This window comes from Maricaulis virginensis, from assembly GCF_027922185.1.
GTDB lineage: Bacteria > Pseudomonadota > Alphaproteobacteria > Caulobacterales > Maricaulaceae > Maricaulis > Maricaulis virginensis.
Window position 1 is genome coordinate 1 of the sequence record NZ_BSFE01000006.1, and the last position, 55,822, is coordinate 55,822.

The following is a 55,822-nucleotide window of genomic DNA, read 5'->3' on the forward strand; positions in this document are numbered from 1 at the left end:
TTTTATGGGGAGGTGGATCGCCGCAAGGCGGCGAGACGGAGGGGCGCCGCGCCAGCGGCGATGTGTCAGCGACAAGCTCCACCGCCTCCCGGCGCTCGGCGCCGGCCCCTTCGACCCGCGGCTAACGCCGCGGCCCACTTCCCCACGAGGTGGGGAAGAAAGAGAGAGTGACGCTTTCCCCGGATTTATTCCGGGGTCTGGCGGCGTTTCAGAAGCAGGCTCAGCCGGGCCCCGGCACAAGGCCGGGGGAAGTGGAGCGAGCGGAGAGAGTGGACAAAAACAGCCCCAGACAGACAAACGCCCACCTCATCTCTCCGCCCCTTCTCTCCGCCCCAGCCCGCACCAACCCACAACAACCCGCCCCGAAAACCCGCGCTTGCACGTCTCCGAAAACGCTGTACTTTAATTTGTAAAGTTCTTGGAGGACATCATGTCGAACGATGCCGATCTTGCCTATCTGCGCTCTGTGGCTGAAGCCGGCCAGCAAGCACCGTCCCTCGCCGGGCGTTTCTTCATCTGGTGGGGCGGGCTCGCCGCGCCGGCGCTTCTGGCGCACTGGTTCATCATCACCGGCCAGGCCGGGATCGAGCCGAACCTCGTGGGCTTTGTCTGGATGGCCTACGGGCTGATCGGCATGACGGGCACCGCTTTTCTCGGCCGCGCCCTGCGCAACAAGCCCGGTATGGGTGCGATCAATAATCGCGGCGAGAGCGCGGTGTGGAACGGGGTGATGTGGCTGGTCGCCGCCTATGCGATCGGCGCCGTTGTCGCGCTGGTGCTGGGACGGGGTGACATGATCCTGTTCGACACCATCCCGCTGGTCGCCTTCGGCGGCTATGGCGTCTCCTTCTGGGTGTCCGCCAGCCTGGGCGGACCGCGCTGGATGCGGCCGATGTCCTTGATCGCGTGGCTGGCCTGCGGCGGCGGTATGAGCCTGGCCGGCACGCCGGAGCTTTACCTGTTCAGCGCCGCCGCGGTGGCAATCCTGGCCATCGCGCCCGGCGTCATCCTGCTGCGCGGGGAACCGGCCGGCGAGGCGGCGTAGATGGGCGCCGAATTCGACGCCTCCCGGATCGACGAGACGATCCATGGCCGCCTGCGCCTGGGCATCATGGCGCTGCTTTCGGCGGCAAGCAGCGCCACCTTTGCCGAGATCAAGCAGAAGACCGGTGCCAGCGACGGCAATCTCTCGGTTCATCTGAGAAAGCTGGAAGATGCGGGGTATGTGTCGGTCGAGAAAAGCTTTGTCGACCGCAAACCCCAGACCCGCGCCGCGCTGACAGAAGCGGGTCGAAAGGCCTGGCTGGCCTATCTCGACCAGCTGCGGACACTGCTCGGCGACACGCCTGGAAACTGAAGCCGCTCAGGCCGCCAGCCGGCTGCGCTCATGGGTCCAGGCGATCACATCGCCCTCATGACCCGCCTGCACGAAGCCCGCCTTTTCCAGCACCCGGTGAGCGGCATCGCGATCGTCGGGTGTGCGGGCCACCACCTGTTTCACCGTGTCGTGGGAATAGGCCCATTGCAGGAGTGTGTTGACCGCCTCGGTCGCCAGCCCCTGCTCGCGCCAGGAGGTCAGCATGGAATAGCCGATCTCCACCACGCCCTCGGCATCCGGCGCGCCCATGAAACCGCCACTGCCGAGCAGGCGGTGCATGACGGGCGAGATGAAGACCCAGGCCCGCCAGCCGGTTTGCTCGGGGTGAGCGTCCAGTGTCTCGCGGAGCCGGCGCATCGCCGTCTCATCGGTCAGCTCCGGTGGCCAGGACGGTTCGGGCTCGACCTCGAGCGCGTCGAAGAAGGCCTGGCGGTCATCGACCTGCAGGGCCGCCAGACGCGGGTCCAGCGCGACCAGCCGCAGGCGCGGCGAAGCGATTTCGATCTGTGTCGGCATCAGCGCTTGGTCCATGTCCCGGCCTTGCGTCCGGACAGCCGCAGCTGCCGCCCGGAACGTCCATCCTGATTGTGCCCGAAACGGGCCCGCTTGTCCGCCGGAAATCCGGCCGGCGCCCGTATCGCAGCTGTATCGCAGCCCGCCGCCTGCGGCACAGGCGAATCACGCAGAGTCTAGGCGGGCTTCACGTCGGCTTTGCGACAGCGCCGGGGGCTTTGCGACAGCGTCAGGCCTGCATGGTCCAGCCTTCCACACCCATCGCCGCCTGGCGGATCGCCTCGGTCAGGGTGGGGTGCGGATGGCAGGTGCGGGCGATATCTTCGGACGCCGCCTGGAATTCCATGGCCAGGCAGATCTCGGCAATCATCTCGCCGACATTGGCCCCGATCATGTGGGCCCCCAGGATTTCGTCGGTCCCGGCATCGGCCAGGATCTTCACGAAGCCTTCGGTCTGGTGATTGGTGCGCGCCCGGGAATTGGCCTGGAAGGGGAATTTGCCCTTCTTGTACTTGCGGCCTTCCGCCTTGAGCTCTTCTTCGGTCTTGCCGACCGCGGCGATTTCCGGCGCGGTGTAAACCACGCCCGGGATGACGCCGTAATTCACATGACCGGCCTTGCCGGCGATGCGTTCCGCGCAGGCCGTGCCTTCATCCTCGGCCTTGTGGGCCAGCATCGGGCCGCTGGTACAGTCGCCGATCACCCAGACATTTTCCGCAGACGTACGGAAGTGGTCATTGGCGATCACGCCGCGCTTGTCGGTCTCGATGCCGACATTCTCCAGGCCCAGACCTTCGGTATAGGGACGGCGGCCGATGCAGACCAGAACCGTGTCGGCTTCCAGCGTCCTGGCCTCACCGCCTTCGGCCGGCTCGATCGTCACTTTCAGGGTGTCGGCATCGGAGGCATCGACGCCCGTGACCTTGGTGGAGAGATGGAATTCCATGCCCTGCTTGGCAAAGATGCGCTGGGCGTTCTTGGCCAGCTCGCCATCCATGCCCGGCAGGATACGGTCGAGATACTCGACGACCGTCACATCCGCGCCCAGACGGCGCCAGACCGAGCCCAGTTCCAGGCCGATCACACCGGCGCCGATCAGCACCAGCTTGCCGGGGACTTTCTCCAGCGACAGCGCACCGGTGGACGACACGACCCGCTTCTCGTCGATCTCGACACCCGGCAGCGGAGTCACCTCGGAGCCGGTCGCAATCACGATATGCTTGGTGTCGAGCGTCTGCTTGCCCTCTTCGGTCTCCACCTCGACCTTGCCCGCACCGGCGATGCGGCCCTTGCCGACGAGATAGTCGACCTTGTTCTTCTTCATCAGGAATTCGATGCCCTTGGTCAGGCCATCGACGGCCTCGTCCTTCTGCTTGAGCATTTGCGGCAGGTCGAGTTCCAGACCGCCGGTCCTGATGCCCAGGCCGGCAAATTCCTTGTCCGCCGCTTCATACAGCTCGGACGCGTGCAGCAGGGCTTTCGAGGGGATGCAGCCGACATTCAGGCAGGTGCCGCCGAGGCGTCCGCGCTTTTCCACGATGGCCACCTTGAGGCCCAGCTGGCCGGCACGGATGGCACAGTTATAGCCACCGGGGCCACCCCCGATGATCACGACGTCGTAGGGTTCGGACATGGTCGCCTCGCAAGAGCTGGAATGATCGGTCGGACTTGCAGCCTATATGCCCATGATCGTGCGCAAAAGTAAGGCCCGATCTGCCCCGATTGGCAGCTTCGCGCGCAAGGCAGGCATGCACGGATCAGTCAGGATCCCGCGTGAAAACGGATCCGGCCAGCACGAGCACGGCGATGACGGTGAGGTCGAAGGCGTTGAGCCCCCATTCGACCAGATTGGCGCTGCCGGAATAGGCACGGTCCATGCCCGGCTGCTGGAACCAGTAGAGCGAGAGGAGGAAGTCGACCGTGAAGGCGATCGCATACACGGGCAGGGCCAGCCATGAGCGCAGGAGGAGCATCAGCGCCGCAAGCGCATAGCCGCCGACAAAACCGCCCCACACCAGGAAGTACCACAGCGGAAAACTTTGCAGCATAGTCGCCACATGCTCGTCGATGGCGAACGGACCGTCTCCGCTGAGCCGGTAGGCCATTGTGCCGCTGAACAGCAGCACTGCATAGCTGACCCGGAGCACGACCAGGCCCTTGAATACCGTCGAGAACGCAGTGGTTGCACGCATGAAAAACTCCCGCCGGAAGGCTTAACCCAATCCGGCGGGAGCTCTGGGAATAAAGAAATTTCGGGCGGTGAGGACCTTGCCGGCCTAGAGGTCGAACAGCATGCGTTGCGGGTCTTCCAGGTTTTCCTTCACGCGGACGAGGAAGGTGACGGCTTCCTTGCCGTCGACGATGCGGTGGTCATAGCTCAGCGCGAGATACATCATCGGCTTGATCACGACCTGGCCGTTCTCGGCGACCGGGCGCTCCTGGATCTTGTGCATGCCCAGAATGCCCGATTGCGGGGCGTTGAGGATCGGCATCGACATCAGCGAGCCGTAGACGCCGCCATTGGAGAGCGTGAAGGTCGCGCCCTGCATCTCCTCGATCGACAGCTTGCCGTCGCGGGCACGCTTGCCCAGACGGATGATTTCCTTCTCGATCTCGGCCAGCGACATCTGGTCGGCATCGCGCACGACCGGCACGACGAGACCCCGGTCGGTGCCGACCGCCACGCCCATGTCGTAATAATTCTTGTAGATGATGTCGGTGCCGTCGATCTCGGCATTGACCGCCGGGATCTCCTTCAGCGCCGAGACACAGGCCTTGATGAAGAAGCTCATGAAGCCGAGCTTCACGTCGTGCTTGGCGACGAAGGCTTCCTGGTGGGCCTTGCGGGCGGCCATGATGGCCGACATGTCGGCCTCGTTATAGGTGGTCAGGATCGCCGCGGAATTCTGGGCATCCTTCAGGCGCTTCGCGATCGTCTGGCGCAGACGCGTCATGCGGACGCGTTCCTCACGCGGACCGGTTTCGCGCGGCGCGGCAGACGGGGCCGGAGCCGACGGCGCCGGGGCCGGAGCGGAGGTCGAGGCCTTGCTGGCGGCTTCCGCGGCCTTCAGCGCATCGCCCTTGGTGATGCGGCCATCCTTGCCGGAGCCTTCGATGGAACCGGCATCCAGCTTGTTCTCCTCGATCACGCGCGAGGCCGACGGCATGGCTTTCTTGTCGCCGCCCGAAGCGGTTTCAGCCTTGCTGTCGTCCTGGCTGTCCGAAGAGGCCGCTGCCGAGCCGCCGGCACCTTCCGCGATCTTCGCGACGGCATCGCCCGGAGATACGGTATCGCCCTCGCCGACCAGCAGTTCGGCGACCTTGCCGGCCACCGGCGACGGCACTTCGACGGCCACCTTGTCGGTCTCGATCTCGACCAGCGCCTGGTCGATCTCGACCGTGTCGCCGACCTTGACCAGCCAGGAGCCGATCGTGCCCTCGGTGACGCTTTCACCCATTTGCGGAACGGTCGCCTCGACCGTCTCGCCGCCCTTGCCGCCATCGGCCGGCTTGTCATCGGACTTCGGCTTGGCGGCCTTCTTACCGGCATCAGACTCGGCCGGCTTCTCCTCAGCCTTGGCGCTATCCTTGTCGCCGCCCCTGGTGGCAGCCTTGCCACCGGCATCGAGCACGCCCAGCTTGGCGCCGATCTCGACCGTGTCGCCTTCCTGGGCGGAGATTTCGCCCATCACGCCGTCTTCCTCGGCGCGGACCTCGACGGCGACCTTGTCGGTTTCCAGCTCGACCAGGACATCGTCCCTGGAGACGGCATCGCCGGTCTTCACCTGCCAGCTGCCCACCGTGGCTTCGGTGACACTCTCGCCGAGCTGCGGAACGGTGATATCGGTCATGTCGGTTCTTCCTCTGTCAAAGAGAATGATCGCGCGCCCTAGGCGAGGGCTTCGTCGACCAGAGCTTCCTGTTGCTGCTTGTGCTTGGCGGCGATGCCGGTCGCCGTCGAGGCGGTCGGCGCACGGCCGACATAGCGCGGCCGCTCCGCCTTGCCCTCGATCTTGCCGAGGACGTATTCGATATTGGGCTCGACGAAGGTCCAGTAGCCCATATTGCGCGGCTCTTCCTGGCACCACACGACCTCGGCGTTCGGGAAACGCGCCAGCTCGGCCATCGCCGCCTTGTACGGGAAGGGATAGAGCTGCTCCACCCGCATCAGGTAGATGTCGTCGATGCCGCGCTCCTCACGGGTCTCCAGCAGATCGTAATACACCTTGCCCGTGCACATCACGACGCGGCGGATCTTCTCGTCGGCCTGCAGCTTGATCGAGGTCTGGCGGATCTCGCCTTCCGGCCGCTTCTCGTCGGCATCGTCCCACAGGACGCGGTGGAAGGAGGAGCCCGGCCCCATCGCGGCCAGCGTCGACACGCAGCGCTTGTGACGCAGCAGGCTTTTCGGCGTCATGATCACCAGCGGCGAGCGGAAATTGCGGTGGATCTGCCGGCGCAGGATGTGGAAATAGTTCGCAGGCGTCGAGCAGTTGGCGACCTGCATATTGTCTTCCGCGCACAGCTGCAGGAAACGCTCGGGGCGTGCCGAGGAGTGCTCGGGACCCTGGCCCTCATAGCCGTGCGGCAGCAGCATCACGAGGCCGGACATGCGCAGCCATTTGCGCTCGCCGGACGAAATGAACTGGTCGATGATCACCTGGGCGCCGTTCACGAAATCGCCGAACTGGGCCTCCCACATCACCAGCGTGTTCGGGGCCGAAAGCGAGTAGCCGTATTCGAAGCCCAGCACCGCCTCTTCGGACAGCATCGAGTCGATGACTTCGTATTTCTTCTGCTCGGGCGCCAGATTGTTCAGCGGCGTGTAACGCTCGGCCGTTTCCTGGTCGATTATGTGCGAGTGACGCTGCGAGAAGGTGCCGCGGCCGGAATCCTGACCGGACAGGCGAACCGGGAAGCCTTCCGTCAGCAGCGTGCCGAAAGCCAGATGCTCGGCCGTCGCCCAGTCAATGCCCTCACCCTGCTCGATCGCCTCGCGCCGGCCGTTGATGACCCGCTTCAGCGTGCGATGGATATTGATATCGTTCGGGATGCGGGTCATCGCATCGCCGACCGCCTTGAGGCGCTCGATCGTGGCCGAAGTCTCGCCGCGGCGCTCGTCATCCTCGGGCAGGCCCAGGCCCGACCAGCGGCCGTCCAGCCAGTCGGCCTTCTTCGGCTCGAAATCCTTGCCGGCGTTGAACTCGTTTTCCAGGAAGGTGTCGAACTCGTTCTCGATCGCCTCGGCCTCGGCCGCGGTGAGAACGCCCTCTTCCATCAGCCGGTCCTGGTATTTCTTCCGCACCGGCGGCATGTCCTTGATGATGCGGTACATGATGGGCTGGGTGAAGGTCGGGTCGTCGCCCTCATTGTGGCCGTAGCGGCGGTAGCAGATCATGTCGATCACCACGTCCTTGCCGAACAGCTGGCGGTATTCCGTGGCGATCTTGGTGGCGTGGGTGACGGCTTCCGGATCGTCGCCATTCACGTGGAAGATCGGCGCCTGGACCATCAGCGCCACATCCGACGGATAGGGGCTGGACCGGCTGTCCTTCGGGTCGGTGGTGAAGCCGATCTGGTTGTTGACGATGAAGTGGATCGCGCCACCCGTACGGTGGCCGCGCAGGCCGGAGAGGCCGAAACACTCGGCTACCATGCCCTGGCCGGCAAAGGCCGCATCGCCGTGCAGCAGCAGCGGCAGCACGGAGGAGCGCGGCGTGCCCGGTGCCTTGCGGCAATTCTCTTCCTGCTTGGCGCGGGCCTTGCCCAGCACAACCGGATCGACCGCCTCGAGGTGGGACGGGTTGGCGGTCAGCGACAGGTGCACCTTGTTGCCGTCGAACTCGCGGTCCGAGGAGGCGCCGAGATGGTATTTCACGTCGCCGGAGCCGAACTCTTCCTCGCCCTGGGTATTGCCGCCCTGGAATTCGTGGAAGATCTGGTGATAGGGCTTGCCCATCACGGCGGCCAGGATGTTCAGGCGGCCGCGGTGCGGCATGCCGATGATGATGTCCTCGACACCCATCGCGCCGCCGCGCTTGATGATCTGTTCCAGCGCCGGAACCATCGCCTCGCCGCCATCGGCACCGAAACGCTTGGTGCCCGGATAGCGCTTGTGCAGGAACTGCTCGAAGCGCTCGGTCTCGATCAGCTTGGACAGGATCGCCACCTTGCCCTCGGGCGTGAAGGAGATGTCCTTGTCCGGCCCCTCGAAGCGGGCCTGCAGCCAGGCTTTCTCTTCCGGGTTGGAGATGTGCATGAACTCGACACCGATCGGGCCGCAATAGGTGCGCTTGAGGATGTCGAGCATCTGGCGCGGCGTGGCGGTCTCAAGGCCGAGATAGCCGTCGATGAAGATTTCCTCGTCCAGCGCCGCCCCGGTAAAGCCGTAGGTCGCCGGGTCCAGCTCGGCCTGGTAGCCGAAATCGGTCAGCCCCAGCGGGTCGAGGTCGGCCGCCAGATGGCCGCGCATGCGATAGGCGCGGATCATCATGATGGCGCGGATGGAATTCTGGGTCGCACGGCGGATTTCTGCCGCGTCGGCGCCCGGGCTGGTCGCGGCGACATGCTCGGCGACCTTGTCGACCATCGCCGCCTCGTCCGGACCGATATCGCCCAGTGCCGAGACCAGATCGCCATTGGCCGCCTTCGGCCAGCCGGGCCGTTTCCACGCCGGACCGCGCGCCGCATGGCTTGCATCGGCCGGGGCATCGCCCATGGCGTCGAAGAAGGCTTTCCAGCTCGGCGGCACCGAGCCAGGGTCCCTGGCATAGGCGGCGGCCATCTGTTCGAGATAGACGGCGTTGGCGCCCTGCAGGAATGACGTGTCCAGGAAGGACTGGTTTTCGGGGGATCGGCTTTGGTCAGACATTGGGGGAAAGGGCCTGAGTCAGGAGTGTGTCTGTATGCGTCGCTACACAAGGACGGTTAAGCAATCATCTAGGACGGATGTCCAACGAACAGTACCGTTTTCCCCCGGTCTGCTGACAACTTGGTGACAGTGGGGTTTGCAGGGACGAGCCGGTACCCCCCTGCTCCCAGGGGAGAGGGAGGCGTGCCTCAGGGCAAAACATCGGAGCGCACGAAAAACCCCGCCCCGGTTTCCCGGAGCGGGGTCTTCTGAGGTCGCGATGCGAGAAGAGACTAGCCCTTCAGCAGCTCCGCCAGCGTGGTGCCGAGGCGGGCCGGGGACGGCGAAACCTTGATGCCGGCCGCTTCCATGGCTGCGATCTTGTCTTCCGCGCCGCCCTTGCCGCCGGAGACGATGGCACCGGCATGGCCCATCGTGCGGCCCGGAGGCGCCGTGCGGCCGGCGATGAAGCCGACGGTCGGCTTCTTGCGGCCCTTCTTGGCTTCGTCGGCCAGGAATTGCGCAGCGTCTTCCTCGGCAGAACCACCGATCTCGCCGATCATGATGATCGACCGGGTCTCGTCGTCGGCCAGGAATTTTTCCAGTACGTCGATGAATTCGGTACCCTTCACCGGGTCGCCGCCAATGCCCACCGCCGTGGTCTGGCCGAGGCCGACCTGGGAGGTCTGGAACACGGCTTCATAGGTCAGCGTGCCCGAACGCGAGACGACGCCCACCGAACCCTTCTTGAAGATCTGGCCCGGCATGATGCCGATCTTGCACTCTTCCGGCGTCAGGATGCCCGGGCAGTTCGGGCCCAGCAGCATCGACTTGGACTTGTCCAGCTTGGCCTTGACCTTGACCATGTCCATCACCGGAATGCCTTCGGTGATGCAGACGATGAACGGGATTTCCGCATCGATCGCCTCGATGATCGCGGCACCGGCACCGGCCGGCGGCACATAGATCACGGACGCGTCGGCGCCAGTGGCTTCCTTCGCCTCGCCCACAGTGGCGAAAATCGGCAGTTCCGCGGAGGCATCGAGACCCGAGGTCCAGCTTTCGCCGCCCTTCTTCGGGTGCACGCCGGCCACCATCTGGGTGCCGTAGTATTGCAGCGCCTGTTCGGTGTGGAAGGTGCCCGTCTTGCCGGTCAGGCCCTGGACGATGACCTTGGTGTTCTTGTCTACGATGATCGACATTATTCGGCCTCCTTCACGGCGGCGACAATCTTCTGGGCGGCATCGTCGAGATCGTCGGCGGCGATCACGTTGAGACCGCTTTCATTGATGATCTGCTTGCCTTTTTCGACATTCGTGCCTTCCAGGCGCACGACCAGCGGCACCTGCAGGCCCACGTCCTTGACGGCCGCAACCACGCCTTCCGCGATCACGTCGCAGCGCATGATGCCGCCGAAGATGTTGACCAGGATGCCCTTCACATTCTTGTCGGCGGTGATGATCTTGAAGGCCGCGGTGACCTTCTCCTTGGACGCGCCGCCCCCGACATCGAGGAAGTTCGCCGGCTCGGCGCCGTAGAGCTTGATGATGTCCATCGTCGCCATGGCCAGGCCCGCGCCGTTGACCATGCAGCCGATATTGCCGTCCAGCGCCACATAGGCGAGATCGTACTTGGAAGCCTCGATTTCCTTGGCGTCCTCTTCGGTCGTGTCGCGCAATTCCATGATGTCCGGATGACGGAACAGCGCATTGCCGTCGAAGGAGACCTTGGCGTCGAGCACGCGCAGGTGATGGTTCTCCATCACGATCAGCGGGTTGATCTCCAGCAGGCTCATATCCTTCTCGGTGAAGGCCTTGTAGAGCGTCGGGGCCAGTTCCATCATGTCGTCGCGGGCGACGTCATGCAGGTGCAGCGCTTCGGCGATCCGCACCGCATCGCCCTGGGTGACGCCGTATTCCGGATCGATGTCGATCGTGTGGATCTTTTCCGGCGTATCGTGCGCGACCTGCTCGATATCCATGCCGCCCTCGGTGGACACCACGAAGGCGACCTTGCCGGTCTCGCGATTCACCAGCAGCGAGCAGTACAGCTCGCGGGCGATGTCGGCACCGTCCTCGATGTAGAGGCGGTTGACCTGCTTGCCCTCGGGGCCCGTCTGGTGCGTCACCAGCGTATTGCCGAGCATTTCCCTGGCGTGGGCGATCACCTCGTCCTTGGAAAAGGCCAGGCGCACACCGCCTTTGGCATCCGGGCCAAGTTCCTTGAACTTGCCCTTGCCGCGACCGCCGGCATGGATCTGCGACTTCACCACCCAGAGCGGTCCGGGCAGCTTGTCGGCCGCAGCAGCGGCCTCGTCGGCGGAGAAGATGGCAACGCCCTCGGCAACCGGTGCACCGAAGGTCTTCAGGACGGCTTTCGCCTGATGTTCATGAATATTCATAGATGGGGCCTCGCGGGAGGATAAAAGCGAAGAAATGGCCAGACAGGACCCGCCTTATAACACTGGCCCGGCCAAGCGCAACGCATTCGCCTGCGCCGCACCTGACTAGGCCGGACGGCGGTCCTGATCGCCGGCGTTTTCGACGATCCGGGCCAGCGGCAGGGTCATGGGCGGGCGGGGCAATTCCGCATCCGGAGCAATCGCGGCGCCGGAAAAATACCGCACGCCGGCAGCAATCGCGACCTGCAGAAAGCCGGTATTCCCGACCTCGGCCAGCGCCGTTTCCGCCTTCATGGCCCGGGCCGAAGCGGTCCAGTCGGTCAGCGCCGCGACCTGCGCATCGTCAGGTCCGCCCTCATTGATGCGCGATGGCGTATCCGCATCGAACACACCGACCCCGCAGCCTTCGAAACGCTGCAGATCGATATCGCCGAAGGGCAGCTTGACCATCAGTTCGGCGGCCAGCGGTTTCAGCGAGCGGAAGATTTCCTGGGTGCGGCCGATCGGCGCGCCGGCAGGTACGCCCTCGATCCGCAGCCGGAAGAAGCGGCGCATCGGTGCGGGAACCGACTGCAATACGCCGATATAGTCCAGACGCCGCGACACGGAGACCAGCGTGGCATGGTGCACCGGGATCACCACGGCGCAGGGACCGCCGGCCGTCCGGGCCTTCTGGAAGCCGCGCTGGGCGGCGCGGGCGACGGCCCTGTCCAGCATGTGGTGCAATTCCGGCTCGTCGCGCCCCATCAGCGTGTCGCGGCCGTGGACCGCAAACCCGTTCACCACCCGGCGGGCGATGCAGACATTGTGGATCAGCGCACCACGCCGCGCATCCCAGACCGGCCGGAAGACGATACTGTCCCAGGGCAGCCTGCCGGCAGCCGGGGGCGCGGGCCGGACAGCGGCACCGGCGGATTTCTTCGTACCCGCCTCGACGGCCTGCCAGCGCGGCGCTGTCTCTCGCGCTGCCCCGGTCTTGTCCTCCGGCGCAGGCCCGGCAGCGGCACGGGACTCGTCCTGCGCCTGGGCGACAATCTCCAGCAGTTCGGCCGTGGTCACGCTGCGTGCATCGGCGACCAGTTCGATCATCTCCAGCCGCCGGTCGCCGAGGAAGAAGCGCTCCAGCTCGGCGGCGATGCCGGTGACGCGAGCCTCGGCCGCATCCGGATCGAGGATCGCGAACACGATCATGAAACCGCCGCGGCAGCGGATCACCACATCGGCCGCATCGATACGCTTCTCGATGAAGTGGGCCGCGACCTCGTAGATCTTGTCGCGCAGGCGTGGCCAGTCCTCGCCGGCCTCCTCGCGAACCCGGTCGAGATTGAGGAACCGGAACTGCCCCATATCGACAGAGCCGCGCCCCGCCAGCACGGTCTTCAGCTTGTTCTTGAGTTCCGGCGACATGGCAGCACTTCCCCGGGGACCCGATCCCGCGCCGCGAGGCTAGCCTGCAAGGTCTTGCCAATCGGTAAGCCGGCCGTGGCCCGCGTCAGGCCGCGTCGCTGGCCCTGTCGCGCAGATCGTCGAGCAGGCAGGGCTGCAGCGGCACCGGCAGGGTCGAGGCCTCGCCGACCGCATCGCCGATGAACACCTGGAAACCGGCATTCAGGCCGGCGTCGAGCTGTTCGAACGTCGCCACATTGGTCAGGCAGCCGCGGGCACCGAAGCGCTCGATCGACACCGCCTCGGCGGTCAACTGCTTGAGCACGTTTTCCTTGATATGCCCGCTCGCATCCGGCGCCGGCAGCTCGGAGGAAAACAGGGTAATGCCGCAATTCTCGAACCGGCCGAGCTGGATAGTCCCGACGGGGATCTTGGCCAGGATGTTCGAGCCGAAACAGCGCATGGCGCGGAACAATTCCTCCATCTGGCCCTGGGGCGCACCGTCCGGGATGTTGTCGACCCGCAGGTAGAAATACTTGCGGACCTTCTGGGGCATGCATTGCAGGATGGAGAAATAGCGCACCCGGTCCGACGGGCCGATAATCGTGTCGTAATTGACCGGGATGGCGATGGCGCACTTCATCCCCTCTACATAGCGCCGCATGAAGCCGCGCTGGGCGGCGATCGCGACGGAATGGTCGAGCAGCCGGTGCAGGTCCGGCGCCGCATTGCCCAGCAGCGTATCGCGCCCGAACAGCATGCGGCCACGATACTTGCGGCGGGCCAGGCAGAAATTGGCAGTGATATAGCCGAAGCGCACATCCCAGGACGGCATGAAGACAATGTCGTCCCAGGTCTTGTCGAGATCGGAGAAGAGATCGGCGGTCGAGTGCGACCACCGCTTGGCGGCAACATCGAAATCGGCGGAATCGGCGCCCGAGAGCGCCAGAATGGAATCGTCCGGCGCGTCGCTGTAGAGCCCGGCCAGATCGCCGCGCCAGTGGCCGATCGACGAGGACACGGCGGTCCCGGCGGCCTTCTCGTGCTTGAGCGCCTGCCAGTGCCCGACACTCCTGGATTTTTTTGCGTCCTTGCGCACCGGCTTGCGGCGGGCGGCTGAGGCCGCCTTGTCGTCCTCGGCCGAGCCCCCTGCAACCATGTCCGCCAGTTCGGCCATCGAGACGGTCTGGCTCTTCGAGGAGATTTCCAGGCGCTGCAGGATGCGGTCGCCCAGGAAGAAGCAGTTCAGCTCCTGCGAGATCACCTCCGTCTGCGCCGCCGCGTCATCGCCGGTATAGTCTGCAAAGATGATGATGAAACCGCCGCGGCAGCGCAGCATCACATCGTTCGGCCCGAGCCGTTTCTCGATGAAATGCGCCGCGGCGCTGTAGACCTTTTCGCGCAGATTGTCCCATTGTTCGGCGGCTTCGGCGCGAACCATATCGAGATTGATCCACTGGAAATGCCCGATATCGACCGAAGCACGCCCGGCGAGCGCGGTCTTCAGGCGTTTCATCGTTTCGACATCCATGGCGGCGACCTGTGCTGCGGTTCTCCCAAGGCTCGAAAGAGCGGTACGGAAACATTCCGATGCTAGCCAGCATGCTTCACGAAACTCCGAAGGATTTGCGGGGCCTTTGATTCAAATGCAGAACAAGGTCTAGCGGGCGCTGGGTTAGCCGCGGCTTACCGCACACCCGGCACGCATAAGTTATGAATTCGGATGCTTTCCGCAGACGCGTGAGCCGGCTCTGCTGTTCGAAAGACCAGTCCGGCTTCAACGGGGTTGCTCTAGCGTGTCGTCGCCACGATGGCCCCGTCGACCGACAGGGCGCCGCCGCCCCGGGCAAACAGGTAGAAGGCCGCCGCCGCAAAGACGGCCGCCGCCGGCCAGGCCTCAGGCGCGATCCAGGCCGCATAGACGCCGGCGGCTGCCAGCAGCACCAGTCCCGCCAGACGCGTCAGGAAGCCGATCAGCAGCAGGCCGGCGCAGATCTGCGTCCCCCAGACGGCGATCTGGGCCAGGTGTGCCGCGGAGATCACCGGGACTGACCAGATTTCGGCGGCATGGATCAGGGCCGGGTCGACGCCGGGCCAGGCGGCAGCATGCGCCCGCCCCCACAGCCACAGGCCCGGTACCAGCGCCAGGCGCAGGAGACCGCCGACCAGCCAGTCGGGCATGAAGCGTTCCGCATTGGCGGCTGCGCCGGCGCTGTCCATCTTTCCCCCCGGAAATCCTGCCGGACGGACCATGCCCAAGCCGGACACGCCCCGCAAGCGCCTACGCCCGAGGCGCGAATACCGGCCCGCTCAGCGGCCGATATAGGCGGTATAGCGGGCCGTGCGCTCTCCGAAACCGTGCAGGCGATACCCGACCGGCGCCTCGCCCGCTGCGCACTGATCCGACATCATGCGCTCGACCCCGTCATCGGGGACCGGCAGACAGAACTGCCCCTCCTGGCGTTCGTGAAAGACACCGATCTCGGCCACCATCAGCGTGTCGGTTTGCGGAAAGCCGCGATAGACATCCGCGCATCCCTCCGCCGGCACGGTATGCAGGCCGTCCAGCGCGAAATTCCCGTCCGGCATGGCATCCAGCACGGCGACCTCGATGTCGCGGCTGACAAGATTGCACACTTCCAGCGTCCGGACCGGCCGGGCCAGGCCCTGCGAATCCACCGGCGCGCCGGGACACAGGGTTGCGTCCTCTGCTGCCAGCCCGTCACAGGCGATCCGCCATTGCACGCGTCCGACATTGCGGCCGCCGGGGCCGCGCTGGCCGGTAATCCCGATCGGGGTCGAGCGGAAGGCGCGCGGCACGCGTCCGGCGGTACAGGGCTCCGTCGTCGCGAGCGATGTCGATGACGAGGCAGGAACGCACCACACCGCATCGCCTTCGCCGCGCGGCCAGAACCACTCGCCCGACATCACATGCAGATCCACACTCTCGCCCGTCACACCGTTCAGCCCGCCATCCAGGCATTCGCCCGGATCGACCAGAAACCAGGTCTGCAGCGTCCGGTCCTGCGTGGGTCCGGTCCGGTAGGCTGCGGCCGTGGCAACCCGGAAGCCGGTTTCGTTGCACACCTCGACCATCACGGTGCGCTGGGCGAAGGCGGGGGTTGAAGCAGCGCTCAGGACGAGCACAGCGAGACAGGACAGGACGCGTTTCATGGGAGGCTCCGCTGGCTGCACGCAAAGGTGGCAAGCCAGCCGCGCCCCGTCAATCGCTCACCCGGCCGGACCGGCCAGAAAACCGGCCAGAAACATGTCATGCATCAGCCGGCCGGGCACGAAGGTGAACAGGCCGGGAATGATCAGCGCGCCGAAATAGAGGCTCGTCACGATCATCCGGTGCCGGCGCCACCGGCGAGTCTGGATCGAACGGGCCAGGCCGACCAGACCGAACAGGGTGAGCGGGATGAAGAGGTGAATGGGCGAGAACCCGCCCTCATTGATCTCGTGGATGAAGAAGGCCGACACCGCAGTAACCGCCATCAGTCCCGCCCAGACCACGCCCAGCGTCCGGTGCGGCAGCGTGCCCTTGGGGCCGGCCAGTTGCACCGCCCCGAGCACGAGCGCACCGGTGGCACAGATCGCGTGAAGCTGGATCACCGCCGGTGCGGCGGCAAAGGCGCCGAGATCCATCATCGCCTCCTAGAGCGAACGCCAGCAGCCGTGGAAGCCGTAGGGATTGGCATAGGGCAGACGCCAGCTGCCCACCGGCCCGTCATCGACACGCCGGGCATCGAAGACATGCAGCTCGCTCGCCCGGGCCCGCTTGTTCAGCGCGGTATGGACCAGCCAGCCCTCGCCTTCCTGCGCCCGATCGCTCGCCGGAATGAAGAGCGGCTCCTCGACGACGATGTCACTGCCGAAATCGAAGCGCCGGGTCTCGCCGGACGCCAGGTCGCGGCGCACCAGTTGCGAGGCGCCCTGCAGCTGATTGTCCGACTAGCCGACATGCCAGGTGAAACGGCGCTCAAGACCGGTATAGCGCGGATCGATCTGCGGGAACTCGGCATAGCTGTCGGCGAATTCGGCCTGCTCGAACCGGCCGCCGGGCCGCAGCGTGATCAGCCGCATGCGGCTGGTGCTGTCGGTCTCCGGGCGCACATGGCCGCGCATGGCATCGCGGGCGCCCTCGGTGGCAAAGCGGGCATTGTCGGACAGGGCCGCATCGACACGGATCGTGCCATCGGCCTCTTCCCAGGCACCGCCGATATGAAACAGGAAGCCCGGCGGAAGATCCCACACACGGCGCTGCGACCAGTCGGCCTTGTCGATGGCGACGACGCGCATCGCCCGGCTGTCATCCCAGACGAAACTGTCCAGATAGGGCAGGCGCGCCCGGTCCCACATCAGATTGCCCACCAGGAAGACCAGCGAACGGTCGGTGACGGCGAAATCGTGGATCATGCCGCCCGGCACATCGCCGACCAAGTCGGCACGGCGCAGCTGTCCGTCGGCACCGATATGCCAGATCACCAGCGCGTCCTGCATCGGCGCCTGGCCGAAATTCCAGATCGTTCCGTCCGGATCGGTTTTCGGGTGGGCCGAGAAGGGCAGGCCCGACAGGCCCTCGCCCCAGACCTTGGCACCGCGGGATTCCAGCGTGTCCGGATCCAGCTCCCAGGCCGAACCGCCTTCCCACAGCGCCATCAGCGCCCCGTCGATCATCATCACCGACGTGTTCGCCGCATTCATGTCGTCCGGACCGCGCATGCCCTGGCTGTTCGGCGGCACCGAACCGAAAGTCGGCATCAGGAAGCGGCCGGCATCCTCTTCGGCCAGCCATTTGCGCGTTTCCACGAAGCGGGCGTGGTGGGTGACTGGCTCGCCCGGCGTCAACCGCCAGGCGTGGACCATGCCGTCACCGTCGAACCAGTGGCGATAGCGCCAGTCATTGCGGGTGAAGCGCGCCGGACCGTTCCGGTGCAGAACGCCGGACAGGCCGGAGGGCAGACGGCCCTGCAGACGCTCGGCGACCGCGTCACGGCCTCCGGCCGGAGCGTCGGCCATGCCCAGCGTCCACGGGTCACTGGCCGCGGCCGCCTCGAAGGCGGCCAGGACCGGATCGGTCGACAGGAGACCGAAGGCCGGCCCCGACAGGCCTGCCGCGCCACCCGCGGCGGCCAGGATGGACAGCATTTCCCTGCGGCTTGTCTGCATCTTGCCCTCCCTAGCGCAGATCCAGAGCGTGGGCGTTGCTGCCCGGCTCGACGGTGAAGACGGCATCGTCCCAGCTGGCCGGACCGAAGCGGCCGCGGGCATTGTTGGAGAAACCGAAGGGTTCGGTCGGGATGCCCATCAGATTGGTATCCATGTCACCGTCGCCATCGACGTCGTGATAGAGCTTGATGCCATAGCTGCCGGCCGGCAGGTCCGCGAAAGTGAAGCTGACACTGTCGCCCTCGACCGGCACATACTGGCCGGCCGCGGCACTGCCGGAATCCCAGTCCTCACCGGAGGCATAGAGCCCGACGACGAGCTGGCCGCCGGCCTGCTGGATGCCGGTCACGGACACTGTCAGCTCGGCCTCGCCGGTCTGGGCTACGGAGAGCGCCGTGGCGGCGGCCAGTACGAGCGTCGAAATCGTGATCATGCGTGTCTCCCTGTTGGTCCGGCTTCTGTGCCGGGGTTGCAAACAGGGATGACGCGCCGTGCGAAGCCGCGAAACACGGATTGCGCAAACGGGCTGCCGGGCTGCGCGAATTGCGCTAGGTGTTCATTCGCGCTTCGTGAATGACCGGCATGATTTCAACCGAACAGATCCGCAAGACCCTGCCGACCGTCGGCGTCATCCTCGCCGTCGGCACGCTGATGTCGATCCTGGGCCCCTATGACAGCCACAATCTCGGCGTCCCCGGGGTCTGGCTGTACTGGACCGGCCTGATGGCGATCGGCTGGATCAGCGGACAGGTTTTTACCGCCTGGCTGGCGCGGCTCTACCCGGATCTGACACCGCTTCTTTTAAGCCTCGTCCTGGCAACGCTCGTCGCCATCCCGGTCAGCGCCGCCGTCATCATCCTGCAGGCCGTGATGGGACCGGCCTTCCGGATCATCCAGCTCCCCGTCGTCTATTTCATGGTCTGGGTGGTGTCGGTGGCCGTCACCCTGGTCTCGGTCTATCTGGACCGCGCCAGAGAAGGCCAGGGCGAAAGTGCGGACACGGGCACAGCCACACCCGGGCCGGCACTCACCGGGAAACTGCCGCCGCATCTGCGCCGGGCGCGCCTGCTGGCGCTGCAGGCCGAGGATCATTATCTGCGTGTGCACACCGAGGCAGGCGACGGTCTGATCCTGATGCGGCTGGGCGATGCCATCGCAGCGGTCGAAACCCTCGACGGCGCCCGCACGCACCGCTCCTGGTGGGTGGCGCGCGACGCGGTGGAACGGGTCAGCCGCGGCGACGGCCGGGCGACGCTGACCCTGATCAACGGTGTCCAGGCACCCGTCAGCCGCACCTATGCTCCCAAATTGCGCGAAGCGGGCTGGTACTGATCCCGCTCAGTGCACCATGAGAATGGCGAAGTCGGTGCCCTTGAGCAGCGCCGTCGTGTCGTCGCGCCCCAGCGCATACTGCCAGCCCGGCGCGCCGAAACCGCCCATGACCAGAAAATCGATATCCGCGGCGCTGGCCGCCTCGATCAGCGTGCGCGCGATCGAGCGATGGTCGATCGTCAGCGTTTCGGTCGAGGCGGTGACCCCGTGCCGGTCGAGATAATTCGCCAGGCGTGACAGCTGGGCCGCGTCCTCATGATCGGTGCCGGCATGAACCGCCTTCACCGATGAGGCCATCTCGAGCAGCGGCAGTGACCCCGCCACCGCGCGCGAGGCTTCCAGCGAGCCGTCCCAGGCGATCATCGCCTTGTCCAGCGGTGCCTCCGGCGACCGCCTGGCCGGCAGGAGAAGCAGCGGCCGGCCGCTCTCGCAGGCGGCGATCTTGATGGCACTCAATTGATGGCGGGCGCTGTCGCCGTCCGGCAGGGCCATGACCACGAGATCGCTCAGCCGGCCTTCCTGGGCCAGCGCCGCCTCCGGCAGACCGACAAATTCGGCAAGACGCCCCAGATGGCTCGGCGGTGCATCGTCGGCGACCCGTTCAAAGGCCTCGTGCGCCCGCACGCTGGCTTCCGCCGCGGCATCGTCCAGCGCCTCCAGAACCGTCTCCATACCGTAGGTGGAGAAGGTGTCGCCGAGAAAATCGCCGCCGGACGCCGCATTGCGCCGCACGAACAGCGCGTCCAGGCGCGCATCGTGGCGGACAGCCAGCGCCAGCGCCTGGCGCAGCAACGGCTCATCCTGCTCGCTGCCCTCGATCACGGTGAGAATGCGCTTGATTTCCATGCCACGCTCCTGCGTCAGATCATGATTGCGGACGCGCCCGCCAGCCGGCCGCGTCCTGGCCCCAGATATCGACTTCCATGCCGGGAAATCCGGCGACTTCCACCCGGCGGCCCAGATTGCGCGAGCCCAGACGCTCGGCGACGCGCTGGCTGGGTATGTTGTCGCTGTCGATCAGATGCACCACATCGCGCCAACCCAGGCGGTCGAACACATAGTCCATGCAAGCGGCGCCGGCCTCGGACGCATAGCCGCGCCCCCAGCTGTGCCGGTTCAGCGACCAGCCGATCTCCGGCTGCGGCCAGCCATGCGGATACCAGGGGCCGACCCGGCCAAGCCAGGTTCCGGTCTCCTTCTCGATCACGCTGAAGAAGCCGTAGCCGCGCAATTCCCAGTGCCCGACAATGCCGCACAGGGATCGCCAGACTTGCGCCGGGTCCTGAACGCCGCCGATGAAGCGGGTCACGGTCTCGTCGCCCATCAGCTCGCACAGGGGTTCGAAGTCCGACAGATCGGGCTGTCTCAGAATGAGACGGTCGGTTTCAAGAACGGTCTGGGTCATGGGCGGAGTCGACGGGTTTGGCGCGATCCGGTCAACCGGAAATCCATCAGATGAATACACGCATTCTTTATGACCGCCCAGAGCGCCACAATGTCACGGGGCAGGGCTAGGATGCCGCGCGAACGGGGCCGGAATGTCCAGGGAACTGGCGTGCCGTTTGCAGGTTATGTCCGGTGAGTAGTTTGTTCGAGTTTGGGGCTATGGACGGAAAGCGCAGTCCGGGCATTGTGACACTGCTGGTCTACCTGATTGCCGTGTCCAGCCTGGCGGGCGGATTGTCGGGCTGGATCCATGCGACCGGCGCCTTCACCTGGCTGACCGGCCTGAACGCCCCGCACTGGACTCCCGGCTATACGCTGCTCAACCTGATCGGCCTCTTCATCCCCGCCTTCGTGGTGATCGCGCTGTGGATCAACCAGCGCGCCGGCGCCGGAATGATCCACTGGCTGGCGAGCGGCTTCATCGCGCTCTTCCTGATCGGACTGCCGGTCCAGATCTGGCTGTTTTTCTCGACACGTGACGTTTCGCTGGGCTTTGTCGCCGCGCTGGGCATGTGGGTGTTCACCGTATTTGCGACCTGGTTCGCCGGACGCAGCTCCCGGCCGGCCGGCGTGCTGATGTGGGTGCCCTTCGCCTGGCAGAGCCTTCTTCTCGTTCTCGGCTTCGAGCTCATGCGGCTGAATACCGGCGGACCGCTGACTGCGGGCATTCTCTGACGCCTGGCGCATTCCGGGCATGAAAAAGCCGCCGGCCAGACGACCGGCGGCTCTGTCATGTTGGTCCCGCGCTGAGACGATCAGCCCAGCGACGGCTCGAGGCCCTTGCAGGCCTCGATGAGGCCCTTCACGGCGTCAACAGAGTTGTCGAACATCGCCTGCTCGTCCTCATTGAGCGAGATCTCGACGATCTTCTCGACACCGCCGGCGCCGATCACGACCGGCACGCCGACATAGAGGTCGTTCTGGCCGAACTGGCCGGTCAGGTGCGCGGCGCAGGGCAGGATACGCTTCTTGTCGCGCAGGTAGGAGACCGCCATGTCGATGGCACTTTCCGCAGGCGCGTAGAAGGCCGAGCCCGTGCCCAGCAGCGCGACGATCTCGCCGCCGCCCTTGCGGGTGCGGTCGACGATGGCGTCCATCTTCTCCTGGGTCGACCAGCCCATCTCGATCATGTCCGGAACCGGGATGCCGGCAATGGTGGAGTAGCGCAGCAGCGGCACCATCGTGTCGCCATGGCCGCCCATCACGAAGGCGGTGACGTCTTCGACGGACACGGCGAACTCGTCGGCCAGGAAGTGGCGGAAGCGGGCCGAGTCCAGCACGCCGGCCATGCCGACAACCTTGTTGTGCGGCAGGCCGGAGAATTCACGCAGCGCCCAGACCATCGCGTCGAGCGGGTTGGTGATGCAGATCACGAAAGCGTTCGGCGCGTATTTGGCGATGCCTTCGCCGACGGCCTTCATGACTTTCAGATTGATGCCCAGAAGGTCGTCACGGCTCATGCCCGGCTTGCGCGGTACGCCGGCGGTGACGATGCAGACATCGGCGCCTTCAATGGCGGCATAGTCGTCGGAACCGGCCAGCTTGCTGTCCTTGCCGAAGACCGGGCTTGCCTCGGCGATGTCCAGCGCCTTGCCCTTGGCTACGCCTTCGGCAATGTCGAACAGGACGACATCGCCCAGTTCCTCGCGCGCGGCGATATGGGCGAGCGTGCCGCCGATCATGCCGGATCCGATCAGCGCAATCTTGTTTCGGGCCATGGGGAGAGCTCCTCTTTCGGGATGTTCCAATGCTTGGCCAGCGGTCTAGCGCTGCACGGCGCCTTGGGCAAGGCGGCGAAAACGTCACACTTGCCCTGCGAGCCCCGCGCCTCACCGTTCCAGCGAGAAAATCTCCTCGACCGGCACCTCCAGCGCCGCGGCAAGTTTCAGTGCCAGAATGGTCGAGGGCACGAAGACCCGGTTCTCCACCGTGTTGATGGTCTTGCGCGTCACGCCGACCTTTTCCGCCAGCTGGGCCTGGGTGAGACCGTCCCTCGCCCGCAGCTCGCGCAGCCGGTTCTCCAGCCCGTCCGCCGTCATTCGCCCTCCTCCTCGCCGGAGGCCCGGTCCAGCCACAGGAAGGCGAAAATGGGCACACAGACGCCGGTCACCATCAGAACGCGGATCATGTGTCCGGACGGAATGTCGACGAAGCTCGACGCGCCATAGCCGCCGGCGACCAGCACCATCAGCGCGATATAACCAAAGCGCACCGCCCGCGCCTGGTTGTGGGCGAACAGCTCGTCCTCGATCACCGCCTGGGTCCGCGTCTCGGTCACCTTGCCGGCATAGACGAGGAAGACCAGCATCGCGGCCACGAAACCGCCAATCCCGACTAGGCCGGTAACGAGTATCACGCCAAAAGCGACCGAGGATTCCGGCAGGACATCTTCCAGCCCCTGCATCAACTGCCAGACCAGGAAGGAAAGGGCGGCCAGCCCCAGGCAGCGATTGCGCATCCGGACCAGTTTGGAAATTTCGGTCATTGACCCCTCCGTGTCACCTGTAAGTACAAGTTACCTAAAGGTGACACAATGGAACGTCAAGGTTACTTTTCAGATGCTCCGGCGGGGCCACTGTCAGCGACTAACGCTTGATCGCCATCAGGATACCGTCGCCCACGGCCGTGAAGGCGCTGTGCACACGGGCATCGTCGCGCACCTTGTCCGCCAGCGCCTTCAGCGCGGCCGTGTCGGCATCGGCAGCGACACGGCCGGGATCGGCGACATCGCCGTTCCAGAGCATGTTGTCGAACAGGATCAGCCCGCCGGGCCGCAAGAGGTCGAGGCCAGCCTCGTAATAGGCGTCATAGCCGGTCTTGTCGGCGTCGACGAACATCAGGTCGGCGCGGCCGCCGATCTCGTCCTTCAGGGCCTCCAGCGTGTCGCGGGCCTCGCCGATCCGCAGATCGATGACATCGTCGACACCGGCATCCTCGAAATAGCGGCGCGCAGGAGCGGTGTATTCCTCGGAGTTGTCACAGCCATAGAGGCGCGCCGCGGACCCGTGCCGCTCCTTCATCACCAGCGCGGTCGCCAGCGCCGAATAGCCGGTGAACACACCGACCTCGACCGCAATCTTCGCATCGGTCAGCCGCGCGCACATCTGCATGAAGGCGCCCTGCTCGGGCGAGATCTGCATGCGCGAGATATCGCCCATCGCATCGGTGTCCCGGCGGCAGCGGGCCAGCACGGCGTGTTCGGGCGGATTGGCGGCCTGCACATAGGCCGCCAGGGTTTCGTCGAGGCCGATCGAGCCGGACATGGTTATCTCCTTTTGCTCACGAGTAACCGGGCGCCTCTTCCCCGCCGAGCCGCCGGACGAGATCTGGCGCCGAAATATAGAGGCTGGTCCGTCCCTGTTTTTTCTTCCTGAACAGGCGCCGCTCGACCAGATCTTCCAGATCGGCCCGCGCCGTAAGGTACGAAACCCCTTGCTGCCGTTGGTGCTCCGCGATCGTGACCTGCCTCACTCTGCCGCGCGCGGCGTCGTTCAGAAGAAAGGTCTGACGATGGTTCAGGCTCTCATCCCTCAGCGCACCCGCAAACTGGTCCAGAAGGGTTTTGCGACGCTCTGCATACTCGAAGAGCTGTGCGACGGCCCGCTTGAGCACATTGACCTGGTCGATCAGGAAATAGGTCAGGTCGCCGTCATCGCTTTCGGTTTCCAGATAGGCGCGCCCGTATTGAACGGGAGCTTCCATGATGGTTTTCGAGATCGAGACATATTCGAGCAGCCAGTAGTCGGCCTTCAGGACATACCAGTAGAACAGGGCCCGGGCGGTCCGTCCGTTGCCATCGACAAAGGGGTGATCGTATCCGATCATGAAATGCAGGATGATTGCCTTGAGGATCGGATGGATGAACTCGCCGTCCCTGTGATCCGCATTGGCGAAAGCACAAAGCGCCTCCAGACGCGCCGGCAGACTGGCGGCGCCTGGCGGGACGTGCAGGACATCACCGGTGATTTCGTCCTGTACCGTGATGTCATCGCCATCATCGCGGAGGACGCCGCACTTTTCGGGACTGTCGAGCGTGCCGACCGTCACGATATGATGGATTTCCAGGATAAGCTCCGGCGTCAGAGGCGTGTCACTGAGCGATTTGACGAACCGCAAGGCATTGTAGTTGTTGAGGACCATGCGCTCGTCACGCGTGCGTGGCGTTTTGCCGGATTCAATCATCTCGCGTGCGGCCTGACGTGTCGTCGCTGCCCCCTCGAGAACCGAACTCGAGAAAGGTTCCTCGACAAGGGAGCGCGCGAGATAACGCCTCTGATCCTCCGCGTTGAGGTCATGGCCACGCGTGAGGATCGATCCCCCGCTCGTCATATCCAGATCGCGCAGCGCCGAAAAGAGAATGCGCGGCTCTGTGAACCAGAAGGCGTTTCCAGCCTTCTGGCTGAGGGGTATTTCCCGTCGCGCTTTCTCCCGGCTGAGTTTGGTGATTGCCCAGTATTGCTCCGGCGTCAGCCCATCCGGCGGCGGAAGCCGCTTCAGCTTTTCCCAGTGCAGATAGCGGCCCTTATGGTCTTCCGGGCGAGCCGTTATGAATGTCATCGCCGCTTCCGGATCCTTGCTTATCATGGCGCTGAGGATTTCCCGGGCATCGGGAGGGGTGGGAAGCGGCTTCATTTTTATGCACCATAAATGTCTATCGAGGCGCCAATATGTTTCGCTTCAAAATCATGAAGTTAAGCTTTTATAGGGCTGCATCGAGGATAATTTTTATAGACTATAAATATAACACTCGCAACCTTCATATTTAGCAACATTATCAATGCGTTACATGTTTATATAATCCGTCTTGACACCAAGAAAATTGTCGTTCGAATCAAAAGAAGCAAAGCGGGAACACGCGCTTTACTCCGCTATCTCCCCGGCCCGCTCGGCCGCCAGGTATTGATGCGTGCGCATTTCCATCAGGCGCGAGGCCGTGCGTTCGAACTCGAACGCCCCGTCGCCCGAGGGGTAGAGTTCGTCCGGCTCGGCATCGGCGCTCATCACCAGCTTGGTCCGCGCTTCATAGAGCGCATCGATCAGCGTGACGAAACGCTTGGCCTCGTTGCGCTTGTCCGGGGAGAGTTTCGGTACGCGGTCGAGCAGGACGGTGTGAAACCGCCCGGCGATGGCGAGATAGTCGCCCGCCCCCAACGCCCGCGCGCACAGTTCGGGAAAGGTGAAGCGGGCCACACCGGCCACCTCGCGCTCGACGACCAGTTCGCGCCCCTGCACGTCCAGCGTACAGCGTTGCGGCGTCGCGCCCGACGTCAGCCGTTCCCAGGCCAGGTCCATCGCATGATCGGCATCGGCGCCGAGCGGGCAGTAATAGACCGGCGCGGCCTCGAGCTGGCGCAGGCGGTGGTCGACACCGCCATCCAGCTCCATAACATCCAGCCTGTCCTTCAGGAGGTCGATGAAGGGCAGGAAAAGCTGGCGATTGATGCCGTCGCGATAGAGGTCGTCGGGATGCCGGTTCGAGGTCGCCACGATCACCACGCCCTCGGCGAACAGGTGTTCGAACAGCCGGCCCAGGATCATGGCATCGGCGATATCGGTGACGTGAAACTCGTCAAAGGCGAGAAGGCGCGCCTCGCTTGCCAGGCTTCGCGCAACCGGCGGGATCGGATCCTCGCCCGCGCCTTTCACATATTCCGGCTGACGGCGGCGGTCGGCCTTCGACAGGCTGCGCCAGCGATTGATGCGGGCATGGGCCCCCTGCATGAATTCGTGGAAGTGCACCCGGCGCCGCGACGCGACCGGTGCGGTCTCGATGAAAAGGTCCATCAGCATCGACTTGCCGCGCCCGACGCCGCCCCAGAGATAGAGCCCCCTGGGGGCCGGTTTCGCCTTGCCGAACAGGGATTTCGCCCCCGGCTTCCAGCCCTCGAGCCGGCCCGACAGCGCGCTCAATGCCGCTGCCGCCCGCTCCTGATCGGGGTCGGGGTTCAGGCTGCCCGCGTCCACACGCTGGCGCCAGAGATCGAGCGGTGTTGTCATGGTGCCAAGGCTTGGGTGCTGCGACCGCGAAGGTCAATGGGCAAGGCTCAGCCCGCCGGCCAGAGCCGCACCAGCGCAAGCACACCCAGCACCAGCGTCGCCGCAATCGCTGCCCACAGCCAGGCCGGGCGTTCGACCTCACGCATGGATCGCCTCCAGGGCCTGACGCATCTTGTCGGGCAGGCTGACCGGGCGACGGGTGTCGCGATCGACATAGACGTGGACGAAATGCCCCTGGGCCGCCGGTTCGTCCTCGCCTTCCCGGAACAGGCCGATCTGGTAGGTCACCGAGGAATTGCCGATCCGCGCCACACGCACCCCTGCCTCCACCGTCTCCGGATAGGCCAGAGCCGCGAAATAGTTGCAGCCCGTCTCGACGACGAGACCGATAACGCGACCACCCTGGATATCCAGGCCGGCTTCCTCGATCAGGAAACAGTTCACCGCCGTGTCGAAGAAGCCGTAATAGGCCGCATTGTTGACGTGGCCATAGATGTCATTGTCGGCCCAGCGCGTCGGGATCGCCCGGACGCGCGGATAGGCGGGGCGGGCGCGTTTCTCGATCACAGCACGGCCTCGTAGCAGGCACGGGCGGCGTCCAGCGTCATCTCGCGCGGATTGTTGACCAGCAGGCGTTGCACCTTCATCGCATCTTCGGCGAGGCGCGGCAGATCATTGTGACTGACGCCGACCTGGCTCAGCCGCGTCTCGATCTTCACGGCCTCCGCGATGCGCTCCATTTCCTCGACCAGGGCCACCGCGCCGGGATTTTTCAGGCCGATATGCGCCGACATCTCGGCATAGAGCGGATCGGCAACATCGGCATTGTAGCGCAGCACCGGCGGCAGCATCAGCGAGTTGGAGAGGCCGTGCGGTACGTGGAAAATTCCGCCCAGCGGATAGGCCAGCGCGTGCACCGCGCCCACGGGCGCATTGGCAAAGGCCTGCCCGGCCAGCAGGGCGCCCAGCAGCATGTCCTCGCGGGCCTGTGTGTCCTGGCCGTCTGTACAGGCGCGCTCGATCGCGCCGTGCAGCTTTTTCAGGCCGGCCAGCGCCAGCGCATCGGAAATCGGGTTCTTCTCGATCTTCGAGGTATAGGCCTCGATACAATGGACCATGGCATCGATACCGGTCGCGGCCGTCACCGCGCGGGGCAGGCCATAGGTCAGCGCGGCATCCAGCACGGCCAGATCGGCATAGAGCGCGGGGTCGTTGACGCCCATCTTGGATGTCTCGCCCACCGTCACCACCGAGATCGGTGTCACTTCGGAGCCTGTGCCCGCCGTGGTCGGGATCAGGATCAGCGGCAGCCGGCTGCCGCGCACCTTGTTGACGCCATACATGTCGGCAAGGGGCTGGTCCGTGCCCAGCAGAAGCGCGACCAGCTTGGCGGTGTCCATGGACGACCCGCCCCCGAAACCGATCACCAGCTCGGCACCGAATTCGCGCGCCGCATTAACCGTGGCAAGAACCCGGTCTTCCGGCGGGTCGGCGACAACGCTGTCATCGATCGCGACGATGAGGCCTGCCTCTTCCAGTCCCGCGACGGCCGCATCGAGCAGCCCGAGATTTCGTACACCCTTGTCGGTAACCAGGAAAATCCGCTTTCGCGCACCGATCAGCGGCGCCGCGATACCGGCCAGACGACCGGCCGAGCCCGGGCCCGAATGAATGTGCGGAACGGTGCGGAAATCGAAGGATGCCATGGCTGGCAACTCCCAGTTACAGTTAACGGTATGCTGCAGTCGCTCACATGGTCGAGCTTCAGCACGCGCTTGGCAAGACCGGATGGTGGCCGCCGGGTGCAAGACCCTGTTTTCGCGAAACCTTGACTACCTGTTCGAAGAAGCGGTGTGGACCTTTCCGTTCCATCCGGCGAGGCTAATTTTGAAATACTGGAGACACGCGAACGGCGTTCGTAACCTCCAGACTTGAGAACAATAATATGTGTATGGGTGTAGCAGTATGACGATCAGGGTGAACCTGATTGAGAACGGGCGTTTCGCGGAAATCCTGTCCGACGGGCATGTGACGCGGCGCGAGGCCGGCTGGGCAACGGAACGGGTGCGTGAAATGGTCGAGGCTGGCGAAGTCGCCGCCATCCTCGCCGACAGTACCGATACCGAACGCCAGGTCTCTCCCCTTCTCTCCGGCGAATTGATCGAGAGCTTCCTGCTCGCAATCGGCACGAGCGTGCCGGTCGCCTATGTCTGTCCGACGCGCTGGACAGAGACCTACTTCGCGCGTGTGCGCGACCATGTCGGCGAGCTTCCCGACTCGGCCGGCTATTTCGCAGGACGCGCAGAAGCGCTGGACTGGCTGCGGGCACAGAGCTGCGCGGACGCCTGTTAAAGCGCCCGCGCAAACCCGATCAGCGGATCAGTTCATCGTCGGGATGACAAAGGCCTGGTCACCGATATCGCCGGTGGGCCAGCGCTGGGTCACCGTCTTGATCTTGGTGAAGAAGCGGATGCCGTCCGTGCCGTACTGGTTGGTGTCGGTGAAGGCCGAACGCTTCCAGCCACCGAAGGAGTGGTAGGCCACCGGCACCGGGATCGGCACATTGATGCCCACCATGCCGACCTGGACCTTCTTGGCAAACTCGCGCGCGGCCAGGCCGTTGCGGGTGAAGATCGCCACGCCATTGCCGTACTGGTGTTCAGACGGCAGGTGTGCCGCCTCGTCGAGGCTGTCGGCGCGCACGACCTGCAGCACCGGCCCGAAAATCTCTTCCTGGTAGGACGTCATCGACGGCTTCACATGGTCGAACAGGCTCGGCCCGATGAAGAAGCCCTTTTCGTGACCCTGCAGTTCGAAGCCGCGGCCGTCGAGCAACAGCTCGGCACCCTCGTCGACACCCGTCTGGATCCATTTCTCGATCGAGGCGCGGTGGGCCGAGGAGACGACCGGACCGTAATGGGCATCGGAATCCGTCGAAATGCCAACCCGCAGCTTCGCCGCTTCCGCCTTGATACGCGCCACGAACTCGTCCGCCGTGTCCTTGCCGACCGGCACGGCAACCGGCAGCGCCATGCAGCGTTCGCCGGCCGAGCCGAAAGCGGCACCGAGGAAATCGGTGACGACCTGGTCCATGTCGGCGTCCGGCATGATGATGCCGTGGTTCTTGGCCCCGCCCATCGCCTGGAAGCGCTTGCCCTGCTCGGCGCAGGTGCGGGCGATGTAATGGGCGATGTTCGACGAACCGACGAAGGACACCGCCTTGATGTCGTCATTGTGCAGCAGCGCGTCGACCGCGCTCTTGTCGCCATGGACGACCTGCAGCACGCCCTCGGGCAGGCCGGCCTCGATCATCAGCTCGGCCAGGCGCACCGGCACGGACGGGTCCTTCTCGGACGGCTTCAGGATCATCGCATTGCCGGTGGCCAGCGCCATGCCCATGAACCACATCGGGATCATGGCCGGGAAGTTGAACGGCGAGATGCCCGCGACCACGCCCAGCGGTTGGCGCATGGAGTAAACATCGATCCCCGTGCCGGCGCTCTCGGTGTATTCGCCCTTCATCAGGTGCGGCACGCCGCAGGCGAACTCGATCACTTCCAGACCGCGGATCAGGTCGCCCTTGGCATCCGCGATCACCTTGCCATGCTCGGAGGAGAGGAGATGGGCGAGCTCGTCCATTTCCGCTTCGACGAGCGATTTATAGGTCATCAGCACGCGGGCGCGGCGCTGCGGGTTCATCGCGGCCCACTCGATCTGTGCGGCCTTGGCGGTCTCGACAGCCTTTGCGACCTCGCCGGGTGTGGCAAACTGGACGCGCGCCTGCACCTCGCCCGTATTCGGATTGAACACGTCGCCGAACTGGCCGGACGACCCCTTGAAGGTCTTGCCGTCGATGAAGTGGTGGATTTCGCGCGTCATGATCTCACTCCCGATGGATGAATGCCGGGCGGTCTGCCGCCGTCCGTTCTGGCGCTGACTTAGTATGTGCAGGCGGGCGTGTCGAGGCAGGCACGCGCCGACGGCTGCGTGCGCACAGGCTGGTTGCGTTTCGCGTCCGGTTTTCTAATCTGCGCGGCGACGCGCAAGCCACGCGGAATCAACCTGAGGGGATACATATCATGACAGAACCGAGCACCCGGTCCTGGCGGTCGCTGATGACCTCCACCGCCTCTGCTGTAGCACTCGCCACCGCCTGCGCGGCAATTGCGGTCGCCCCGGCCAGCGCCATTCCCTATCGCGACGATGTCGGCGACGAAGGCTCGCAGGACTTCGCCATCGGCTGGGACGGGGTGGTCCAGATCTATCTCTGGGACCAGAATTCCGGTTCGGTCTTCTTCAACTGTACCGGCTCGCTGGTGAATGCGCGCACCGTGCTGACCGCTGCCCACTGCTTCAACGACCTGAGTTCGGAAGCCTACGGGTTCGGCGGAAGTTTTGTGCCGATCGTCGCCTACGGCCCGGACACGTTCGACGCCCTGAACAACTGGCTCGGCACCGGCACCCAGTTCATCGACAATCTCAACGGCCTGACCTTCGCTGTCGACACGATCGTGCATCCGGACGGCGCCGTTGACGGGTTCGGTTTCCCGGCGTCCGACGTGGCGATGCTGGCCCTGCTGGACCCGCTCTACACCCTGCCGACCTATGGCATGCTGTTCAGCCCGATCCCCAACGAGGTCATGGAGGAGGGCGTGCTGGTCAACCAGATCGGCTACGGCACCTTCCACCCCGGCTCCACAGGTGCAGGCAGCATCAATGGCAAGCGCCGCGCCGGGGAGAACATGCTCGGCCTGCTCGCCTCGCAGAGTGATTTCTTCCAGGCCCTGGCCCAGAATGGCGCTGCCGGCGACCCCTCTGTCGCGGGCAATCAGCTCCTCTACTGGACCGATTTCGATCTGCCCGGACGTACCGGCGAGTGTACGCGGGGCCCGGATCCGATCTTCAACTATGGCGGCTCCATCACCTGTACCGACTGGGACGGCTTCTCCGGCGTGATCCTGGACGGCGACACCGTTCTCCTGCCCGGCCCGAGCATCGACTATTTCCCCGGCGGTGCGCTCGACAATGAAGTCGGCACAGGCGGCGGCGATTCCGGCGGCCCGCTGATGGCGATGAACATCTTCGGCAATCCGCTCATCCTCGGCGTGCTGTCCGGCGGCTTCCTGCCCGGCTTCTTCAGTGCTTCGGGCCAGACCTATGGCGATGTGAGCTACTATAACCCGCTGTTCTCGGTGCATGACTTCATTTCCGAGAACAATCCCTACAAATACGTCTCCGCCGTGGGCGGCGACGGCGTGTGGAGCGATCCGGGCCACTGGGTCCAGACGCTCGACCCGAACTATTTCGTCTATCGCGACGGCGAGATCGTGAACGGTCTGCCCGGTACGCCGGAAGAGGGCGTCGGCGGCACCCGGCCCATCTGGGGCGATGTCATCGACACGGATATCGGCGAATATGATGGCGGCGACGACGCCACCGGTACGGGGATGCCCGAGAACTGGAGCTTCCTCGACATGATGGCCAGCGGACGCGTCGCCGATGCGTTCAACATGCTCGGCTGGCGTGATGCCGACGGCAATCCCTTCAATGCCGGCATCAATGCCAACGGTCCGCTCACCGGCCCGGGCTCGACCGGCTTCGTGCCGGACAATTTCTACGGCATTATCGGTACGGAGTTCGACAATCCGGCCCAGTTCTTCGAGGTCACGCTCGATGCGGCCGGCACCACGACCCTCGACATGAATGTCGAGATCGACAAGCTGACCATCCGCGGCAGCGGTGCGGCGCTTGATATCGCCGACGGTTACCAGATGTTCTCGCTGATCAATACCGAGGTCTTTGCCGGCTGGCTGAATGTCGACGGTCACCTCCTGTCGCGCGAGCTCGTCCTGTGGGGCGGCCAGCTGACCGGCACCGGCCTGGTCACCCTGTTCGAGCCGAACCTGCTGCAGGGCAATCTCACCTTCCAGCGCGGCACGCTGTTCAACATTGCCGGCACGATCAATCCGGGCGCGGTCGGCGATACCGGCACGCTGAGCATTGCCGGTGACTATGTGCAGTCCTCGGCGGGCCTGCTGGTGATCGAATACGATGCCAACAATACCGACCTGCTGCGCGTCAGCGGCGATGCCTCGCTCGCCGGCGGTCTCGGCTTCGTCCCGCTGGGCGGCGATCTTCCCCGCTACGGCGATGGCGGCACCTTCCTGTCGGTGATCGGCACGACGATCGGCGAATTCCAGGCGATCGACCTGCCCGGCGTGCTGCGTCCGGTGGTGACCTATTCCAACGGCCAGGCCAGCTTCTCGCTCGAGGCCCAGGACTTCTTCACCCAGACCACCTTCACCAACCACTTCCAGGCCAATCTGGCGGCAGCGCTCGATGACGCCCGTGACACGGATTATGACGCGCTGGCCGACCTTTACGGCCCGCTCGACCTTCTCAGCGGCAGCACGCTGAGCAGCGCCTTCGACTCGCTGGCACCTTACGAGGCCGTGATGTTCGACCGCACGGCCCGCACCCATGTCGGAGCGCTGAACGCGGCCCTGATGGGTCAGCTGGGCGGGCAGTTCGGCGGTACGGCCGGTGAACTGAACACAGCCCTAAACGCAGCCGAGCGCCAGATCAACGGCTTTGCCGACACGCAGTCACTCGGCGGCGCCAAATCGCTCTTCCGGCGCGTGCTGGGCGTCGGGGAAGGCGGCGCGGACCGCGAAAGCGGGGTTCGTTTCTTCGGCGATATCGGTCTGCTGCACGGCACGGCCGAACTCATCTACGGCACGGGCGAAGCCGATCTCAATGGTCACTTCACCCTGCTCGGTGTGGAAGCGGCGCTGGGCTCCGGCTGGTCGGCCGGCCTCGCCCTGGGTCTGGCAAACAGCGAGTCGGACGCGCCCGACACGCTGGGCCGGATCCGCACGGATGCCGAAACAGCACAGATCTCGGCCTTTGCCAGCTATCGCGGCGAGCGCATGTCGCTCACCGGCTTCCTGAATACCGCCGAGATCGAGAACGACGCTATCCGCGCCGTCAATCTGGGCGGCATGGGCACCGGTTCGACGGCCCAGAACGATGCGTCCAGCACCGGCGGCGGCATCACGTTCGAGTATGATCTCTCCGGCGCGGATGCCGGAATGCGGATCATCCCGACGGCCAGCCTGGAATACGCGTCCTTCGACTTCGACGCCTTCACCACCCAGGCCGGCGCCGCCAGCCTCAATGTCGCCGCACGCGATACCGACAGCCTTATCGCCCGTCTCGGCACGGCCTTCGTGATGAGCGCCTCGAACTGGCGCCCCATCGCCTATCTCGGTGTGGCCCAGGAACTGGGTGATGGCAGCGAGTACTACAGCGCAGCCTTCACCAGCGCGCCGTCGGTCAGCTTCGGCACTGCCGGCGATATCTCGCTCGACACGTTCTGGATCGAGGCGAGCTTCGGCGTCGAGCACGAATTCGACAATGGCTCGACGCTCGCCCTTGCCTACCGGACCGAAATGAATCGCGACTATCTGGACGTCCAGGGCGCGACGCTCTCCTACTCCATGCCGTTCTGATCCGTTCAGTCCGGCACAGATTGTCCCCGGTCTTCTCTCGAAGGCCGGGGATTTTTCTGTCTGCTGCATGCGCACCACGCGACGGACTCGCGCACCTGGCGGCGTTAGCAATCCGGATGTCCCACCGGAGAACGCGCCCTTGCCCCCCATAGCCCGCTTCGCCCCGCTCGCCCTGATCGTGCTCGCCGCCTGTGCATCGGCGGATCGTCCGCCGCACGGCGGGCCGATGAGCGGGGGGCCGGGCGGCCAGGCTGGCGGCGGGCGCGATGGCGGGTTTACCCAGGCCGCGCGCCTGGTCGATGAGGGCCGCTACGCCGACGCCCTGCCGGTCTTGCGCTGTGTCGCCTCCCGCGGCGAAGGGTTCGAGATCGCCGAGTATCTGGCCGGCTACAGCGCCTTCCGGCTCGCCCGGTCGGAGGAAACGCCTGCCGTATTGCGCGACGATCTCCTGACCGAAGGCTTCGAGCGGATGACCGCCGCGGCCCAGGCGGGTTGGCCTGCGGCGCAGGCCGGCCTGGCAGAGGCCTTGTTCGAGATCGCAAACGAGGACGCCCTTGCCGAAGCCGCCTACTGGGCAGCCGTCTATCGCAACAATCCGCGTGAACGCGTCTACGGCATCGACCGGCTGGATGATGCTGTCGAGACCAGCCTGGCCGAACATCTCGGCGACACAGCGATCAGCGCCTCGGAACAACGCGCTGCAGGTTTCACGATCATTCCGCTGGCGGGACACGAGACAGGCGCGGAATGCGCGCGTTTTCTGCGCACCGGTAGCGAGAACGGACAGCGCGGCGATGGCAGCCGGCGCGGACGCGGCGGTCCGCGTCAGGACGGGGGACAAGGTGGGGGGCCCGGTGGCGGGCGCGGCGGCTGGGCCGAGCCGGATGACCGCGCGATTCACACACGCTGACGTCCGGCCTTCGGTCGGGCCTCAGGACGCTTCCATCAGCGCGGCTGCTGCAGCCGCCTCTTCGTCGGTCCCGGTCAGTTCGGGACGGCCGTGACAGCACTCGTCGACAAAGTAGCGCACCAGGCGGCGCGTGCCTTCCGGGTTCAGCGAGTAGAGCATGAAACGGGAGCGGCGCTCGGCCTTGATCAGGCCGGCACGTTCCAGCGTTTGCAGATGGCCGGTCATGGTCGAGGGCGGAATGTCGAAGCCATGCGCCAGTTCGCCCGCAGACGCGCGCTGCGGCGCCTGATCGCACAGGGTGCGGAACAGCGCCAGGCGGACGGGATGGGACAGGGCGGCAAAGCCGGAAACAGCGTCACGAGCGGTCATGCGGAACGGGTTAGACCGCGTCCGTGACCGCTGCATTCAGGTTCGATGAAAGTTTTGCGACAACGCATATCAACGTCCGGGCGAAATTTCGCCCGCCCGGAAGACCGTTGAATTCACCTGTCAGCGTGCGGGGCGCGGACGCAGGATCCGGTCGAACAGGCCGGCCAGCGGGAAGCGGCTGACCCCGCGGGCGCGCCGGTGCGGCTGGCCCGCGGCCGACAGGGATTTCATCGTGCGCGCATTGTCGACCGGCATGGCCTTGCGGAACACGGCTGCATCGCCGCAGCGGCGCTCCTGCAGCACCCAGGCCTCGTCCATGGCCAGCGCATCGGCGAGACGGGCACCGGCGCCACGCTCAGCCCCGACGAGGATCAGCACACCGCCCTGGCGCATCGAGGAGGACACGTGACGCCAGTTGGCGGCCATCGCCGGGAAGCCGGTCTCGGCGCCGAAAATGGCGACATCGATCGGGCGCTCCCCGGCGTCCGTGCGGGCCGCGAGGCCGCCACGCAGGGCATCGGCGGAAATGCCGCGGCGTTCGCAGACCGCCTGCAGGGACTCAATGGCAGCGACCGGCGCCACGATTTCGTGCCGCGCCCCGCGCTGCAGGCAGACCGCACCCAGATCGCTTGCACCGATCTGGATCGTCCGGTCACCCGGCTTGACCACCATGGCGAGATAGTCGGCCGTCACATCGTCCTGGATGCGGGCGCGGCGCGTGCCCAGCTTGCGCATCTTGCCGGCGGGCAGGGTCAGGGTTGCGGTCATGGCGTGTCCCGTTCGTGAACAAGGGGTTAATCCCTGCCACCGCCTTCGCAAGCGCCGGGCCAATTCGTAAACAACGCGTTAACCCTTTGGGATGTGAACGGCATTTTCCATTGCGCCGGATCGCGTTCGGCGCTTTCGTGACGTCATGGATTCCAGCCCCGACTTTCCCCTGCCCGAAGATGCCCGCCATGTCGTCGATGCGCTGATCGAGGAGCGGGCACCGCGCCTCATCGGCACGCCGCTCTGGCCGGCCGTCAAGTCGATCGGCTATCCGCTCCTGGGTTACCGCCGTGCCGTCTACATGGCCGATGCCATCGCGGACCTGTCAGGCACGGACTGCCTCGACTGGGCGTCGGACTATCTCGATCTGGCCGTACACACCGACGGGCTGGACCATGTTCCTGCCGAGGGGGCCTGCGTGGTCGTGGCCAATCATCCCGGCGGGATCGCCGACGGTATAGCCCTGTGGGACGCGCTGAAGGCCCGCCGTCCCGACATGCTCTACTTTGCCAATCGCGATGCGCTGCGGGTCTGTCCCGGTCTGGAGGACCGCATCATTCCGGTGGAATGGCGCGACACCCAGCGCTCGCGCATGCAGAGCCGCGATGTGCTGCGCCGGGCCATGGAGGCCTTCAAGGACGGCCGCTGCATCGTGATCTTCCCGTCCGGCCGCATGTCGGAATGGAGCTGGGCGAAGTGGCGTCTGATGGAGAAGCCCTGGCACCCCACCGCGATCAGCCTGGCCCGCAAGTTCAACGCGCCCGTTGTGCCCCTTGCCGTGCGCCAGCGCATGCCGGTCCTCTACTACGCCCTGGCGCAGGTGAATGAGGAGCTCAAGGACATGACCGTCTTCCAGGGCCTGATCGACAAGCGCCGCGCGAAGTATCGCCTGCAATTCGGCCGGCCGATCACCGTCGGCAAGGATGACGGTACGGATGCCCAGGTGACCCATATGTTCCGGGGAATCTGCGAGCAGATGGCCTGGCGGACATAGAGCAGAATCGTTTCCTGCGGAATCGCTCCTGCTCCAGACTCCTGAGCGGTCGCGTCATCGAACCGGTGAACCCGTTTCCACTTCACCTGATCACGCTCCTAGGCGCAGAATACCGAAACACGACTTTTGATTGTATTTGTGTTAGCCTGCCCGCTCCTGTTTTGAGAGCGGAAGCAGCAGCGCCGGGCCAGCGGCGCACCCGGGGAGGACAGGCCGCCCCGGCTGTGGCGAACAGCCTCGCTCTCAAACCGGAGGTGGTGATATGTGGATTTTTCCGCTTTGCATCACCCTGGACATGAAAAAGACCCGGACCACCTGGCTAGTGCGTTTCCGGGTCTTCATCATGATCTAGGAAAGAGGGCGGGCCGAAAGGCTCGTCCTCACTCCGGTATTATAGTACGCCGCCCCCCAAAATACCAGAGCACCCGCCTATTCCCCCGACAACCGGTCGAACCGGTTGATCACCGTATAGTTCGAGCCTTCCGAGACGGCGTAGACGATGTCTGCCCAGCCATCGGCATTGAGATCGCCGACGCAGAGATTATAGCTGTCGACCGGATCGGCCCCGATCTCGACCGTCTCGAACCCGTCCGGCCGGTTGAGATAGACGCGGTTGGCGACTTCCGAATTGGCGATGGCGATGTCGAGGCGTCCGTCATGGTCGAAATCGGCGGTGTCGAGGCCGAAGACCACGTCGCTCTGCGCACCGAAACGCCGGTTGGTGCCGAAACCGCCCATGCCGTCATTCTCGAAGATCACGCTTTGCGCTTCCATGCCGCCAGCGAGAATGTCGGCATGCCCGTCGCCATTGATGTCCGCCACGGCGACCGCGCGGATCTCCATCTCAAGCGCCGCCCCCAGCATGTCCGGCGCAGCAAAACCGCCACCGGGCCGGCCGCGATACACCGGCACGCCCTCGCCGCCGCGGTTCGAGAAGACGAGATCTGCATGGCCGTCGCCATCGAGATCGGCGATTGCGACCTGGATGGTCTGGTATTCGCCGGGCAGCTCAACGGGATCGGCAAAATTGCCCGTGCCGTCATTGAGGAAGTAGCGATTGGCCTCGCCGCGCTGGACCAGGACGAGATCGCTGTCACCGTCGCCATCCAGATCGGCCGCGGCGATGCTGCGTGCCTGGGCGACGGGACCGGTCTCGCGCGCCGCGTCGAAATGGCCCTCACCGTCGTTGAAGAGCAGGAGGACCGGCAGGAGGTCGCGCGCAATGGCCGCGTCCAGATCGCCATCCCCGTCCAGATCGGCCAGCGCCGCCTCGTAACCGGTCGCACGGTCCGGGCCGGCATCGCGGGCCGAGCGGAAGAAACCCATGCCGTTATTGAGAAAGACCTCGTCCTGCTGGATCCAGTGACGGCCATTGACGGCAAACCCGTCGAGATCGCCATCCCCGTCCAGATCGCCCAGATTGACCGAGGCCGTCAGGGCCGTTTCGGCACCGAAGAAGTTATAGGGATGAAGCCAGAAGGCCTCGCTCTGGGCCTGGGCCGGCACACTCAATAACGCCGTCAGGCTCGCGGCTGTCAGGGTGTGTTTCACGAATTCAGTCCTCCCTCGTATTCGCTGCACGCTAGAGGCACGAACCGGCGGCGGCCAGTTACAGTTTGGACGGGACACAAGAAACCCCGCCGGCAAGACCGGCGGGGTTGATTGTTCGCGGCGATGCGGAGGCGGTCAGCCTTCGCGTTCGGCCATCATCTTCTTGATCTCGCCGATCGCCTTGGCCGGGTTGAGACCCTTCGGGCAGACCTGGGCGCAGTTCATGATGGTGTGGCAGCGATAGAGTTTGAACGGGTCGTTGAGATCGTCCAGGCGCTCGCCCTTGGCCTCGTCGCGGCTGTCGGCCAGCCAGCGATAGGCCTGCAGCAGGGCGGCCGGGCCGTAATACTTGTCGCCATTCCACCAGTAGGACGGGCAGGCCGTGGAGCACGAAGCGCACATGATGCACTCATAGAGCCCGTCCAGCTGTTCGCGGTCTTCGGGGCTCTGCTTCCATTCCTTTTCCGGCGCCGGCGTATCGGTCTTCAGATAGGGCTTGATGGCGGCGTGCTGGGCGTAGAAATCGGTGAGGTCCGGCACCAGGTCGCGCACCACCGGCTGGTGGGGCAGCGGCGAGATGGTGATCGTACCGTTATACTCGTCGATGCCCGAGGTGCAGGCGATGGTGTTGCGCCCGCCGATATTCATCGAGCAGGAGCCGCACACGCCCTCGCGGCAGGACCGGCGGAAGGCCAGCGTCGAATCGACATTGTTCTTGATCCAGATCAGCGCGTCGAGAACCATCGGCCCGCAATCGTCCATGTCCACCTTGTAGGTGTCCCAGGTGGGATTGCCGCCCGCTTCCGGGTCATAGCGGTAGATGCGGAAGGTGCGCGTATTTTTGGCGCCATCCGGTGCCGCGTGGGTCTTGCCCTTCTTGGGCTGGGAACCGCGGGGAAGTGTCAGCTGAACCATGAGGGTCCTCGTTCAGTTCACGGCGCGCTTGTCGCGCGGAATCATCAGTTTCAGGCCGGACCAGACATCGGTGACGGCACAGACTTTCACATCGACCAGATCGATCGGCAGGGCGACCTCACGGATCACATCCTCGGTCATGTCGGTCGCCACTTTCGACGCCTTCTTGGGCCAGGAGACCCAGATCATGCCGTCGGGCCGGATCGCCGAGCGCAGGCGCGGCAGATCGGTTTCGAACTCGGCGCGCACCCTGGTGAAATAGTGCACGAAATCGAGTGCATCGCCGGCCTCCGCCCGATCCTGCTCGCGCGCGAACAGGGCGGCCGAGCGCAGATCGTCCAGCTCCGCCGGCAGGCCGAGAAACGCCACCGCCTGCCCGTCCTTGAGACCGAGCTTTTTGGGCAGGGGCGTCCCCGAATATCCGGCGGTCGCAGCCATCGATCAGTACACCCGCGCCTTCGGCTCGATATACTGGATATCGTTGGACATCGTGTAGGTGTGCACCGGGCGGTAGTCGATCTTCACATTGCCCTTGTCGTCGCACCAGGCGAGCGTGTGCTTCATCCAGGTCTCGTCATTGCGGTCCGGGAAGTCCTCGCGGGCATGGGCGCCGCGGCTTTCCTCGCGATTGGCCGCCCCGTTCACCGTCACCGCGGCCTGGCTGACCAGATTGTCCAGCTCCAGGGTCTCCATCAGATCCGTGTTCCAGATCATGGTGCGGTCGGTGACCGAGATGTCCGGCAGGCCGGTATAGACCTGCTTGATCGCCTCGACGCCCTCATTGAGGACCTCGCCGGTGCGGAACACCGCGCAATTGTTCTGCATGGCGCGCTGCATCTCGAGGCGCAGCTTGGCGGTCGGCGTGCCGCCCTTGGCATTGCGGTACTTGTCCAGCCGGTCCAGCGAGAGCTGGCCGTCCGTGGCCTTCAGCTCCGGCTGGCTTGCGCCCGCCGTCACCGTCTCGCCGACGCGCAGGCCGGCCGCGCGGCCGAACACCACGAGGTCGATCAGCGAGTTGGAACCCAGGCGGTTGGCGCCGTGCACCGACACGCAGGCCGCTTCGCCGACAGCCATCAGGCCCGGCACGACCGCATCGGGATCGTCGCCCACCTTGGTGAGAACCTCGCCGTGATAATTCGTCGGGATACCGCCCATATTGTAGTGCACGGTCGGCAGCACCGGGATCGGCTCCTTGGTCACGTCGACACCGGCGAAGATGCGCGCGCTTTCGGAAATGCCCGGCAGCCGCTCGTGCAGGATGTCCGGATCGAGGTGATCCAGGTGCAGGTGGATGTGATCCTTGCCGGCCCCGACACCGCGACCCTCGCGGATCTCCATCGTCATCGAGCGCGAGACGACGTCGCGGGAGGCCAGGTCCTTGGCGGACGGCGCATAGCGCTCCATGAAGCGCTCGCCTTCCGAATTGGTCAGATAGCCGCCTTCGCCGCGGGCGCCCTCGGTGATCAGGCAGCCGGCGCCATAGATGCCGGTCGGGTGGAATTGCACGAATTCCATGTCCTGCAGCGGCAGGCCGGCGCGCAGCACCATGGCATTGCCGTCGCCGGTACAGGTGTGCGCCGAAGTGGCGGAGAAATAGGCGCGGCCATAGCCGCCGGTCGCCAGGATCACGGTCTGGGCGCGGAAACGGTGCAGCGTGCCATCGTCCAGCTTCCAGGCGGTGATGCCGCGGCAGGCGCCCTCATCGTCCATGATCAGGTCGAGCGCGAAATACTCGATGAAGAATTCCGTCTCGTTGCGCACGGACTGGCCGTACAGCGTGTGCAGGATGGCGTGGCCGGTCCGGTCGGCGGCGGCACAGGTGCGCTGCACCGGGCCTTCGCCGTAATTGCGCGTCATGCCGCCGAAGGCACGCTGGTAGATCTTGCCGTCCTCGGTGCGCGAGAAGGGCACGCCCCAGTGTTCCAGCTCGTACACGGCTTCCGGCGCGTTGCGGCACAGATATTCGATCGAGTCCTGGTCGCCCAGCCAGTCCGACCCTTTCACGGTGTCGTACATGTGCCAGCGCCAGTCGTCCTCGCCCATATTGCCCAGCGAGGCGGAGATGCCGCCCTGCGCCGCGACGGTGTGCGAGCGGGTCGGGAAGACCTTGGTGATGCAGGCAGTCTTCAGACCGGCCTGCGAGGCGCCCAGGGCAGCGCGGAGGCCCGAGCCGCCGGCGCCGACGACCACGACGTCATAGGTGTGATCGATCCAGTTGTATTCGGCCATCGTGTTTCGTGTCCGTTACAGAGCGAGCTTGAGAAGGGCGAAGGCCGTGATCAGCCACAGCCCGGCCGCGATGAAAGTGTTGCCCAGCACCAGCAGCGTCCTGGTGAAGGGCTTGTGGATATAGTCCTCGATCACTTCCAGCATGCCGGTGCGCATGTGGGCGAGACCGGCGGTCAGCGTCAGCAGGGTGACAATGGCGCCGGCCGGCGAGGCCAGGAAGGCGCGCGTGGCCAGCGGGTCCGGCGCGCCGGACATGGCCAGCATCCACACGAAGACCGGGGCGAGGAAGAACAGCGCGATCGCGGTGATGCGGTGGGAAATCCAGTGGCTCGCGCCGTGCCCGGATGCGCCGAGACCGCGGACCTTCGAGGCGGGCGTACGATAATCGCTCATGCTCACGCTCCCAGGTTCAGCCAGAGAAGGGCCGTCGGAATGACCGCCGCAATGATGATGAGGTAGGAGCGCAGGTTGGAACCGGCCGGGTCGTAGCCCTTGCCGAAATCCCAGACCAGGTGGCGCAGCCCGTTCAGCCAGTGATAGCTGATGCAATAGGTCAGGACGATCAGGCCGAAGCGCGTCACCCAGGCCATCCAGCCCTCGAACAGGAAAGCCACCCAGCCCTCGGCTCCGAAAGCCAGCAGGATGATCCAGACGGAAATGGCGACGGCGCCGATATAATTGGCGATCCCGGTTGCGCGGTGGAGAATGGACGACGCCATCGTCGCGTGCCAGCGCCAGACCTGCAGGTGCGGCGACATGGGACGCGGATCAGACCAGTCGGAAGCCATGAGGCAGCCTTTCGATAACTATCCGGATAAGCCGCGTCCGACGCCCCCGTCGAAGCGGTATGTCAGTAATTGTGCAGCACAATAGGCCGCAAAGTGTCAGGGTCAACGCACACAGCGCTTACCGCTGACAACATCCAGACATTCCGGCGGGTTGTTCGGAATCGTTCTCATCGAGACCGAGCTGGGAACACGTTCCGGGCGGCAGCCGCTAGGGCCCGGTGCGGATGGCGAGATCGGCGATCGCGGCGTCCAAGGCCCCGTCAGGGTCAACCTGCAGGTCGGGCACAACCCCGTTACCTTCCCAGTCATCGCCCGTCAGTGGATCGAACGTTCTTCCGATCGGAATCATCGCTCCGAACCCGTGCGCCAGGGGATAGAATTCAGCGGCGTGGCTGGCGCCATAGGTCCGGCTGCCAATGATGCGCGCGCGACCGCGCGCCTGCAGCACGAAAGCGGCAAGCTCCGCCGTCGACGCCGTCATCCCGTTGACCAGAACAGCCATCGGTCGGTCAGCAGCAGACCGGCATGCCGCGGAGGGCGTGGCGCCACGCCGCGTCAGCTGCGAACCCTCGGCGATGCGGATCTCGATCGCATAAACCGGTGTCGGCTCGGCGAACAGACAGCCCGCCATCCAGCGGAAAAGCCTGGCCTCGCCGCCCCGGTTGTCGCGGAGGTCCAGGATCAGCGCCTCGCCGGATCGCAGCGCACCCAATCGCGATTCAATGCCGGCCCGGTCGAGCGTGTCGGTGGAGAAGTCCTCCAGCCGCCATAGGCGTATGCCCGGCGCCACTTCCGGCAGGCTTTGTTCAGTCGACCGGCCCTGCTCAATCGCGTCGCCGTCCGGACCCTGCAGATCAGACGGCTCGCCGGATACATGCGCGGATTCCTCATCGCGAAACTCGGCTGTGCCGAGAATTCCAGCTGTCCGGTCGGGGCCGTACACCCCCATGTGGCCGTCCGCCTCCACAGCCTGGAGGCGGCGATGCAGAAACAGCGCGAATGGGGCGGGCCCGGCAGGTGCCTGCGCGATGTCGATCGTCTCGAGACTGTGCCGGTACCGCGCCCGCACGTCGGGCGAGAAGTGATAGGCATCAATCGCCTCCGACAGGGATTCGACAATTGCCTGGCGGTCAGCCCGGGCCAAGGAGGAGGACGGCTCTGCTGGTGCGATCGACGACAGAAAAAGGGCAGACAGGACGGGGATGAGCATGATCGGGACACCTGAACTTGAAGGACGGGCAAACTACCCGGATAGTGCGGTGCGATGCCCCGGTCCCAAACTCATCAAACCTCATCCGGCCACCCTCGCAGCGCCTGCCCGGGTGCAGGACAGCATGCCTTCCGGCTCGGCACGTGGCGGGTCGATCCCGAAGACCGGTCGCTTTCCGACGGTGAGACGCGGATCCATTTGCAGGCGTTGCCCATGCGCGTTCTGTGCTATCTGTGCGCACATGCCGACCGTGCCGTTGGCCGCGCAGAACTCGTGCGGGAAGTCTGGCAGGTCTCCCACGTCTCCGAACACGCCGTGCACAATACCATCTCCACCTTGCGCCAGGCCTTGGGCGATTCCGTACGTGCACCCCGCTACATCCGGACCGAGCGGCTCGCCGGCTATCGCATTATCGGGCCGCTCACGGCCGACGCAACGGAACCCGCCCTGACCGCCGCTGAGTCCCGCCAATGGCGCTTCGGGTGGCGCACAGCGCTGCTGATCACCTGTGCCGCAATAACCGGCTTGTTCCTCATCCGAAGAGAACCCGCCCCGACCTTGGAAGACTGGCTGTCCAATCCTCCGCAGAACTGGGAGGTCGAGGTCACAGGCGAGCGTTGAGCGTCACACCCGGCTGGCTTTCTCATCGGCACGGCCTAGATTGATCGCTGTTGCCCAGAGGAGAGCCTGCATGTCCACGACACCGCAACGCACCGCCGTCGTCACCGGCGCATCGACCGGGATCGGTCATGCCTGTGCAGCCCGGCTGGCTGCCGAGGGCTGGCGGGTCTTTGCCGGCGTGCGCAAGACCGCCGACGGCGAACGCCTGGTCGCCGAGCTGGGCGAGGCCGTCATCCCGCTGATCATGGATGTCACCGACACCGCCACCGTACAGGCCGCTGCGGAGACGGTCCGCACAGCGCTCGCCGGGCGCACGCTGGACGGGCTGGTCAATAATGCCGGCATCGCCGTGGCCGGTCCGATGCTGAACGTGCCGCTGGAGGATTTCCAGCAGCAGATGGACGTCAATGTCACCGGCATTGTCCGCGTCACCCAGGCCTTCGGCCCCCTGCTCGGCGTGGATGAGAGCCTGGAAGGCGGACCGGGCCGCATCGTCATGATGTCCTCGGTCGCCGGCGAGATGGCCGCGCCCTTCCTCGGCCCTTACTCGGCCTCCAAACACGCCGTCGAGGGCCTGTCCAAGGCGCTGCGCCGCGAGCTGATGCTGTACGGGATCCAGGTCGTGGTGCTCGGGCCGGGCGCGGTGGCGACACCGATCTGGGCCAAGGCCGAAGAGATCGACGCCGAGCCCTATCGCGAGACGCGCTTCTATGACGCCCTGCTGCGCATTCGCGGCTGGATGGCCAAAAACGGTCCGGAGGGTTTCCCGCCGGAAAAGATCGCCGACCGCGTCTTCCGCTCGCTGACCGAGGACAAGCCGCGCCTGCGCTATGCCATCGTGCCCCAGCGGCTGACCAACTGGTCCCTGCCCAAACTCCTGCCCGACCGCCTGGTCGACAATATGGTGGCCAAACGCGTCGGCCTGCAGCGCAAATACCGCTAGCGCGCGCTTTGCTTGCCCCGCGGAAAGGCGCGCGCCATTCTGCGCGCGGTGTCCGCACCCGGCCGGGCACCGACAGGGGAGAGATTTCATGACACATCCGGTCGTTCGAGCGGCGCTGGCCGGCGCCTCCATCCTGGCGATTGCCGCCTGCAATGATGCAGGCTCCCTGACGCCGGAGGCGAATGCCGCCGCAGCTGTCCGCCAGGACGAGAGCACACCGGAAGCGGCACCCGCCGCCGACCCCGCCGCCAGCGAGGCCTTTGCGTCGCTGGTCGAGGACTATGAAGCCTTCCAGAGGGAAAACAGCCTGAGCCGCCGGGCCCGCGACGGCGATCTGGACGCGATGAGCCGGTGGCCGGACGTGTCTGCCGAACACCAGGCCGAAGAAACCGCGCAGGAAGCAGCCTTCCTGGAACGGCTGGAAACCATCGATCGCGACGGCCTGGACCGCAATGACCGCGTCTCCTACGACGTGCTGGATTATTCGCTGCGCTTCAGCGTCGAGCTGGCGCCCTTCGACACCGCGCGCACGCCCTTCCTGAACGATAGCGGCTTCTTCACCGCGCCGACCTATGCCGCCGCATCGACCCGGCCGCGCAATGCCGAACAGGGCGAGGCGTGGATTGCCCGCCTGCGCAACCTGCCGGACTATTTCCAGGCCAATATCGACTGGATGAACCGGGGTCTGCAGGACGGCTTCACCCAGCCGCGCCTGATCGCCGAACTCGCCGCCTCGCAGATCGAGGCGCTGGCCGATGCCGACACGCTGTCCGGCATCCTGATCGCCCCGGTCGACGCCCTGCCGGCCGGCATGCCCCAGGCCGAGCGCGACCGCCTGCGCGCCGAAACCGAGGCCGCCATCGCCGAGGCGGCCCTGCCGGCCTATGAAAACCTGCTCGCCTATTTCCGCGACACCTACATCCCGCAGACCCGCGAGAGCCTGGGCATTTCCGACGTGCCGCAGGGGCGCGAATACTACCAGACCCTGGTGCGCTACCACACGACGCTGGATACCTCGCCGGAGGAGGTCCATCAGCGCGGCCTGGCCGAAGTTGCCCGGATCCGTGAGGAAATGGACGCCGTCATTGCCGAGACCGGTTTCGAGGGCACGTTCGCGGAATTCCTGCACTTCCTGCGCACCGATCCGCAATTCTACGCCGAGACGCCGGAAGAGCTGCTGATGCACGCCGCCTGGATCGCCAAGCGGGCCGACGACCAGATGCCGCGCTTCTTCGGCCATCTGCCGCGCCTGCCCTATGGCGTGCGGCCGGTACCGGACACGATGGCGCCGACCTATACGACCGGCCGCTACTGGGGCGGCGATCTCGAGAACGGCGTGGCCGGCGGCTATATGGTCAACACCTATGACCTGTCCCAGCGCCCGCTCTACACCCTGCCGGCGCTGACCGTGCACGAGGCCGTGCCGGGCCACCACCATCAGATCTCGATTGCCGCCGAGCTGGAGGATGTGCCGGACTTCCGCCGCAACACCTATATCACCGCCTTCGGCGAGGGCTGGGGCCTCTATACCGAGAATCTGGCTATCGACATGGGCCTCTACACCACGCCCTACGAGGATTTCGGCCGGCTGACCTACGAGATGTGGCGCGCCTGCCGGCTCGTGGTCGATACCGGCATCCACTATATGGGCTGGACGCGCGAACAGGCCGAGGCCTGTTTCCTGGAAAACTCCGCCCTCGCCCCGCACAATATCCGCACCGAGGTGCAGCGCTATATCTCCTGGCCGGGCCAGGCCCTGGCCTACAAGTCGGGCGAGCTCTTGATGCGCGATCTGCGCCGCCAGGCCGAGGAACGCCTGGGCGCCGGTTTCGACATCCGCGAGTTCCACGACGTCCTCCTGCGCGACGGCGCCATGCCGCTGTCCGCGCTGGAAGAAAAAATGCTCGCCTGGATCGAGGACGAGGCGGCCGCGCTGGAGGGGGAATAGTTTCGCTTTGTCATCCCGGCCGGATAGCCCGCCAAGGCGGGCTGCAGGGCCGGGACCCATACGCGCCAAATCCGGCCGTTGGCAAACGCGATCTCAGAGACAGCAAGGATCAGCACCGGGATTATGGGTCCCGGACTTCCGCCCGGCCCGAGGCCGGGCATCCATCCGGGATGACAACTTGCTTGGGGATTTTCCTTGATGACCAATCTTGCCTTCGCCCTCACCGACTTCCTCGTCGTCATCGGCGCTGCAATCGGCCTCTGGCGCCTGTGGCCGCAGCGGCGGCATGGCGAGGTGCGGATGATCCGGATGGGGCTGGTTCTGATGGCACTGGCGGCCCTTGTCGGCACGATCCGATTTGCCTCGGGCCAGATCGACGGCCCGCTGGCAACAGCGCACGGCATCGCCAGCAGCTATGCGGCCGCAGCGGGTCTTCTCCTGATCGCCACAGGTCTCGCCCTCACCGCTTTCCGCGTCCGGCTTCCCGCGGGCGTGACCCGCTATATCCGCATGGGCATTCCCGTTTTCATTGCCTTCCTGCTGGTTTTCCCCGGCTCGGATACGCTCCTCGGCGTACTGCCCGCCCTGGCGCTTCTGATCGGCCTGGCGGGCGCGGGCGCCCTGCTGACAAGGCGCGACTGGCCGGCGGGTCTGGTCTGGCTGGCAGCCTTCGGTCTTCTGGCCTTTGCCTCGCTGGTGATCGGCGGCAGCCGCGACGCCACCACGCTGGGCCTGGCCAACTGGCACATCTATCACGCCCTGCTGGGCGTCTGGGCCGTGCTGACCGGCGAAGGGGCACGGCGGATGATGGCGCGGCCAGGCGGCTGAAGCGCTGCCCGGCCGGCCGATTTCGCATACCCGTCCCGCGCTCATAATTGACCGCGCCGCTTGACGGCGCGGCGGCGCGTGGCCACTTATCCGCCCTCCATGAGCGCCCATGACGACAACCCCGCCGCCTCCGGGGCCGATACGCCGCCGACGCGGGATCCGGTCACCGATGAAGGCCTCGACGTTCTCACCTTCGGCTGCCGGCTGAATGCGTGGGAAAGCGAGGTCATGCGCAAGCATGCGCGCGAGCAGGGGCTGACCAATACCATCCTGGTCAACACCTGCGCCGTGACCAATGAGGCCGTGCGCCAGGCCCGCCAGCACATCCGCCGCGCCCGGCGCGAAAATCCCGGGGCGAAGATCATCGTCACCGGCTGTGCCGCCCAGGTCGATCCGGACATGTTCGGCCGGATGCCGGAAGTCGATCGCGTGGTCGGCAATGACGACAAGCTGAAAGCGGAAACCTTCGCGCCCGCCACCCTGCTCGGCGGCACCGAGAAAGTGCGCGTCAACGACATCATGAGTGTCACCGAGACGGCCGGTCATCTCGTGGAGGGCATGGAAGGCCGCGCCCGCGCCTATGTCCAGGTGCAGAATGGCTGCGACCACCGCTGCACCTTCTGCATCATCCCCTATGGCCGCGGCAATTCGCGCTCCGTGCCGCTGGGCGAAGTGGTCGACCAGATCAGGACGCTGGTCGATGCGGGGCATTCCGAAGTGGTGCTGACCGGCGTCGACCTCACCTCCTGGGGCGAAGATCTGCCGGGCAATCCGCCGCTGGGGCGCCTCGTCCAGGCGATCCTGAAGCATGTGCCCGACCTGCCGCGCCTGCGCCTGTCCTCCATCGACGCGATCGAGATCGATGACGCCTTGTTCGAGGCCGTGACGGGAGAAGAGCGCGTGGCGCCCTATCTGCACCTGTCGCTGCAGGCCGGCGACGACATGATCCTCAAGCGCATGAAGCGGCGCCATCTGCGCGGCGACGCGATTGCGCTGTGCGAACGGCTCAAGGCCGCCCGTCCGGAGATCGCCTTCGGCGCCGACATGATCGCCGGTTTCCCGACCGAGACGGAAGCGATGTTCGAGAACTCGATCGGCCTGGTCGACGAGTGCCGGCTCGCCTATCTGCACGTCTTCCCGTTCTCGCCGCGCCCCGGAACCCCCGCCGCACGCATGCCGCAGCTGGAACGCGCCGTCATCAAGGACCGCGCCAACCGGCTGCGCGCCAAGGCCGACGAAGCGCTGCAGCGCCATCTCGACGGCATGATCGGACGTGTCAGCGCTGCCCTGGTGGAGAAGCCGGGCTTTGCCCGCGCCGGCAATTTCGCCGGCATCCGCATCCCCGAAGCGCAAGTGCCGCGGGCCGGTGCCCTTGTCGATATCGACGTGACCGGGCATGACGGGCGCGAACTGCAGGGGGTCATCGCCGGATGAGCGAGAAGAAACCGGGCTTCTTTTCCCGGCTGGCGCAGGGGCTGAAGCGCTCCTCGACCCAGCTGGGCGACAGCGTCACCGCCATTTTCACCAAGCGCAAGCTCGACGCCGCCGCGCTGGAGGAGCTGGAAGACGCCCTGATCGCCGCCGATCTCGGTGCTCCCGCCGCAGCGCGGGTCACCGAACGCCTTGCGCGCGACCGGTTCGACAGGGAAGTGACCGACGAAGAGGTCCGCGCGGCGCTCGCAGATGTGGTCAGCGAGACACTAATGCCACTCCAATGTGACCTCGATGTCACCGGTATGTCACCGCAAGTGGTGGTCTTTGTCGGCGTCAACGGGTCGGGCAAGACCACCACACTCGGCAAGATTGCCGTCAAGCTGAAGCGCGAGGGCCGCAACCCGCTCCTCGCCGCCGGCGACACCTTCCGCGCCGCTGCGATCGAACAGGTCTCGGTCTGGGGCGAACGCGCCGGGGCGCCCGTGATCAAGCGCGAGATCGGCGCCGACGCGGCCGGTCTCGCCTTCGACGCGCTGGAAACCGCCGAACGCGACGGACATGACGTTGTCCTGATCGATACGGCCGGCCGGCTGCAGAACAAGGCCGAGCTGATGGACGAGCTGCGCAAGGTCATCCGCGTCATCAAGAAGAAGATGCCCGAGGCCCCGCACCATGTCGTGCTGGTGCTCGACGGCACCGTCGGCTCGAACGCCGTCTCCCAGGCCGAAGCCTTCCTCGAGGCCGCCAATGTCACGGGCGTGGTGATGACCAAGCTGGACGGAACGGCCAAGGGCGGCGCCCTGGTGCAGGTGGCGGAAAAGTTCAGACTGCCCATCCACTATATCGGCATCGGCGAAGGCGAAGAGGATCTCCAGCCCTTCTCCGCCCGCGACTTCTCCCGCGCCCTGGCGGGTCTGGAGGACTAGCGGTTGGACGCGGTCACGCTCGCCGCGACGCTGGCCATGCTGGGCTCGGCCGCCGCGCATTCGGGCATGACGCTTCTGACCAAACAGGCCGAGGACAAGCTGGTCTTCCGCGGCCTGACCCTCGCCTTTGTCGGCCTGGCCTTCCTGCCCTGGCTTGTCACCCAGCCCCTGCCGCCCTGGGAGGTCTGGCGCTTCCTGCTGGCCGGCACGGCAGTGATCTGGGCCTACAACATGCTGATGATCGCCGCCTTCAGCCATGGCGACATGAATCTCGCCTATCCGGTCATGCGCGGCAGCGCACCGGCCCTGGCGGCCCTGGCAGCGTTTGTCTTCCTGCAGGAAACCATCTCGCCCGGTCAGCTGGCCGGCCTCGCCATAGCCTGCGCCGCGCTGATCGGCTTTGCCTGGCCCGAACGCGACGGCAAGCCGAAGGTGAAGGTCCTGCTGCTGGCCCTCGCCGCCGCCACGATGACCGCCGCCTACACCGTGATCGACGCCTCCGGCGTGCGCGAGAGCGGCCGCATCCTCGTCTATCTCGGCTGGTTCTTCGTCCTGTCCATCGTCACCATCCTGCCGACAGCGATCCTGCGACGGGGCCGTGCCTTCTGGCCGGCGGCCCGCCGCGAGGCCCGTCCGGCGCTCTATTCAACCGTATTCAACGCCTCGACCTACGGGCTCGCCCTCTATGCCTACGCCTCGGCACCCGTTGCCCCGATGGCGGCCCTGCGCGAACTGTCCATCGTGTTCGGGGCGGTTCTGGCCGCCCTCGTGCTGAAGGAACCTTTCGGCCTGCGGCGGACAGTGCTTGCAATCTGCCTCGCCACCGGGCTCGTATTGCTACAGATGATGTAACCAGCCGAGCGGGAGACGCGATCTTGGCCCAGACCCGGAATACGAGCGAACAGGGCTCGCGCCTCCTGATCGATGCCGGCCCGATCGGCGTGTGGATCGTTGTCTACAATCTCGCTCGCTTCGTTGCGGGGGACAGCGCAATCTACTGGGGCACAGGCGCCTACATGGTCGCCGCAACCGCGGCCGTCATCCTGTCGATCCGGGTTGAGAAACGCATCCCGCCCATGCTGATCTTCACAACGGCGCTGGTCCTGGGTTTCGGCGCGATGGGGATCTGGCTGCAGGACCCCATCTTCATCTACATCAAGCCGACCATCATCAACCTTTTCCTGTCCTACATGATCCTGATCGGTCTCTTCTTCGGCCAGAATGTCTGGAAGATCTTCTTCCAGCACATTTTCGAACTGCCCGAGCGCGCCTGGACCATCCTGGCGATCCGCTGGGCGGTCTGGTTCCAGTTCCTCGCGGGGCTGAACGAAGTGATGTGGCGGCACATCACAGACAGCGTCGTGCCGGTAAGCGCGCGCTGGTTCGACGGGCTGGCCCTGTCGGAGGCCTTCTGGGCCAATGCCAAGCTGGGCGTCATCGCTCTGACACTGGCATTCGGCGCAGCGCAACTGCCCCTGATCTTCAAGCACCAGCCGAAAAGCGACGATCCCGCCAGCGCTTAAGCCGAAAATCCGTGCTCGGATCAACGTCATTTTCGCGTTATAAATCCGCATTAGGATGAAATCGGGATCGGGCGGAGAGGGTCATGTCGCAGGACAAGCCGGACACGAAAAAATTCGACCTGGCCGAGTCGCCGGGACACCTTCTCCACCGCGCACAGCAATTCGCGGCCGAACGCTTCATGAAGGCCATGGCCGGCGCCAAGCTGACCCAGCGCCAGTTTGCCGTGCTGCACGCCACCGGCGGGAATGAGGGCCTGACCCAGACCGAGCTGGTGAAGGTCACCGGGATCGACCGGTCGACCCTCGCCGAGCTGGTCGCCCGCATGGTGCGCAACGGCTTGCTGGAACGCGAGAAACTGCCCGATGACGGCCGCGCCAATGCGGTCCGTCTGACCGATGACGGGCGCGCCCTGCTTGAAGCCGCCACGCTCGGTGCGATGGAGGCCGACAAGGCGATCCTGTCGGCCCTGCCGAAGAACAAGCGGGCCAGCTTCCTGGAAACCCTGCGCCGTATCGCCCTGACCTTGGAGAAGGGTGAGGAAGAGGCCAAGAAGGCGCGCGAAAAGGCCAAGGAAAAGAAGAAGAAAGCCAAGAAGAAGGCGAAGGAAAAGGCCAAGGAAAAGGCGAAGAAGGCTGCCAAAAAGGCGAAGAAGGCCGAAAAGGCCTCACAGGAGCAGGTGTCCGCCTAGAGCCATTTCATCGCAATTTGGGTCGACGAAATGGCTCCGGCTTTTTGAGCGGCCGCATTTTCGAACCGCAAAACCGGTGCCCACTTTTGCTGAAAATGCCGGGTCCTGAGCGGCCGCATTTTCGAACTGCAAAACCGGTGCCCACTTTTGCTGAAAATGCCGGGTCCTGAGTGATCGCTTTTTCGAACCGCAAAACCGGTGCCCACTTTTGCTGAAAATGCTTCAGCGACGCGCGCCACGATCCAGTGCCGGATAGATGCGATTGCGCAGCACATCGGCGGTGAGCGGTCCAGGCCAGCGGGTCAGGACCTCGCCTTCGGCCGAGATCACCAATGTCTCCGGTGCCCCGGAAATCGCCAGCGCCTGTGCCGATGCGCCGTTCACATCCTGCATGATGCCTGCATAGGGATTGCCCAGCTCGGCCAGGAAGGCGTTTGCGTCGTCTGGATGATCGCGCCAGTTGATGCCGTAGATCGCATACCCTTCCGCCCGGAGCGCCATCAGCACGGGGTGCTCGATCCGGCAGGGCGCACACCATGATCCCCAGACATTGAGCAGGTAGGCGCCCTCGATATCAGCGGGATCGAATGCCGCCTGTCCGGCGAGCGGCGCCAGGGTGAGCTCGGGCAGGGGCTCGCGCGGCGCGTGATGGTCCTGATACACCCGCCAGCCCAGCATGCCGGCCAGGGCCAGGACCGCCAGCAGCGCGGCCAGGCGGATGGCCTGCATCATGCCTCGTCATTCTCCAGACGGCGCAGGCGTCCGGTCGCGGCACGGCGTTCCAGCAGTGCCAGAACCACCAGAGCCGCCAGAGCCAGGGCAGACAGGCCCCAGGCCGGCCAGATGAAAGCCGCATAGCCGCCCATCGCGAAGAATTCGCTCATGCGCCGCTCCCCTGCGTCGACTGCGCTGCACGGGCCGCCTGCAGCTTGCGGCGCTCGATCTGCCGTGCCCGCTGGATCACGGCGCGCGAGCGCAGCCGGTAGAAGACCAGCCACGCCGCCAGCATCGTATAGGCCAGCGCCATGATGGCGAGCGGCCAGAGCTGGCTGGAATGGATGGTGGGTCCGTCGAAACGGATCACCGAGGCCGGCTGATGCAGGGACGACCACCAGTCGACCGAGAATTTCACGATCACCAGATTGACGACGCCTGCCATGGCCAGGACCGCACCGGCCCGTGCGGCTTGCTGGGCATCCTCGAGCGCGGCGCGCAGGGCCATATAGCCCAGATAGACCAGCAGCAGGACGAGCACGGAGGTCATCCGCGCATCCCATTCCCACCAGGTCCCCCACATCGGCTTGCCCCAGAGCGAACCGGTGATCAGGGCCAGCACCGTGAAGACGGCCCCGATGGGCGCGATCACCTCGGCCGCCGCATCGGCCAGCGCGTGGCGCCAGACGAAGAAGACGAAGCTCGCCCCGGCCAGCGCCGCATAGAGCGCCATCGCCATGTAGGCGGCGGGCACGTGGACATACATGATCCGCACCGTATCGCCCTGCTGGTAGTCCGGCGGCGAGCCGAAGAAGGACAGGTAGATACCGATGCCCAGCAGCAGCACGGTCAGGACGCCCAGCACCGGGATCACCCGCCGGGCCAGACCGTCAAAACGCTGGGGGTTGGAAAAGTAGGACAGCATGGCTTCGCTGATTACTTTGGGATGCTCCGGGCGGCAAGTGCGACGGATGCGCGCTTGAAACGGTCCGGCGTGAACAGGCTTCCCCTGCGAAGTGGGAGAAGTGCCGACCCCGGCCTTGAGCCGGGGGAGGCGATGGGGGGAGAGCCCTTAGCCCAGCCGCGATCGCACCGCGGCCGCGATCCCGAACGGTACCAGCGCAATCGTTCCCAAAGACACGGCTGCCGTCAGCACGAGGTTCGCCAGGGCCCGTTCATCCCCTTCAAAACCCGCCCGGCCGGCGCCGGCGGCGAAGATCAGGACCGGCACCATCATCGGGGCGGCGATCAGCGCGATCAGCAGGCCCGAGCGGCGCACACCGGCTGCCAGCGCACCCGCAAATCCTGCCAGGAGCACCAGCGCCGGTATGGCTGCGGCCAGCGCCGCGGCCAGCATCAGGCTCGGCTGCAGCGGCACGCCGTACATCAGCCCGCCCAGAAGGGCGATCACCGGCAGGGGCCACAGGGTTGCGATGCCCTGCCCCAGCGTCTTGGCGAGGCAGAGCAGGGACAGACCCATCGGCGACAGGGCATAGAGGTCCAGCGTGCCGTCGGAAAAATCGTCGCCATAAAGGCGCTCGGCCGATTGCAGCACCGACAGGAGGGCCGCAAAGCCCATCAGGCCGGGACCGGCGGCAGCGAGGAGTTCAGGCGACGGTCCGATCGCGAGCGGCGCAAGGGTGATGGCTGCCAGGAAGAAAGCAGCCGGACCGGCCGGGCCGCCACCACCCGACCAGGCCAGCCGCGCCTCGCGCGCAAAGACCGCACCGAGCCGGCTCACCGGTACATCCCCAGATCCAGCATGGCGGCCCCGGGCCAGTCCAGCGTCTGGTGCGTCGCCGCGATCACGCTGCCGCCGCGGCTGCGGTGCCAGGCGACCAGTTCGGCGAGACGGTCACGGCCGGCGCCGTCGAGCGGACCGGCGGGTTCGTCGAGCAGCCAGAGCGGCCGGTTGGCCAGCGCCGCGCGGACAAGTCCGGCGCGCCGCTGCTGTCCCCGCGAGAGCTGACCGGCCGGCCGGTCGATCAGCGCCCCGATCCCCATCACGCGCATCAGGGGCAGGATCGCCGTGCGCGGCGTGCCGTGCATGTCTGCCCAGAAGCGCAGGGCGTGCCGCAAGGTCTCGTTCGGCTTGAGCCCGTCCGCATGGCCAAGCCAGCCAAGCGTATCGGCAGCAACCTGGCCGGCCGGCTGATCGCCGATCGCCACAGCACCGGCATCCGGACGCACAAGACCGGCCAGCGCGCGCAGCAGGGTCGTCTTTCCGGTGCCATTGGGACCGGTCAGCAGGAGCGCGCCGGACGGCGCGAGCGCCAGGTCCAGGCCCTCGACCAGCCGCAGCCCGCCGCGCGACAGGGAAAGTCCTGACGCTTCAAGGGTCTGCGGAGACAGCGCCTCAAGGGCTGGGAATTCGGCAAGGGCGGTCGTCATGGCCAGCATGTCGCCCGAGCGGGGTTGGTTCGTCAACGCACGGAACGCCGCATTGCAGCAGCGCCCCACACCGGTTAAAACCCCG

The 55,822-nt window shown here is 65.5% G+C and carries 55 protein-coding genes and 1 pseudogene; 17 read left to right on the plus strand and 39 right to left on the minus strand.

The annotated features are described in order from the left end of the window. Window positions 1–430 precede the first annotated feature (430 nt). Window positions 431–1,045: a hypothetical protein gene (locus PKE71_RS11210; RefSeq protein ID WP_271187065.1), complete on the plus strand. Its 615-nt coding sequence runs from the start codon at window positions 431–433 to the stop codon at window positions 1,043–1,045. Beyond that, complete coding sequence (locus PKE71_RS11215; RefSeq protein WP_271187066.1) at window positions 1,046–1,357, plus strand: winged helix-turn-helix domain-containing protein; 312 nt, start codon at window positions 1,046–1,048, stop codon at window positions 1,355–1,357. Between the two features lie 6 nt (window positions 1,358–1,363). On the opposite strand, the gene PKE71_RS11220 is transcribed toward PKE71_RS11215, so the two are convergent. The 14 genes and pseudogenes from PKE71_RS11220 to PKE71_RS11285 all read right to left on the minus strand — a co-directional run bounded on the left by PKE71_RS11220 (window position 1,364) and on the right by PKE71_RS11285 (window position 18,133). Beyond that, window positions 1,364–1,909, minus strand: a complete 546-nt coding sequence (locus tag PKE71_RS11220; protein ID WP_271187067.1) for a GNAT family N-acetyltransferase — start codon at window positions 1,907–1,909, stop codon at window positions 1,364–1,366. Window positions 1,910–2,120: 211 nt separating this feature from the next. After that, the gene (lpdA, locus tag PKE71_RS11225; protein ID WP_271187068.1) at window positions 2,121–3,524 is read right to left on the minus strand and encodes a dihydrolipoyl dehydrogenase; all 1,404 of its coding nucleotides are present in this window, start codon (window positions 3,522–3,524) and stop codon (window positions 2,121–2,123) included. A 124-nt stretch (window positions 3,525–3,648) separates the two neighbouring features. Beyond that, entirely contained in the window at window positions 3,649–4,083 is a 435-nt protein-coding gene (locus PKE71_RS11230; RefSeq protein ID WP_271187069.1) for a hypothetical protein, read from the minus strand. Window positions 4,084–4,167: 84 nt separating this feature from the next. Next, window positions 4,168–5,742 carry a 2-oxoglutarate dehydrogenase complex dihydrolipoyllysine-residue succinyltransferase gene (odhB, locus tag PKE71_RS11235; RefSeq protein ID WP_271187070.1) on the minus strand — a complete coding sequence of 525 codons (1,575 nt, stop codon included), beginning with the start codon at window positions 5,740–5,742 and terminating at the stop codon, window positions 4,168–4,170. Window positions 5,743–5,780: 38 nt separating this feature from the next. Next, window positions 5,781–8,762 carry a 2-oxoglutarate dehydrogenase E1 component gene (locus tag PKE71_RS11240; protein WP_271187071.1) on the minus strand — a complete coding sequence of 994 codons (2,982 nt, stop codon included), beginning with the start codon at window positions 8,760–8,762 and terminating at the stop codon, window positions 5,781–5,783. 272 nt (window positions 8,763–9,034) lie between these two features. After that, the gene (gene sucD, locus PKE71_RS11245) at window positions 9,035–9,943 is read right to left on the minus strand and encodes a succinate--CoA ligase subunit alpha (protein ID WP_271187072.1); all 909 of its coding nucleotides are present in this window, start codon (window positions 9,941–9,943) and stop codon (window positions 9,035–9,037) included. Then, complete coding sequence (gene sucC, locus PKE71_RS11250) at window positions 9,943–11,142, minus strand: ADP-forming succinate--CoA ligase subunit beta (protein ID WP_271187073.1); 1,200 nt, start codon at window positions 11,140–11,142, stop codon at window positions 9,943–9,945. Before sucC ends, sucD begins: the two co-directional genes overlap by 1 nt. A gap of 105 nt (window positions 11,143–11,247) precedes the next feature. Then, window positions 11,248–12,549, minus strand: coding sequence for a hypothetical protein (locus PKE71_RS11255; protein ID WP_271187074.1), 1,302 nt, complete (start codon window positions 12,547–12,549; stop codon window positions 11,248–11,250). Between the two features lie 85 nt (window positions 12,550–12,634). Further along, window positions 12,635–14,059 carry a hypothetical protein gene (locus PKE71_RS11260; RefSeq protein WP_271187075.1) on the minus strand — a complete coding sequence of 475 codons (1,425 nt, stop codon included), beginning with the start codon at window positions 14,057–14,059 and terminating at the stop codon, window positions 12,635–12,637. Window positions 14,060–14,319: 260 nt separating this feature from the next. Beyond that, entirely contained in the window at window positions 14,320–14,748 is a 429-nt protein-coding gene (locus PKE71_RS11265) for a TQO small subunit DoxD (protein WP_271187076.1), read from the minus strand. Window positions 14,749–14,838: 90 nt separating this feature from the next. After that, window positions 14,839–15,702, minus strand: coding sequence for a hypothetical protein (locus PKE71_RS11270; protein ID WP_271187077.1), 864 nt, complete (start codon window positions 15,700–15,702; stop codon window positions 14,839–14,841). A 57-nt stretch (window positions 15,703–15,759) separates the two neighbouring features. Then, the gene (locus PKE71_RS11275; RefSeq protein ID WP_271187078.1) at window positions 15,760–16,179 is read right to left on the minus strand and encodes a DUF2306 domain-containing protein; all 420 of its coding nucleotides are present in this window, start codon (window positions 16,177–16,179) and stop codon (window positions 15,760–15,762) included. Between the two features lie 6 nt (window positions 16,180–16,185). Then, a pseudogene (locus PKE71_RS11280) lies at window positions 16,186–17,802 on the minus strand (carotenoid oxygenase family protein). Next, window positions 17,711–18,133 (minus strand): DUF2141 domain-containing protein, encoded by a 423-nt coding sequence (locus tag PKE71_RS11285; protein ID WP_271187079.1) that lies wholly within the window; start codon window positions 18,131–18,133, stop codon window positions 17,711–17,713. The pseudogene PKE71_RS11280 and the gene PKE71_RS11285 overlap by 92 nt, the downstream one beginning before the upstream one ends. Before the next feature lie 149 nt (window positions 18,134–18,282). On the opposite strand from PKE71_RS11285, the gene PKE71_RS11290 reads away from it, so the two are divergent. Further along, entirely contained in the window at window positions 18,283–19,032 is a 750-nt protein-coding gene (locus tag PKE71_RS11290; protein WP_271187080.1) for a LytTR family DNA-binding domain-containing protein, read from the plus strand. Window positions 19,033–19,038: 6 nt separating this feature from the next. Here the strand turns inward: PKE71_RS11290 and PKE71_RS11295 are convergent, their stop codons facing one another. Together PKE71_RS11295 and PKE71_RS11300 are read right to left on the minus strand one after the other, a co-directional pair. Further along, on the minus strand, window positions 19,039–19,878 hold the full coding sequence (locus tag PKE71_RS11295; RefSeq protein ID WP_271187081.1) for a universal stress protein: 840 nt from the start codon (window positions 19,876–19,878) through the stop codon (window positions 19,039–19,041). Between the two features lie 19 nt (window positions 19,879–19,897). Beyond that, entirely contained in the window at window positions 19,898–20,437 is a 540-nt protein-coding gene (locus PKE71_RS11300; RefSeq protein WP_271187082.1) for a GNAT family N-acetyltransferase, read from the minus strand. 200 nt (window positions 20,438–20,637) lie between these two features. On the opposite strand from PKE71_RS11300, the gene PKE71_RS11305 reads away from it, so the two are divergent. After that, window positions 20,638–21,153 (plus strand): tryptophan-rich sensory protein, encoded by a 516-nt coding sequence (locus tag PKE71_RS11305; RefSeq protein WP_271187083.1) that lies wholly within the window; start codon window positions 20,638–20,640, stop codon window positions 21,151–21,153. Between the two features lie 80 nt (window positions 21,154–21,233). Here PKE71_RS11305 and mdh read toward each other — a convergent pair whose 3' ends face one another. The 8 genes from mdh to PKE71_RS11345 form a co-directional block, all read right to left on the minus strand. Next, window positions 21,234–22,196, minus strand: a complete 963-nt coding sequence (gene mdh, locus PKE71_RS11310) for a malate dehydrogenase (protein WP_271187084.1) — start codon at window positions 22,194–22,196, stop codon at window positions 21,234–21,236. Window positions 22,197–22,307: 111 nt separating this feature from the next. Continuing rightward, a complete protein-coding gene (locus PKE71_RS11315; protein WP_271187085.1) occupies window positions 22,308–22,517 on the minus strand; it encodes a helix-turn-helix transcriptional regulator in 210 nt (69 codons plus the stop codon). Beyond that, window positions 22,514–22,963, minus strand: a complete 450-nt coding sequence (locus tag PKE71_RS11320) for a hypothetical protein (protein WP_271187086.1) — start codon at window positions 22,961–22,963, stop codon at window positions 22,514–22,516. Before PKE71_RS11320 ends, PKE71_RS11315 begins: the two co-directional genes overlap by 4 nt. A gap of 100 nt (window positions 22,964–23,063) precedes the next feature. Next, window positions 23,064–23,741 carry an O-methyltransferase gene (locus tag PKE71_RS11325; RefSeq protein WP_271187087.1) on the minus strand — a complete coding sequence of 226 codons (678 nt, stop codon included), beginning with the start codon at window positions 23,739–23,741 and terminating at the stop codon, window positions 23,064–23,066. Window positions 23,742–23,757: 16 nt separating this feature from the next. Then, the gene (locus tag PKE71_RS11330; RefSeq protein WP_271187088.1) at window positions 23,758–25,110 is read right to left on the minus strand and encodes a Fic family protein; all 1,353 of its coding nucleotides are present in this window, start codon (window positions 25,108–25,110) and stop codon (window positions 23,758–23,760) included. Window positions 25,111–25,338: 228 nt separating this feature from the next. Continuing rightward, a complete protein-coding gene (gene zapE, locus PKE71_RS11335) occupies window positions 25,339–26,475 on the minus strand; it encodes a cell division protein ZapE (protein ID WP_271187089.1) in 1,137 nt (378 codons plus the stop codon). A 138-nt stretch (window positions 26,476–26,613) separates the two neighbouring features. Beyond that, window positions 26,614–27,042: an acyl-CoA thioesterase gene (locus PKE71_RS11340; RefSeq protein ID WP_271187090.1), complete on the minus strand. Its 429-nt coding sequence runs from the start codon at window positions 27,040–27,042 to the stop codon at window positions 26,614–26,616. After that, entirely contained in the window at window positions 27,039–28,181 is a 1,143-nt protein-coding gene (locus PKE71_RS11345) for an iron-containing alcohol dehydrogenase (RefSeq protein ID WP_271187091.1), read from the minus strand. Before PKE71_RS11345 ends, PKE71_RS11340 begins: the two co-directional genes overlap by 4 nt. 259 nt (window positions 28,182–28,440) lie before the next feature. On the opposite strand from PKE71_RS11345, the gene PKE71_RS11350 reads away from it, so the two are divergent. Next, on the plus strand, window positions 28,441–28,827 hold the full coding sequence (locus PKE71_RS11350; protein WP_271187092.1) for a hypothetical protein: 387 nt from the start codon (window positions 28,441–28,443) through the stop codon (window positions 28,825–28,827). A gap of 27 nt (window positions 28,828–28,854) precedes the next feature. Here PKE71_RS11350 and PKE71_RS11355 read toward each other — a convergent pair whose 3' ends face one another. After that, entirely contained in the window at window positions 28,855–30,354 is a 1,500-nt protein-coding gene (locus PKE71_RS11355) for a CoA-acylating methylmalonate-semialdehyde dehydrogenase (protein ID WP_271187093.1), read from the minus strand. A 200-nt stretch (window positions 30,355–30,554) separates the two neighbouring features. Here PKE71_RS11355 and PKE71_RS11360 point away from each other — a divergent pair, with 200 nt between their 5' ends. Then, window positions 30,555–33,986 carry an autotransporter domain-containing protein gene (locus PKE71_RS11360; RefSeq protein WP_271187094.1) on the plus strand — a complete coding sequence of 1,144 codons (3,432 nt, stop codon included), beginning with the start codon at window positions 30,555–30,557 and terminating at the stop codon, window positions 33,984–33,986. Between the two features lie 139 nt (window positions 33,987–34,125). Next, the gene (locus tag PKE71_RS11365; RefSeq protein ID WP_271187095.1) at window positions 34,126–34,896 is read left to right on the plus strand and encodes a hypothetical protein; all 771 of its coding nucleotides are present in this window, start codon (window positions 34,126–34,128) and stop codon (window positions 34,894–34,896) included. Window positions 34,897–34,917: 21 nt separating this feature from the next. Here PKE71_RS11365 and PKE71_RS11370 read toward each other — a convergent pair whose 3' ends face one another. Beyond that, on the minus strand, window positions 34,918–35,265 hold the full coding sequence (locus PKE71_RS11370; RefSeq protein ID WP_271187096.1) for an ArsR/SmtB family transcription factor: 348 nt from the start codon (window positions 35,263–35,265) through the stop codon (window positions 34,918–34,920). A 120-nt stretch (window positions 35,266–35,385) separates the two neighbouring features. Continuing rightward, the gene (locus PKE71_RS11375) at window positions 35,386–36,033 is read right to left on the minus strand and encodes a hypothetical protein (protein WP_271187097.1); all 648 of its coding nucleotides are present in this window, start codon (window positions 36,031–36,033) and stop codon (window positions 35,386–35,388) included. A 145-nt stretch (window positions 36,034–36,178) separates the two neighbouring features. Between PKE71_RS11375 and PKE71_RS11380 the strand changes: the two genes are divergently transcribed. Continuing rightward, complete coding sequence (locus PKE71_RS11380) at window positions 36,179–37,027, plus strand: 1-acyl-sn-glycerol-3-phosphate acyltransferase (protein WP_271187098.1); 849 nt, start codon at window positions 36,179–36,181, stop codon at window positions 37,025–37,027. Between the two features lie 429 nt (window positions 37,028–37,456). Here the strand turns inward: PKE71_RS11380 and PKE71_RS11385 are convergent, their stop codons facing one another. The 7 genes from PKE71_RS11385 to PKE71_RS11415 all read right to left on the minus strand — a co-directional run bounded on the left by PKE71_RS11385 (window position 37,457) and on the right by PKE71_RS11415 (window position 43,720). Beyond that, window positions 37,457–38,578 (minus strand): FG-GAP repeat domain-containing protein, encoded by a 1,122-nt coding sequence (locus PKE71_RS11385; protein WP_271187099.1) that lies wholly within the window; start codon window positions 38,576–38,578, stop codon window positions 37,457–37,459. A gap of 135 nt (window positions 38,579–38,713) precedes the next feature. Next, entirely contained in the window at window positions 38,714–39,493 is a 780-nt protein-coding gene (locus PKE71_RS11390) for a succinate dehydrogenase iron-sulfur subunit (RefSeq protein WP_271187100.1), read from the minus strand. A gap of 12 nt (window positions 39,494–39,505) precedes the next feature. Then, window positions 39,506–39,931: a DUF3052 domain-containing protein gene (locus tag PKE71_RS11395; RefSeq protein ID WP_271187101.1), complete on the minus strand. Its 426-nt coding sequence runs from the start codon at window positions 39,929–39,931 to the stop codon at window positions 39,506–39,508. A gap of 3 nt (window positions 39,932–39,934) precedes the next feature. Beyond that, window positions 39,935–41,722 (minus strand): succinate dehydrogenase flavoprotein subunit, encoded by a 1,788-nt coding sequence (sdhA, locus tag PKE71_RS11400; protein ID WP_271187102.1) that lies wholly within the window; start codon window positions 41,720–41,722, stop codon window positions 39,935–39,937. 15 nt (window positions 41,723–41,737) lie between these two features. Then, window positions 41,738–42,115, minus strand: a complete 378-nt coding sequence (sdhD, locus tag PKE71_RS11405; RefSeq protein WP_271187103.1) for a succinate dehydrogenase, hydrophobic membrane anchor protein — start codon at window positions 42,113–42,115, stop codon at window positions 41,738–41,740. Window positions 42,116–42,117: 2 nt separating this feature from the next. Then, window positions 42,118–42,510, minus strand: a complete 393-nt coding sequence (gene sdhC / locus PKE71_RS11410; RefSeq protein WP_271187104.1) for a succinate dehydrogenase, cytochrome b556 subunit — start codon at window positions 42,508–42,510, stop codon at window positions 42,118–42,120. Window positions 42,511–42,718: 208 nt separating this feature from the next. Next, a complete protein-coding gene (locus PKE71_RS11415; protein ID WP_271187105.1) occupies window positions 42,719–43,720 on the minus strand; it encodes a S41 family peptidase in 1,002 nt (333 codons plus the stop codon). 54 nt (window positions 43,721–43,774) lie between these two features. Here PKE71_RS11415 and PKE71_RS11420 point away from each other — a divergent pair, with 54 nt between their 5' ends. The 9 genes from PKE71_RS11420 (at window position 43,775) to PKE71_RS11460 (ending at window position 52,632) form a co-directional block, all read left to right on the plus strand. Further along, on the plus strand, window positions 43,775–44,341 hold the full coding sequence (locus PKE71_RS11420; RefSeq protein ID WP_271187106.1) for a winged helix-turn-helix domain-containing protein: 567 nt from the start codon (window positions 43,775–43,777) through the stop codon (window positions 44,339–44,341). Window positions 44,342–44,411: 70 nt separating this feature from the next. Continuing rightward, the gene (locus PKE71_RS11425; RefSeq protein ID WP_271187107.1) at window positions 44,412–45,284 is read left to right on the plus strand and encodes an SDR family oxidoreductase; all 873 of its coding nucleotides are present in this window, start codon (window positions 44,412–44,414) and stop codon (window positions 45,282–45,284) included. A gap of 88 nt (window positions 45,285–45,372) precedes the next feature. Continuing rightward, window positions 45,373–47,232 (plus strand): DUF885 domain-containing protein, encoded by a 1,860-nt coding sequence (locus PKE71_RS11430; RefSeq protein WP_271187108.1) that lies wholly within the window; start codon window positions 45,373–45,375, stop codon window positions 47,230–47,232. A gap of 198 nt (window positions 47,233–47,430) precedes the next feature. Next, window positions 47,431–48,060: a hypothetical protein gene (locus PKE71_RS11435; RefSeq protein ID WP_271187109.1), complete on the plus strand. Its 630-nt coding sequence runs from the start codon at window positions 47,431–47,433 to the stop codon at window positions 48,058–48,060. Window positions 48,061–48,159: 99 nt separating this feature from the next. Continuing rightward, window positions 48,160–49,494 carry a tRNA (N(6)-L-threonylcarbamoyladenosine(37)-C(2))-methylthiotransferase MtaB gene (gene mtaB, locus PKE71_RS11440; RefSeq protein WP_373878813.1) on the plus strand — a complete coding sequence of 445 codons (1,335 nt, stop codon included), beginning with the start codon at window positions 48,160–48,162 and terminating at the stop codon, window positions 49,492–49,494. Next, the gene (ftsY, locus tag PKE71_RS11445) at window positions 49,491–50,420 is read left to right on the plus strand and encodes a signal recognition particle-docking protein FtsY (protein ID WP_271187111.1); all 930 of its coding nucleotides are present in this window, start codon (window positions 49,491–49,493) and stop codon (window positions 50,418–50,420) included. Before mtaB ends, ftsY begins: the two co-directional genes overlap by 4 nt. A gap of 3 nt (window positions 50,421–50,423) precedes the next feature. Further along, complete coding sequence (locus tag PKE71_RS11450; RefSeq protein ID WP_271187112.1) at window positions 50,424–51,272, plus strand: DMT family transporter; 849 nt, start codon at window positions 50,424–50,426, stop codon at window positions 51,270–51,272. Window positions 51,273–51,295: 23 nt separating this feature from the next. Then, the gene (locus tag PKE71_RS11455; protein ID WP_271187113.1) at window positions 51,296–51,943 is read left to right on the plus strand and encodes an inner membrane-spanning protein YciB; all 648 of its coding nucleotides are present in this window, start codon (window positions 51,296–51,298) and stop codon (window positions 51,941–51,943) included. An 83-nt stretch (window positions 51,944–52,026) separates the two neighbouring features. Next, the gene (locus tag PKE71_RS11460; protein ID WP_271187114.1) at window positions 52,027–52,632 is read left to right on the plus strand and encodes a MarR family winged helix-turn-helix transcriptional regulator; all 606 of its coding nucleotides are present in this window, start codon (window positions 52,027–52,029) and stop codon (window positions 52,630–52,632) included. 222 nt (window positions 52,633–52,854) lie between these two features. Here PKE71_RS11460 and PKE71_RS11465 read toward each other — a convergent pair whose 3' ends face one another. The 5 genes from PKE71_RS11465 to ccmA all read right to left on the minus strand — a co-directional run bounded on the left by PKE71_RS11465 (window position 52,855) and on the right by ccmA (window position 55,773). Beyond that, the gene (locus PKE71_RS11465; RefSeq protein WP_271187115.1) at window positions 52,855–53,364 is read right to left on the minus strand and encodes a redoxin family protein; all 510 of its coding nucleotides are present in this window, start codon (window positions 53,362–53,364) and stop codon (window positions 52,855–52,857) included. Then, a complete protein-coding gene (ccmD, locus tag PKE71_RS11470) occupies window positions 53,361–53,516 on the minus strand; it encodes a heme exporter protein CcmD (RefSeq protein ID WP_271187116.1) in 156 nt (51 codons plus the stop codon). The genes PKE71_RS11465 and ccmD overlap by 4 nt, the downstream gene beginning before the upstream one ends. Beyond that, entirely contained in the window at window positions 53,513–54,271 is a 759-nt protein-coding gene (gene ccmC / locus PKE71_RS11475) for a heme ABC transporter permease CcmC (protein WP_271187117.1), read from the minus strand. Before ccmC ends, ccmD begins: the two co-directional genes overlap by 4 nt. Window positions 54,272–54,418: 147 nt before the next feature. After that, window positions 54,419–55,087: a heme exporter protein CcmB gene (locus PKE71_RS11480; RefSeq protein WP_271187118.1), complete on the minus strand. Its 669-nt coding sequence runs from the start codon at window positions 55,085–55,087 to the stop codon at window positions 54,419–54,421. Continuing rightward, a complete protein-coding gene (gene ccmA / locus PKE71_RS11485) occupies window positions 55,084–55,773 on the minus strand; it encodes a heme ABC exporter ATP-binding protein CcmA (RefSeq protein WP_271187119.1) in 690 nt (229 codons plus the stop codon). Before ccmA ends, PKE71_RS11480 begins: the two co-directional genes overlap by 4 nt. Window positions 55,774–55,822 lie beyond the last annotated feature (49 nt).

Excerpts from the sequence above, each read along its gene's own strand:
- PKE71_RS11210 (WP_271187065.1), top strand. The coding sequence starts at position 431 with ATGTCGAACGATGCCGATCTTGCCTATCTGCGCTCTGTGGCTGAAGCC.
- PKE71_RS11215 (WP_271187066.1), top strand. The coding sequence starts at position 1,046 with ATGGGCGCCGAATTCGACGCCTCCCGGATCGACGAGACGATCCATGGC.
- PKE71_RS11220 (WP_271187067.1), bottom strand. The coding sequence starts at position 1,909 with ATGGACCAAGCGCTGATGCCGACACAGATCGAAATCGCTTCGCCGCGC.
- lpdA (WP_271187068.1), bottom strand. The coding sequence starts at position 3,524 with ATGTCCGAACCCTACGACGTCGTGATCATCGGGGGTGGCCCCGGTGGC.
- PKE71_RS11230 (WP_271187069.1), bottom strand. The coding sequence starts at position 4,083 with ATGCGTGCAACCACTGCGTTCTCGACGGTATTCAAGGGCCTGGTCGTG.
- odhB (WP_271187070.1), bottom strand. The coding sequence starts at position 5,742 with ATGACCGATATCACCGTTCCGCAGCTCGGCGAGAGTGTCACCGAAGCC.
- PKE71_RS11240 (WP_271187071.1), bottom strand. The coding sequence starts at position 8,762 with ATGTCTGACCAAAGCCGATCCCCCGAAAACCAGTCCTTCCTGGACACG.
- sucD (WP_271187072.1), bottom strand. The coding sequence starts at position 9,943 with ATGTCGATCATCGTAGACAAGAACACCAAGGTCATCGTCCAGGGCCTG.
- sucC (WP_271187073.1), bottom strand. The coding sequence starts at position 11,142 with ATGAATATTCATGAACATCAGGCGAAAGCCGTCCTGAAGACCTTCGGT.
- PKE71_RS11255 (WP_271187074.1), bottom strand. The coding sequence starts at position 12,549 with ATGTCGCCGGAACTCAAGAACAAGCTGAAGACCGTGCTGGCGGGGCGC.
- PKE71_RS11260 (WP_271187075.1), bottom strand. The coding sequence starts at position 14,059 with ATGGATGTCGAAACGATGAAACGCCTGAAGACCGCGCTCGCCGGGCGT.
- PKE71_RS11265 (WP_271187076.1), bottom strand. The coding sequence starts at position 14,748 with ATGGACAGCGCCGGCGCAGCCGCCAATGCGGAACGCTTCATGCCCGAC.
- PKE71_RS11270 (WP_271187077.1), bottom strand. The coding sequence starts at position 15,702 with ATGAAACGCGTCCTGTCCTGTCTCGCTGTGCTCGTCCTGAGCGCTGCT.
- PKE71_RS11275 (WP_271187078.1), bottom strand. The coding sequence starts at position 16,179 with ATGATGGATCTCGGCGCCTTTGCCGCCGCACCGGCGGTGATCCAGCTT.
- PKE71_RS11285 (WP_271187079.1), bottom strand. The coding sequence starts at position 18,133 with ATGATCACGATTTCGACGCTCGTACTGGCCGCCGCCACGGCGCTCTCC.
- PKE71_RS11290 (WP_271187080.1), top strand. The coding sequence starts at position 18,283 with ATGATTTCAACCGAACAGATCCGCAAGACCCTGCCGACCGTCGGCGTC.
- PKE71_RS11295 (WP_271187081.1), bottom strand. The coding sequence starts at position 19,878 with ATGGAAATCAAGCGCATTCTCACCGTGATCGAGGGCAGCGAGCAGGAT.
- PKE71_RS11300 (WP_271187082.1), bottom strand. The coding sequence starts at position 20,437 with ATGACCCAGACCGTTCTTGAAACCGACCGTCTCATTCTGAGACAGCCC.
- PKE71_RS11305 (WP_271187083.1), top strand. The coding sequence starts at position 20,638 with ATGGACGGAAAGCGCAGTCCGGGCATTGTGACACTGCTGGTCTACCTG.
- mdh (WP_271187084.1), bottom strand. The coding sequence starts at position 22,196 with ATGGCCCGAAACAAGATTGCGCTGATCGGATCCGGCATGATCGGCGGC.
- PKE71_RS11315 (WP_271187085.1), bottom strand. The coding sequence starts at position 22,517 with ATGACGGCGGACGGGCTGGAGAACCGGCTGCGCGAGCTGCGGGCGAGG.
- PKE71_RS11320 (WP_271187086.1), bottom strand. The coding sequence starts at position 22,963 with ATGACCGAAATTTCCAAACTGGTCCGGATGCGCAATCGCTGCCTGGGG.
- PKE71_RS11325 (WP_271187087.1), bottom strand. The coding sequence starts at position 23,741 with ATGTCCGGCTCGATCGGCCTCGACGAAACCCTGGCGGCCTATGTGCAG.
- PKE71_RS11330 (WP_271187088.1), bottom strand. The coding sequence starts at position 25,110 with ATGAAGCCGCTTCCCACCCCTCCCGATGCCCGGGAAATCCTCAGCGCC.
- zapE (WP_271187089.1), bottom strand. The coding sequence starts at position 26,475 with ATGACAACACCGCTCGATCTCTGGCGCCAGCGTGTGGACGCGGGCAGC.
- PKE71_RS11345 (WP_271187091.1), bottom strand. The coding sequence starts at position 28,181 with ATGGCATCCTTCGATTTCCGCACCGTTCCGCACATTCATTCGGGCCCG.
- PKE71_RS11350 (WP_271187092.1), top strand. The coding sequence starts at position 28,441 with ATGACGATCAGGGTGAACCTGATTGAGAACGGGCGTTTCGCGGAAATC.
- PKE71_RS11355 (WP_271187093.1), bottom strand. The coding sequence starts at position 30,354 with ATGACGCGCGAAATCCACCACTTCATCGACGGCAAGACCTTCAAGGGG.
- PKE71_RS11360 (WP_271187094.1), top strand. The coding sequence starts at position 30,555 with ATGACAGAACCGAGCACCCGGTCCTGGCGGTCGCTGATGACCTCCACC.
- PKE71_RS11370 (WP_271187096.1), bottom strand. The coding sequence starts at position 35,265 with ATGACCGCTCGTGACGCTGTTTCCGGCTTTGCCGCCCTGTCCCATCCC.
- PKE71_RS11375 (WP_271187097.1), bottom strand. The coding sequence starts at position 36,033 with ATGACCGCAACCCTGACCCTGCCCGCCGGCAAGATGCGCAAGCTGGGC.
- PKE71_RS11380 (WP_271187098.1), top strand. The coding sequence starts at position 36,179 with ATGGATTCCAGCCCCGACTTTCCCCTGCCCGAAGATGCCCGCCATGTC.
- PKE71_RS11390 (WP_271187100.1), bottom strand. The coding sequence starts at position 39,493 with ATGGTTCAGCTGACACTTCCCCGCGGTTCCCAGCCCAAGAAGGGCAAG.
- PKE71_RS11395 (WP_271187101.1), bottom strand. The coding sequence starts at position 39,931 with ATGGCTGCGACCGCCGGATATTCGGGGACGCCCCTGCCCAAAAAGCTC.
- sdhA (WP_271187102.1), bottom strand. The coding sequence starts at position 41,722 with ATGGCCGAATACAACTGGATCGATCACACCTATGACGTCGTGGTCGTC.
- sdhD (WP_271187103.1), bottom strand. The coding sequence starts at position 42,115 with ATGAGCGATTATCGTACGCCCGCCTCGAAGGTCCGCGGTCTCGGCGCA.
- sdhC (WP_271187104.1), bottom strand. The coding sequence starts at position 42,510 with ATGGCTTCCGACTGGTCTGATCCGCGTCCCATGTCGCCGCACCTGCAG.
- PKE71_RS11415 (WP_271187105.1), bottom strand. The coding sequence starts at position 43,720 with ATGCTCATCCCCGTCCTGTCTGCCCTTTTTCTGTCGTCGATCGCACCA.
- PKE71_RS11420 (WP_271187106.1), top strand. The coding sequence starts at position 43,775 with ATGCCCCGGTCCCAAACTCATCAAACCTCATCCGGCCACCCTCGCAGC.
- PKE71_RS11425 (WP_271187107.1), top strand. The coding sequence starts at position 44,412 with ATGTCCACGACACCGCAACGCACCGCCGTCGTCACCGGCGCATCGACC.
- PKE71_RS11430 (WP_271187108.1), top strand. The coding sequence starts at position 45,373 with ATGACACATCCGGTCGTTCGAGCGGCGCTGGCCGGCGCCTCCATCCTG.
- PKE71_RS11435 (WP_271187109.1), top strand. The coding sequence starts at position 47,431 with ATGACCAATCTTGCCTTCGCCCTCACCGACTTCCTCGTCGTCATCGGC.
- mtaB (WP_373878813.1), top strand. The coding sequence starts at position 48,160 with ATGAGCGCCCATGACGACAACCCCGCCGCCTCCGGGGCCGATACGCCG.
- ftsY (WP_271187111.1), top strand. The coding sequence starts at position 49,491 with ATGAGCGAGAAGAAACCGGGCTTCTTTTCCCGGCTGGCGCAGGGGCTG.
- PKE71_RS11460 (WP_271187114.1), top strand. The coding sequence starts at position 52,027 with ATGTCGCAGGACAAGCCGGACACGAAAAAATTCGACCTGGCCGAGTCG.
- PKE71_RS11465 (WP_271187115.1), bottom strand. The coding sequence starts at position 53,364 with ATGATGCAGGCCATCCGCCTGGCCGCGCTGCTGGCGGTCCTGGCCCTG.
- ccmD (WP_271187116.1), bottom strand. The coding sequence starts at position 53,516 with ATGAGCGAATTCTTCGCGATGGGCGGCTATGCGGCTTTCATCTGGCCG.
- ccmC (WP_271187117.1), bottom strand. The coding sequence starts at position 54,271 with ATGCTGTCCTACTTTTCCAACCCCCAGCGTTTTGACGGTCTGGCCCGG.